The organism is Actinoplanes sp. KI2 (genome assembly GCF_025630775.1).
Classification (GTDB): Bacteria; Actinomycetota; Actinomycetes; order Mycobacteriales; family Micromonosporaceae; genus Actinoplanes.
On the sequence record NZ_JAOSZE010000017.1, the window covers coordinates 55,002 to 111,110 of the forward strand.

Annotated in this window: 52 protein-coding genes, 4 tRNA genes and 2 pseudogenes (2 of these 58 running past the window's edge); 30 read left to right on the forward strand and 28 right to left on the reverse strand. The window is 71.1% G+C overall.

The window, feature by feature from the left end; all coding sequences use genetic code 11:
- Positions 1-814: the 3' portion of an MBL fold metallo-hydrolase gene (locus tag ODJ79_RS19270; RefSeq protein WP_263024877.1), read on the forward strand. The gene continues 290 nt to the left of window position 1, outside the view; only the last 814 of its 1,104 coding nucleotides appear in the window; its start codon lies beyond the left edge, outside the window; the stop codon is at positions 812-814.
- A gap of 63 nt (positions 815-877) precedes the next feature.
- Here the strand turns inward: ODJ79_RS19270 and ODJ79_RS19275 are convergent, their stop codons facing one another.
- The 7 genes from ODJ79_RS19275 to ODJ79_RS19305 form a co-directional block, all read right to left on the reverse strand.
- Entirely contained in the window at positions 878-1,099 is a 222-nt protein-coding gene (locus ODJ79_RS19275; RefSeq protein ID WP_263024878.1) for a hypothetical protein, read from the reverse strand.
- Between the two features lie 148 nt (positions 1,100-1,247).
- Positions 1,248-2,192, reverse strand: coding sequence for a tetratricopeptide repeat protein (locus ODJ79_RS19280; RefSeq protein ID WP_263024879.1), 945 nt, complete (start codon positions 2,190-2,192; stop codon positions 1,248-1,250).
- 114 nt (positions 2,193-2,306) lie between these two features.
- The gene (locus tag ODJ79_RS19285) at positions 2,307-3,200 is read right to left on the reverse strand and encodes a diacylglycerol/lipid kinase family protein (protein ID WP_263024880.1); all 894 of its coding nucleotides are present in this window, start codon (positions 3,198-3,200) and stop codon (positions 2,307-2,309) included.
- A 34-nt stretch (positions 3,201-3,234) separates the two neighbouring features.
- Entirely contained in the window at positions 3,235-3,813 is a 579-nt protein-coding gene (locus ODJ79_RS19290) for a GAF domain-containing protein (RefSeq protein ID WP_263024881.1), read from the reverse strand.
- A 159-nt stretch (positions 3,814-3,972) separates the two neighbouring features.
- Complete coding sequence (locus ODJ79_RS19295) at positions 3,973-4,533, reverse strand: YciI family protein (protein ID WP_263024882.1); 561 nt, start codon at positions 4,531-4,533, stop codon at positions 3,973-3,975.
- Positions 4,534-4,552: 19 nt separating this feature from the next.
- Positions 4,553-5,329: a dethiobiotin synthase gene (gene bioD / locus ODJ79_RS19300; RefSeq protein WP_263024997.1), complete on the reverse strand. Its 777-nt coding sequence runs from the start codon at positions 5,327-5,329 to the stop codon at positions 4,553-4,555.
- Positions 5,330-6,165: 836 nt separating this feature from the next.
- Positions 6,166-7,302, reverse strand: a complete 1,137-nt coding sequence (locus tag ODJ79_RS19305) for an 8-amino-7-oxononanoate synthase (RefSeq protein WP_263024883.1) — start codon at positions 7,300-7,302, stop codon at positions 6,166-6,168.
- Positions 7,303-7,421: 119 nt separating this feature from the next.
- On the opposite strand from ODJ79_RS19305, the gene bioB reads away from it, so the two are divergent.
- Positions 7,422-8,405 carry a biotin synthase BioB gene (gene bioB / locus ODJ79_RS19310; RefSeq protein ID WP_263024884.1) on the forward strand — a complete coding sequence of 328 codons (984 nt, stop codon included), beginning with the start codon at positions 7,422-7,424 and terminating at the stop codon, positions 8,403-8,405.
- A pseudogene (locus tag ODJ79_RS47190) lies at positions 8,318-8,581 on the forward strand (hypothetical protein); the annotation flags it as partial. The gene bioB and the pseudogene ODJ79_RS47190, both read left to right, overlap by 88 nt.
- Here the strand turns inward: ODJ79_RS47190 and ODJ79_RS19315 are convergent.
- Positions 8,571-9,614, reverse strand: coding sequence for a GNAT family N-acetyltransferase (locus tag ODJ79_RS19315; RefSeq protein WP_263024885.1), 1,044 nt, complete (start codon positions 9,612-9,614; stop codon positions 8,571-8,573). The pseudogene ODJ79_RS47190 and the gene ODJ79_RS19315 sit on opposite strands and share 11 nt — an antisense overlap.
- Before the next feature lie 107 nt (positions 9,615-9,721).
- Positions 9,722-10,435: an amino acid-binding protein gene (locus ODJ79_RS19320; RefSeq protein ID WP_263024886.1), complete on the reverse strand. Its 714-nt coding sequence runs from the start codon at positions 10,433-10,435 to the stop codon at positions 9,722-9,724.
- Between the two features lie 293 nt (positions 10,436-10,728).
- Between ODJ79_RS19320 and ODJ79_RS19325 the strand changes: the two genes are divergently transcribed.
- Entirely contained in the window at positions 10,729-11,445 is a 717-nt protein-coding gene (locus tag ODJ79_RS19325) for a pyrimidine reductase family protein (RefSeq protein ID WP_411267352.1), read from the forward strand.
- 59 nt (positions 11,446-11,504) lie between these two features.
- On the opposite strand, the gene ODJ79_RS19330 is transcribed toward ODJ79_RS19325, so the two are convergent.
- Together ODJ79_RS19330 and ODJ79_RS19335 are read right to left on the reverse strand one after the other, a co-directional pair.
- Complete coding sequence (locus tag ODJ79_RS19330) at positions 11,505-12,482, reverse strand: CU044_5270 family protein (protein WP_263024888.1); 978 nt, start codon at positions 12,480-12,482, stop codon at positions 11,505-11,507.
- Entirely contained in the window at positions 12,475-13,050 is a 576-nt protein-coding gene (locus ODJ79_RS19335) for an RNA polymerase sigma factor (protein ID WP_263024889.1), read from the reverse strand. The genes ODJ79_RS19330 and ODJ79_RS19335 overlap by 8 nt, the downstream gene beginning before the upstream one ends.
- A gap of 189 nt (positions 13,051-13,239) precedes the next feature.
- Between ODJ79_RS19335 and ODJ79_RS19340 the strand changes: the two genes are divergently transcribed.
- The 12 genes from ODJ79_RS19340 (at position 13,240) to ODJ79_RS19395 (ending at position 27,609) form a co-directional block, all read left to right on the forward strand.
- Positions 13,240-14,982 carry an ATP-binding protein gene (locus ODJ79_RS19340; RefSeq protein WP_263024890.1) on the forward strand — a complete coding sequence of 581 codons (1,743 nt, stop codon included), beginning with the start codon at positions 13,240-13,242 and terminating at the stop codon, positions 14,980-14,982.
- Between the two features lie 9 nt (positions 14,983-14,991).
- On the forward strand, positions 14,992-16,143 hold the full coding sequence (locus ODJ79_RS19345; RefSeq protein ID WP_263024891.1) for an exonuclease SbcCD subunit D: 1,152 nt from the start codon (positions 14,992-14,994) through the stop codon (positions 16,141-16,143).
- Positions 16,140-18,638: an AAA family ATPase gene (locus ODJ79_RS19350; protein WP_263024892.1), complete on the forward strand. Its 2,499-nt coding sequence runs from the start codon at positions 16,140-16,142 to the stop codon at positions 18,636-18,638. The genes ODJ79_RS19345 and ODJ79_RS19350 overlap by 4 nt, the downstream gene beginning before the upstream one ends.
- Positions 18,635-19,597: a hypothetical protein gene (locus ODJ79_RS19355; RefSeq protein WP_263024893.1), complete on the forward strand. Its 963-nt coding sequence runs from the start codon at positions 18,635-18,637 to the stop codon at positions 19,595-19,597. The genes ODJ79_RS19350 and ODJ79_RS19355 overlap by 4 nt, the downstream gene beginning before the upstream one ends.
- A 343-nt stretch (positions 19,598-19,940) precedes the next feature.
- Entirely contained in the window at positions 19,941-20,609 is a 669-nt protein-coding gene (locus tag ODJ79_RS19360; protein WP_263024894.1) for a sigma-70 family RNA polymerase sigma factor, read from the forward strand.
- Positions 20,609-21,385 (forward strand): zf-HC2 domain-containing protein, encoded by a 777-nt coding sequence (locus tag ODJ79_RS19365; protein ID WP_263024895.1) that lies wholly within the window; start codon positions 20,609-20,611, stop codon positions 21,383-21,385. The genes ODJ79_RS19360 and ODJ79_RS19365 overlap by 1 nt, the downstream gene beginning before the upstream one ends.
- A gap of 212 nt (positions 21,386-21,597) precedes the next feature.
- Entirely contained in the window at positions 21,598-22,272 is a 675-nt protein-coding gene (locus ODJ79_RS19370) for a hypothetical protein (RefSeq protein ID WP_317620678.1), read from the forward strand.
- 102 nt (positions 22,273-22,374) lie between these two features.
- Positions 22,375-23,100 carry a DUF4142 domain-containing protein gene (locus tag ODJ79_RS19375; RefSeq protein ID WP_263024897.1) on the forward strand — a complete coding sequence of 242 codons (726 nt, stop codon included), beginning with the start codon at positions 22,375-22,377 and terminating at the stop codon, positions 23,098-23,100.
- Positions 23,101-23,145: 45 nt separating this feature from the next.
- Positions 23,146-24,294 carry a Pecanex-like protein 1 gene (locus ODJ79_RS19380; protein ID WP_263024898.1) on the forward strand — a complete coding sequence of 383 codons (1,149 nt, stop codon included), beginning with the start codon at positions 23,146-23,148 and terminating at the stop codon, positions 24,292-24,294.
- A 244-nt stretch (positions 24,295-24,538) separates the two neighbouring features.
- On the forward strand, positions 24,539-25,435 hold the full coding sequence (locus ODJ79_RS19385) for a DNA-3-methyladenine glycosylase family protein (protein ID WP_411267350.1): 897 nt from the start codon (positions 24,539-24,541) through the stop codon (positions 25,433-25,435).
- An 88-nt stretch (positions 25,436-25,523) separates the two neighbouring features.
- Positions 25,524-26,816 (forward strand): hemolysin family protein, encoded by a 1,293-nt coding sequence (locus ODJ79_RS19390; protein ID WP_263024899.1) that lies wholly within the window; start codon positions 25,524-25,526, stop codon positions 26,814-26,816.
- Positions 26,817-26,853: 37 nt separating this feature from the next.
- Positions 26,854-27,609 carry an ROK family protein gene (locus tag ODJ79_RS19395; RefSeq protein WP_263024900.1) on the forward strand — a complete coding sequence of 252 codons (756 nt, stop codon included), beginning with the start codon at positions 26,854-26,856 and terminating at the stop codon, positions 27,607-27,609.
- A gap of 4 nt (positions 27,610-27,613) precedes the next feature.
- Here the strand turns inward: ODJ79_RS19395 and ODJ79_RS19400 are convergent, their stop codons facing one another.
- Positions 27,614-28,246 carry a class I SAM-dependent methyltransferase gene (locus ODJ79_RS19400; RefSeq protein WP_263024901.1) on the reverse strand — a complete coding sequence of 211 codons (633 nt, stop codon included), beginning with the start codon at positions 28,244-28,246 and terminating at the stop codon, positions 27,614-27,616.
- Positions 28,247-28,318: 72 nt separating this feature from the next.
- On the opposite strand from ODJ79_RS19400, the gene ODJ79_RS19405 reads away from it, so the two are divergent.
- Both ODJ79_RS19405 and ODJ79_RS19410 read left to right on the forward strand, forming a co-directional pair.
- Positions 28,319-31,243 (forward strand): EAL domain-containing protein, encoded by a 2,925-nt coding sequence (locus ODJ79_RS19405; protein WP_263024902.1) that lies wholly within the window; start codon positions 28,319-28,321, stop codon positions 31,241-31,243.
- Between the two features lie 10 nt (positions 31,244-31,253).
- Positions 31,254-32,102, forward strand: coding sequence for an HAD family acid phosphatase (locus ODJ79_RS19410; protein WP_263024903.1), 849 nt, complete (start codon positions 31,254-31,256; stop codon positions 32,100-32,102).
- A gap of 28 nt (positions 32,103-32,130) precedes the next feature.
- On the opposite strand, the gene ODJ79_RS19415 is transcribed toward ODJ79_RS19410, so the two are convergent.
- Together ODJ79_RS19415 and ODJ79_RS19420 are read right to left on the reverse strand one after the other, a co-directional pair.
- A complete protein-coding gene (locus tag ODJ79_RS19415) occupies positions 32,131-32,850 on the reverse strand; it encodes an SDR family NAD(P)-dependent oxidoreductase (protein ID WP_263024904.1) in 720 nt (239 codons plus the stop codon).
- Between the two features lie 64 nt (positions 32,851-32,914).
- Positions 32,915-33,259: a histone-like nucleoid-structuring protein Lsr2 gene (locus tag ODJ79_RS19420; RefSeq protein ID WP_263024905.1), complete on the reverse strand. Its 345-nt coding sequence runs from the start codon at positions 33,257-33,259 to the stop codon at positions 32,915-32,917.
- 285 nt (positions 33,260-33,544) lie between these two features.
- On the opposite strand from ODJ79_RS19420, the gene ODJ79_RS19425 reads away from it, so the two are divergent.
- Positions 33,545-34,684 carry a GH12 family glycosyl hydrolase domain-containing protein gene (locus tag ODJ79_RS19425; protein WP_263024906.1) on the forward strand — a complete coding sequence of 380 codons (1,140 nt, stop codon included), beginning with the start codon at positions 33,545-33,547 and terminating at the stop codon, positions 34,682-34,684.
- Positions 34,685-35,206: 522 nt separating this feature from the next.
- On the opposite strand, the gene ODJ79_RS19430 is transcribed toward ODJ79_RS19425, so the two are convergent.
- Genes ODJ79_RS19430 through ODJ79_RS19440 form a run of 3 tightly spaced genes read right to left on the reverse strand, consistent with a single transcriptional unit; the run spans position 35,207 to position 38,779 of the window.
- Positions 35,207-36,847, reverse strand: coding sequence for an FAD-dependent oxidoreductase (locus ODJ79_RS19430; protein ID WP_263024907.1), 1,641 nt, complete (start codon positions 36,845-36,847; stop codon positions 35,207-35,209).
- 52 nt (positions 36,848-36,899) lie between these two features.
- Positions 36,900-37,898 (reverse strand): zinc-dependent alcohol dehydrogenase, encoded by a 999-nt coding sequence (locus ODJ79_RS19435; RefSeq protein ID WP_263024908.1) that lies wholly within the window; start codon positions 37,896-37,898, stop codon positions 36,900-36,902.
- Entirely contained in the window at positions 37,895-38,779 is an 885-nt protein-coding gene (locus tag ODJ79_RS19440) for a helix-turn-helix transcriptional regulator (RefSeq protein WP_263024909.1), read from the reverse strand. Before ODJ79_RS19440 ends, ODJ79_RS19435 begins: the two co-directional genes overlap by 4 nt.
- 99 nt (positions 38,780-38,878) lie before the next feature.
- Between ODJ79_RS19440 and ODJ79_RS19445 the strand changes: the two genes are divergently transcribed.
- Entirely contained in the window at positions 38,879-40,495 is a 1,617-nt protein-coding gene (locus ODJ79_RS19445) for an AMP-binding protein (protein ID WP_263024910.1), read from the forward strand.
- Positions 40,496-40,521: 26 nt separating this feature from the next.
- On the opposite strand, the gene ODJ79_RS19450 is transcribed toward ODJ79_RS19445, so the two are convergent.
- The 3 genes from ODJ79_RS19450 to ODJ79_RS19460 form a co-directional block, all read right to left on the reverse strand.
- On the reverse strand, positions 40,522-42,123 hold the full coding sequence (locus ODJ79_RS19450) for an ArnT family glycosyltransferase (RefSeq protein WP_263024911.1): 1,602 nt from the start codon (positions 42,121-42,123) through the stop codon (positions 40,522-40,524).
- 68 nt (positions 42,124-42,191) lie between these two features.
- Positions 42,192-43,862, reverse strand: coding sequence for an AMP-binding protein (locus ODJ79_RS19455; protein ID WP_263024912.1), 1,671 nt, complete (start codon positions 43,860-43,862; stop codon positions 42,192-42,194).
- Positions 43,863-43,917: 55 nt separating this feature from the next.
- Positions 43,918-44,559, reverse strand: coding sequence for an intradiol ring-cleavage dioxygenase (locus ODJ79_RS19460; RefSeq protein WP_263024913.1), 642 nt, complete (start codon positions 44,557-44,559; stop codon positions 43,918-43,920).
- 659 nt (positions 44,560-45,218) lie between these two features.
- Between ODJ79_RS19460 and ODJ79_RS19465 the strand changes: the two genes are divergently transcribed.
- The 5 genes and pseudogenes from ODJ79_RS19465 (at position 45,219) to ODJ79_RS19485 (ending at position 45,646) form a co-directional block, all read left to right on the forward strand.
- Positions 45,219-45,291, forward strand: a tRNA-Ala gene (locus ODJ79_RS19465).
- A gap of 1 nt (position 45,292) precedes the next feature.
- Positions 45,293-45,365 (forward strand) — tRNA-Met (locus ODJ79_RS19470).
- A 4-nt stretch (positions 45,366-45,369) separates the two neighbouring features.
- A pseudogene (locus ODJ79_RS19475) lies at positions 45,370-45,489 on the forward strand.
- A 4-nt stretch (positions 45,490-45,493) separates the two neighbouring features.
- A tRNA-Lys gene (locus ODJ79_RS19480) sits at positions 45,494-45,566 on the forward strand.
- A 2-nt stretch (positions 45,567-45,568) separates the two neighbouring features.
- Positions 45,569-45,646 (forward strand) — tRNA-Met (locus tag ODJ79_RS19485).
- 18 nt (positions 45,647-45,664) lie between these two features.
- On the opposite strand, the gene ODJ79_RS19490 is transcribed toward ODJ79_RS19485, so the two are convergent.
- The 3 genes from ODJ79_RS19490 to ODJ79_RS19500 are packed head-to-tail and all read right to left on the reverse strand — an operon-like array spanning position 45,665 to position 47,674.
- A complete protein-coding gene (locus tag ODJ79_RS19490) occupies positions 45,665-46,291 on the reverse strand; it encodes a hypothetical protein (protein ID WP_263024999.1) in 627 nt (208 codons plus the stop codon).
- Positions 46,292-46,308: 17 nt separating this feature from the next.
- Complete coding sequence (locus tag ODJ79_RS19495) at positions 46,309-46,635, reverse strand: hypothetical protein (protein ID WP_263024914.1); 327 nt, start codon at positions 46,633-46,635, stop codon at positions 46,309-46,311.
- Positions 46,636-46,666: 31 nt separating this feature from the next.
- Positions 46,667-47,674 (reverse strand): fatty acid desaturase family protein, encoded by a 1,008-nt coding sequence (locus ODJ79_RS19500; RefSeq protein ID WP_263024915.1) that lies wholly within the window; start codon positions 47,672-47,674, stop codon positions 46,667-46,669.
- A gap of 109 nt (positions 47,675-47,783) precedes the next feature.
- Between ODJ79_RS19500 and ODJ79_RS19505 the strand changes: the two genes are divergently transcribed.
- The 3 genes from ODJ79_RS19505 to ODJ79_RS19515 are packed head-to-tail and all read left to right on the forward strand — an operon-like array spanning position 47,784 to position 50,667.
- The gene (locus tag ODJ79_RS19505; RefSeq protein WP_263024916.1) at positions 47,784-49,070 is read left to right on the forward strand and encodes a sensor histidine kinase; all 1,287 of its coding nucleotides are present in this window, start codon (positions 47,784-47,786) and stop codon (positions 49,068-49,070) included.
- Positions 49,022-49,657 carry a response regulator transcription factor gene (locus tag ODJ79_RS19510; RefSeq protein ID WP_263024917.1) on the forward strand — a complete coding sequence of 212 codons (636 nt, stop codon included), beginning with the start codon at positions 49,022-49,024 and terminating at the stop codon, positions 49,655-49,657. Before ODJ79_RS19505 ends, ODJ79_RS19510 begins: the two co-directional genes overlap by 49 nt.
- A 23-nt stretch (positions 49,658-49,680) precedes the next feature.
- A complete protein-coding gene (locus tag ODJ79_RS19515) occupies positions 49,681-50,667 on the forward strand; it encodes a LacI family DNA-binding transcriptional regulator (protein ID WP_263024918.1) in 987 nt (328 codons plus the stop codon).
- A gap of 96 nt (positions 50,668-50,763) precedes the next feature.
- On the opposite strand, the gene ODJ79_RS19520 is transcribed toward ODJ79_RS19515, so the two are convergent.
- Both ODJ79_RS19520 and ODJ79_RS19525 read right to left on the reverse strand, forming a co-directional pair.
- Complete coding sequence (locus ODJ79_RS19520) at positions 50,764-51,858, reverse strand: glycoside hydrolase family 11 protein (protein ID WP_263024919.1); 1,095 nt, start codon at positions 51,856-51,858, stop codon at positions 50,764-50,766.
- Between the two features lie 276 nt (positions 51,859-52,134).
- Complete coding sequence (locus ODJ79_RS19525; RefSeq protein ID WP_263024920.1) at positions 52,135-53,046, reverse strand: DUF6282 family protein; 912 nt, start codon at positions 53,044-53,046, stop codon at positions 52,135-52,137.
- Between the two features lie 123 nt (positions 53,047-53,169).
- Between ODJ79_RS19525 and ODJ79_RS19530 the strand changes: the two genes are divergently transcribed.
- The gene (locus tag ODJ79_RS19530) at positions 53,170-53,952 is read left to right on the forward strand and encodes an ABC transporter permease (protein WP_263024921.1); all 783 of its coding nucleotides are present in this window, start codon (positions 53,170-53,172) and stop codon (positions 53,950-53,952) included.
- A 14-nt stretch (positions 53,953-53,966) separates the two neighbouring features.
- On the forward strand, positions 53,967-54,746 hold the full coding sequence (locus tag ODJ79_RS19535; RefSeq protein WP_263024922.1) for an ABC transporter ATP-binding protein: 780 nt from the start codon (positions 53,967-53,969) through the stop codon (positions 54,744-54,746).
- A gap of 12 nt (positions 54,747-54,758) precedes the next feature.
- Here the strand turns inward: ODJ79_RS19535 and ODJ79_RS19540 are convergent, their stop codons facing one another.
- The 3 genes from ODJ79_RS19540 to ODJ79_RS19550 form a co-directional block, all read right to left on the reverse strand.
- A complete protein-coding gene (locus ODJ79_RS19540) occupies positions 54,759-55,406 on the reverse strand; it encodes a hypothetical protein (RefSeq protein WP_263024923.1) in 648 nt (215 codons plus the stop codon).
- On the reverse strand, positions 55,399-55,908 hold the full coding sequence (locus ODJ79_RS19545) for a SigE family RNA polymerase sigma factor (protein ID WP_263024924.1): 510 nt from the start codon (positions 55,906-55,908) through the stop codon (positions 55,399-55,401). The genes ODJ79_RS19540 and ODJ79_RS19545 overlap by 8 nt, the downstream gene beginning before the upstream one ends.
- A 68-nt stretch (positions 55,909-55,976) precedes the next feature.
- On the reverse strand, positions 55,977-56,109 hold the final stretch of the coding sequence (locus tag ODJ79_RS19550) for a DUF1697 domain-containing protein (protein ID WP_263024925.1). Its footprint extends 404 nt past the window's final position; 133 of the gene's 537 nt are visible here — the last part of the coding sequence; its start codon lies beyond the right edge, outside the window; its stop codon occupies positions 55,977-55,979.

Genomic DNA, 56,109 nt, shown 5'->3' on the forward strand with positions numbered 1-56,109 from the left:
CGCCGAGGGCCTGCACGTGACCTGGTACGGGCACTCCTCGGCGCTGGTCGAGATCGAGGGCCGCCGGGTGCTGCTCGACCCGGTGTGGAGCGAGCGGTGCTCGCCCAGCCGGATCTCCGGGCCCAAGCGGCTGCACGAGGCGCCGGTGGCGCTGCGCGACCTGCCCCCGCTCGACGCCGTGCTGATCTCGCACGACCACTACGACCACCTGGACATGGAGACCATCCAGAACCTGGTGGACCTGCAGGCCGCGCCGTTCCTGGTGCCGCTGGGCGTCGGGGCGCACCTCGAGCGGTGGGGCGTGCCCGCCACCCGGATCATCGAGCTCGACTGGAACGAGCGCGCCAAGGTCGCCGGGCTCGAGTTCATCGCCACCGCGGCCCGGCACTTCTCCGGGCGCGGCTTCAGCCGGGACGAGACGCTCTGGGCCAGCTGGGTCGTCAACGGCCCGACGCGCCGGGTCTTCTATTCCGGCGATACCGGGTATTTCCCCGGCTTCGCCGAGATCGGCGAGGAGCATGGGCCGTTCGACGTGACGCTCGTCCAGGTGGGGGCCTACGGGGATGCCTGGCCGGACATCCACATGATCCCCGAGGACGGTGTGGCCACCCATCTGGACGTACGGGGCGGCCTGATGATCCCGGTGCACTGGGCCACCTTCAACCTGGCCCTGCACAAGTGGGCCGAGCCGGCCGACCGGGTGTGGGCCGAGGCCAAGGCGCGGGACGTACGGCTGGCCGTGCCGCGGCCGGGCGAGCGCGTCGACGTGGACAACCCGCCCGCGGTCGACGGCTGGTGGCAGGCGATCGCATAGGACAGTGGGCCGCTAGGCCGGCGGGCTGTGGGTCAGCGGATCGCGAGGCCGGCGGGCCGTGGGTCAGCGGGCCGCGTGGAAGGCGGCCAGGAAGAGCATCGCCATGATCAGCAGCGCGCTGGTCATGAACTGGAGGCTGTGGGACAGCTCGCCACGGCGCCCCGTGCGTTCCGCCCGATGGGTGGTGTTCACGTTGGGCCGGCTCAGCCGGAAGGCGGTGACGATGACCGTCGCCACGGTGAGGATGGCGGCGACGCTGACGGCGGAACTCTCCTGGTACGACATGCCGAAACCCCCTGGTGCCGGATGAAAGGCCAGTGTGCGGGAGCCGATCGGTTCGATCCAGAGGATTTCGGGCCCAACGGGTCATAAACCTCTTAACTCGATATAGACCTTTTGTCGGGAATTTGTCAACGGGGTGATCTCGGTCGTGCTACGCCGGTGGTGACCAGGCCTCGATCGAGGTCTTGAGGTCCTCCACCTCGCGACGACCCGAGTCCAGCAGCTCCACCACATCGCGGTGCAGGCCCTGCATCGCCTCGGTGGCGTCGAGATCGTCCCCGGCCCGGGACCGCATGTCGGCCGCCAGGAAGCGCAGGGTCAGCGTGTCCAGATGGTTCGGGCCGAGCACCCGGCGGTAGTCGTCGACCAGCCGGTCCATCCGGGACAGGGCCTCGGCGTACGCGCCGGTCTCGCCCAGCCAGGCGGTCAGCTCGACCTCGACCTCGAACACCTCGGTGGAGTCCGGCCCGAGCGCTCGGCGGAAGTCGTCGAGCAGCCGGCGCAGCTCGGCGACCGCGGCGGCCGGATCGGCCGGACCGACGATCTCCACCAGGGCGACCCGGGTGTTGAGCGTGTCCCGGTGGTCGGAGCCCAGCGCGCGCTCGTAGTCGGTGACCAGCTTGCGCAGCGCTTCGGCGGCGCCGTCGTGGTCGCCCGACGCGTCCTGCCAGGTGGCCACCGCGTGCCGGGTGGCCAGGGTGTTCGGGTTGTCCGGGCCGAGCACCCGGCGGCGCACGGCGAGCAGGTCGCGGAAGCCCGCCAGCGCCCTCGCCGGGTCGCCGTTCCGCCCGTACGCCCAGAGAAGATTGTTTCGCACGATGAGGGTGTCGGGATGTTCCGCCCCGAGCCGCGCCGCGGCGATCGGCAGCAGACGTTCCCAGTACGTCACGGCGGCGGGCAGCAGGCCCTGGTGCGGCAGGCTGTTGCCGGCGCGGAGCACCACCTGGTGCACACCGCTGCTCCACAGTGCCTCGTCGTCGGTCTGTACCAGCGCCTCGGCGTTGGCCCGCAACAGATCGACCAGCTCAGCGTCCCGTTCGACCTCGGGCCACGCCGCGAGCAGCACGTCGGCCGCCTCGCCAGGATCGTCTCGCATCAATATCTCGAAGTCGCGTTGCCATGACGCGAGATCCTCCGCCCCAGAAGGAAGACTCATAGCCGGATGTGATCACACGACGACGCCGTGTGTCGATACATTGTGGACTTTTGATCATGTGTTTTGCCGGGGGAGGCAGATCTTCACGGCGCCGGGCTCGACCGTGGCGGTGAAATGCTTCGTCTCCTCCCGGGCGCCCCCGTCCAACTCGTACTCCATCTTGGTGGTGAGTTTCACGTCGATCCGCCGGGCGCGGGTGGTGCGGACGAAGGGCGACCGGTCGGACCGGCCGATCGCCATCGTGCCGAGCGCGCGGGCCCACTCCAGGGCGCCCTGAGCGGTGGCCACCCCGATGTCGAGCCAGCCGTCGTCCGGCTTCGCGTCGTCGAACGCCCGGATGCCACCGGTGATCGTGCCGACGTTGCCGATCAGCACGCAGCTGGCCTCGTCGTCGAACCACTTCGCGCCGTCGACCAGGATGCGGGCGCCGGCGACCTCGCCGTCGAGGTGGCGCAGGCCGGTCCACACGTACGCGAGCTTGCCCAGCCGGTCCTTCATCTTCCGGTCGGCGTCGCGGATCATCGCGCCGTCGAACCCGACGCCGGCCATGACGCCGAAATGCTCGCCGTCGAGCTTGCCGAGATCGATCCGATGACGCCGCCCGTGAAACGCGATGTCCAGCGACTCGGCCAGGCTGTGCGGAATGCCCAGGTTGGTGGCCAGCAGGTTGCCGGTGCCGGCCGGGATGATTCCCACCGGCACCTTGGAACCGGCAACGACGTCGAGCGCGCGCTGCACCATCCCGTCGCCGCCCCACACCAGCAGCAGATCGGGCTTTTGCTTGAGGACGGCCGCGACCTTCTTCGGCGCCTTCCGGCTCTTGTCCACCTCGTGCCACAGCAACTGGTCGATGCCGAAGTCGGTGATGCGGCGACGCAGCTCGTCCAGTCCGCCGTCGAGCGTCTTCCGCCGATGGGCGACCACGGCGATCGTTCGGGTAGTGCTCATGTGCTGCGCACTACCCGATATCGGCGGCCGGTAATCAGCTCACGGTCTCGCGCATGCGCTGCTCGGCCGCCGCGCTGCGGATCACCATGAGACGCAGCTCCAACTCGTCGGCGACCAGCGAGGCCAGGTGCTCGAGCGCGCGCAGCTGCCGGGGCGTCGCCTCGCGCGGCCGGTTGTCGATCACGTTGACCGTGCCCAGCCGGTACCCGTCGTGGGTGCGGATCGGGGCCGCCGCGTAGAAGCGCAGGCCGAGCTCGCCGCGGACCAGCGGGTGCTCGAGCGTACGCGGGTCGACCGCGGCATTGTTGATCACGTAAACGTCGTCCTGGGCGATCACCGAAGCGCACAGGCCCGGCTCCTTGCCCACCTCGCGCACCCCGCTCAGCCCCTCGCAGGCGGCCAGCCAGACCCGGTCCTGCTCGACCAGCGACACCGTCGCGATCGGCGTGTCGAAAATCGCCGCCGCGACGAACGCGATCCGGTCGTACGCCTCCTCGGACGGCTGATCCACGAGCCGGTAGCGGCGGACGGCCTCGAGTCGCGCCCGCTCCTCCGGTCCGACGTTGTCGAGGTACTCGTACGCGTTCGACGACACCGGGCTGTTGTTGGTCATGAGAATTGCCCCCTCACACCTGACCGCAGATGGACACGAGAGAGCCTAGAAATCGCCCCGGTGTCCCGCAACGCTCACGTTGGCCGATTTGCTGCTACTCGTCGCGGACGGCGGAAAAGTCGCACATGCGGTGTGGCGGGGCGGCGGCGGATGGTGCGACTACCGGCGCCCGCCGAAGGTCCAGTTGTGCACCTCGATGTCGGCGTAGAGCCCGGTGGCCGCCAGCACCGCCCGCGCGGCCGCCGCGTCGGCGAACTCGCCGATCACCGCCGTACCCACCCACTCGTCACCGTCCTCGGTGAACAGCGGCCCGAACGCGATCAGCCGCTCGGTCTGCGCGCCTTCGAGGAGCTGCTCCGGCCGGCCGGCCGACGACCGGGTGTGCCCGAGGACGAGGAAGCGGTCGGCCTCGAGCTCCCGCCCCGGAAACTCCCACATCGTCCGGCCGAGCAGGTTCGCGAACCGCCGCACGGTCACGTCGGCGTAGACCCCGGCCAGATAGTTCGGCTCCTCGAAGGCGAAGAACCGGGCGGCGGCGGCATCCGGCAGGTCGACGATGTGAACACTCCCGGTGGCCGACGACAGATCGTCGGACAACGTCGGCCCGCGGGCGATCATCCCGTCCGCGAACCGGTCCATGAACCCCCAGTGCTCCTCGACGAGCCGCCACCGAAGCTCCTGGGCGCCGGGCCGGTCTCGGCCGTAAACGAAGTACTCCACACCGGCAGCATGCCGTACGTCAGTGTCCGTCGGTCTCCTCGGCCCAGACCCGCCAGTTGTCGATGACCCCGTACAGCGGCGGCGTCAGCCACCCCGGCGCCGACCGTCGGAAGACTCCCGGGTCCATCTGCCCGGCCCCGTCCGGAAGGGCGCCCATCAGATGCGGGGCGAGCTCGCTGAGGTTGGCCCAGTGCACCAGTTCCGGAGCGGGCGGCCAGGCCCCGATCACCACGCCGGCCGGCACACCCCGGCGGCTGAGCGCCTCCAGCGTCAGGGCGGTGTGGTTGAGCGTGCCCAGCCCTGCCCGGGCTACCACGATCGTCTTGACCCCGAGCGTGACCGCCAGGTCGGCCAGCGTCCACGCCTCGCCCGACGGCCGCACGCCCATCGGCACCAGCAGCCCGCCGGCGCCCTCGACGAGCACCAGGTCGTGCTTGTCGGCCTCGGCCCGGATGGCGTCCACAACGGAGTAGAGCTCCAGCGGCGGCAGTTGGGCGACGGTGGCCGCCGCGAGCGGTGCCATCGGCTCGGGATACTCGGCGAGCACCCGCGTGGTGTCCGGCGCCGCCAGCCGGGTCACGACCTGGATGTCGGTGGGCGCCCCGGTGGCGGTCCCGGTCTGCCCCGGCTTGATCACCGCGACCCGAAGCCCCGACGACTGAGCCGCGGCGGCCACCGCGGCGGTGACAATCGTCTTCCCCACGTCGGTATCGGTTCCGGTGACCAGCACGATCCCGCGCCACTCACCATGGTCGGGCCGCTGCGGCGCGGCCTGTGCCGCGAGCTCGGTCGCGATCTCCTCCCCGAGCGCGTCGGCATCGGGGAGCGCCGCGTCGCGAAGGTCTTCACTCCCGGGCGCGGGCGACACGGGCGCGTCGAGCGGAACGGCTTTCGGCTCATCGGGCTCGTCCGCCGGCCGCGGCGGCTCCACGACCGGCGGCTCCGGCTCGACGGGCGCCAGCGCGGCCGGCAGGTCACCGGCGGGTGCCGGCTCCGGTTCGGTGGGCGCCGGCCCGGCCGGCAGGTGCCCGGCGATTGTCGGCTCCGGGGCGGCGGGCCTGTCCGAGGCGGCGGCGTGCTCTGAGGCGGCGGCGTGGTCCGAGGCGGCGGCCTGGTCTGGGGCGGCGGGCTTGTCCAGGGCAGTGGGCGCAGGGTCGTTGCCGGGCAGATCGAGGTCGGTGGTCTGGGAAGTCACCGTCGCGGTGGCTGAAGGCGCGCTCGACAGCGGGGGCGCGGCGGCGGGTGTCGCGGCGGTGCGTGGTGCCGTGGTGGGTGATGCGGCGGTGGGTGGTGCCGTGGTGGGTGGCGCGGCGGCGGGTGGTGCCGTGGTGAGTGGCGCGGCGGCGGGTGTCGCGGCGGTGGGTGGCGCCGTGGTGGTGGGTGGCGCGGCGATGAGTGGTGCCGTGGCGGGGTGTGGGGCTGGGTCGGGGGCCGCGCGCGGGGCCGGAACAGCCGGGCGCAGATGCACCGGCGAGGTGGGCTGGGCCAGCTCCGGCACCGGGACCGAGGGCGGGACCAGGGCGGGTGCCGGCGGCTGGGCCGGGCGGAAGGTCAACCCGTTCGGGCCGGGGACGAGGACGCCGTTGGCGGCGCTCATCCGGGCCGGGTCGAAGTGGGCAGCGTCGGTGGTGGTCATGGGGCGCACTCCACGATGACGTCGAGGGCGTGGGCGAACGCTTCGTCAGCGACGCCGGCGTTCAGGGTAAGGCGTAGCCGGCTCGAACCGTCGGGTGTGGACGGCGGGCGGAAGCAGCCGACCGCCACCCCGCGGTCGTGGCAGTCGGCGGCCCAGGCGAGCGCGGCCTCGGGGCCGGGCGCGTGCACCGACAGCACCCCGGCGGCGGGCGGGCGCAGCTCGAACCCGGCCCCGGTGAGGCGCTCGACCACCTGCGCACCGCGGGCGGCGAGGACGGCGCGACGGTCGTCGGCCGCCCGCGCCACGCGCACCGCCGCGTGGACGCCGCCGACCACGGCCGGGGGGAGCGCCGTGTCGTAGATGAAGGTGCGCCCGGTGTCGACCAGGTGCTCGATGAACTGCGCCGGACCGGCCACCACGCCGCCGGCGCCGCCCAGCGACTTGGAGAGGGTGGCCGTGACGATCACGTCGTCGAGGCCCGCGAGGCCGGCCGCCATCACGCCGCCGGCGCCGGCCGGGCCGAGGATGCCCAGCGCGTGTGCGTCGTCGACCAGCAGCAGCGCGCCGCGCGCCGAGGTGACGGCGTGCAGCGCGGCGAGCGGCGCCAGGTCGCCGTCGACCGAGAACACCGACTCGGTGACGACCAGCGCGGTGCGGTCCGGATGCGCGTCGAGGATGGCGGCGACCGCGGCGGGGTCGCGGTGCGGGGCGACGATCGTCCGGGTGCCGGAGATCTTGCAGCCGTCGATCAGCGAGGCGTGGTTGTACGCATCGGACACGATCAGGTCGCACACCGCGGTGAGCCCGCGCACCGCGGCCAGGTTGGCCAGGTAGCCCGACGAGAACACCAGGGCGGCCGGCGCGCCGAGCCAGCCGGCCAGCGCGGACTCGAGGGCGGCATGCGCCTCGGTCGAGCCGCGCACCAGGCGCGAACCGGTGGCTCCCAACCCGTACGCGTCAAGGGCTCGAGCGGAACCCTCGATCACCGCGGGGTGGACGCTCAGCCCGAGATAGTCGTTGCCGGCCAGGTCGACGACGAGGCCGGCGGCCGAACGCGGCCGCAACTGACGGGTGAGCCCAGCCTTGGCCCTGCTCACGGCGAGACGCTCCAGCGCATCCAACCAGCTCGTCAAGGCACCTCCAGCGATCACGAGAATGGGAAACTACCACCCACCACCGACAATCCAACGGACCATCCACAGGCCCTGCAAGGCAGAACCGGGCGCCCGTGACCGCAGGGTAGGGTGCGTGCATGCGGGAGATCCTCGAACAGGTGTTGGCAACGGGTGTTGGCCTCGATCAGGCGGGGATCCTGGAGGTGCTCCGCAGCCCCGACGAGGAGCTGCCCGAGCTGCTTCAGCTGGCTCACGACGTACGCATGAAGTGGTGTGGTCCGGAGGTCGAGGTCGAGGGCATCGTCTCGCTGAAGACCGGCGGTTGCCCGGAGGACTGCCATTTCTGCTCGCAGTCCGGCCTGTTCGCCTCGCCCGTGCGCTCGGTCTGGCTGGACATCCCGTCCCTGGTCGAGGCGGCCCGGCAGACCGCCGCCACCGGCGCCACCGAGTTCTGCATCGTCGCCGCCGTGCGCGGGCCCGACCAGCGGCTGATGGATCAGATGCGGGAGGGCGTCAAGGCGATCCGGGAGGCGGTCGACATCCAGGTCGCCGCGAGCCTCGGCATGCTCAGCCAGGTGCAGGTCGACGAGCTGGTCGAGATGGGCGTGCACCGGTACAACCACAACCTCGAGACCTGCCGCTCCTTCTTCCCGAACGTGGTCACCACGCACACCTGGGAGGAGCGCTGGGACACGCTCAGGATGGTGCGCGACTCGGGCATGGAGGTCTGCTGCGGCGGTATCCTCGGGCTCGGCGAGTCGATCGAGCAGCGGGCCGAGTTCGCGGCGCAGCTGGCCGAGCTCGACCCGCACGAGGTGCCGATGAACTTCCTCAACCCGCGCCCGGGCACGCCGCTCGGCGATCAGCCGGTCGTCGAGGGGAAGGACGCGCTGCGCGCGATCGCCGCGTTCCGCCTGGCCATGCCCAAGACCATTCTTCGGTACGCCGGGGGCCGGGAGATCACGCTCGGCGATCTGGGCACGCGCGACGGCCTGCTCGGCGGGATCAACGCGGTGATCGTCGGGAACTACCTGACGACGCTGGGCCGGCCGGCCACCGACGATCTGGCGCTGCTGGCCGACCTGAAGATGCCGGTCAAGGCGCTGTCGGCGACGCTCTGATGTACTGCGATCGATGCGGCTCGATCCGAGCCGATGGTGATCATGAGGCGTGCGAGGCGGCCCGAAAGCTCGAGCCGCCTCGCTACTGCACGGAGTGCCGCCGCCGGATGAAGGTGCAGGTCTTGCCGACCGGTTGGGCGGCCACCTGCGTGGAACACGGCACGATCACCGCTTGAGCGACTCCGCCGGGGTGTCGATCCGGCCGGACACCGGCAGCGTGACGCTGACCAGCGAGCCGTCCCGCTCGGCCGGGCCGGCGCCCAGCCGGCGCAGGGTGCGCAGCATCGCCACGTTGTCGGCGGCGGTGTGCGCCACCAGCGCCGCGAAACGGCCCTTCTCGGCCCACGCCTGCAGGCGGCGGACCAGCGCGGTGCCGATGCCGCGTCGCTGCCAGTCGTCCTCGATGAGCACCGCGATCTCGCCGAGGTCGCCCTCGGCGAACAGGCTGGCCATCGCCACCACCTTGCCGTCGGCGGCGACCGCGAGCAGGGTACGCCCACCGGCCGGGTCGAGCAGCCGGCGCAGCTTGGCCTTGCTCGGCGCGCTGCCGCCCAGGTAGCGGCTCTGCAGCGAGGCCGTCGAGGCCCGTCGGTGCAGGCCGGCCACGCTCTCCGCGTCGTCCGGCGTGGCGGTGCGGACGGTCAGCTCGTTGCCGTCGGTCAGCAGCAACGTCGTCTGCTCCTGCTGTTGCCGCACGGTCGCGCCGGCCAGCTCGGTCAGGGCACGGGCCCGCGCGTACTCGGCCGGGGTGAACGACGGGCGGGCCCGCAGCACCTCGTAGTAGCCGCCGGCCGGGTCGGCCAGGGCCATCCGGTCGTCGGTGTAGCCCGGGCGGCCCGGCAGCGGCTCCGGCCGCCAGCGCACCTCGGCCGCGTCGAGCAGCACGACCAGCGCCTCCCCCAGCGTGTCGGGGTCGCGGACCAGCCGCCCGGCCAGGGCGAGTGCCCGGGTCGGCTGGTCGGCGAGGCCCTCGGCCTCGGCCCGGCACACGAAGGCGTCCCGGCCCCGGCCGCGGCCGATCGCCGCGAGCAGGTCGGCCTCGGTGAGCGCGTCCGGCGCGTCCACCAGGAAGTCGTCCACCGCGCCGGCCTCGGTGGTGTGCACCTGGACGGCGAGGATGTTGACCGCCTTCAGCGCGAGGCTCGCGGTCAGTACGGAGAGGTAGCCCGGCCGGTCGTCCACCGTCGCCCGGATCCGCCACAGCGCCATCTACAGCACCCCTTTCGGCGAGTCACGTTCAGCTTTACCGACGTCAATACTGCCTGGGGGGTGTTAAGCCGACATTGCCTGAGCTGCGGTCTTGCGGGAGAGTCGGATCACATGATGGCGGGCTCGGTGGCCGCGTCGAGCCGGTCGCCGAGGATCACCGCCGCCGCCCGGACCAACTGCGCGACCCGGTCCACCTCGGTCACGTGGAAGGCGGCCGCGGGCAGTTCGTCGTCGTCCGCGCGGGCCACCACGAGCACCAGCCCGGCGCGGCCGAACGGGGCGACCGCGTAGCGCGTGCCCTCGGGGCCGGTGAGCGGGCGGGCCCGTAGCGGGGTGATCTCCGGGAGCTGCAGCGGGCCCGGGGCGCGCCAGCTGGCGTACACCACGGCCGGCTCGGTGCCGCCGGGCAGCGTGCGGGGCGCCGAGGAGCGGGACGCCCAGTCGGCCGGTACCACCGCGGCCGCCGCCCAGTCGGCGGCGAGCAGGCCGGGGACCGCGTCGACGAGCGTGGCGAGGCCGTCCGCCGGGTTCGCCGCGACCTGGGCCAGCAACTCGGCGTCGTGCCCGCCGTTGACCGGCGCGCCGATCGCCTTCCAGACGCCGTCGACCTGCACGCCCGGGATGGCGGCGAGGCCGGCGAGGAGCCGTTCCACGCGGGAGGCGCCGGGCCAGACCACGGTGAAGTCGTCGACGGCCCGGCCGCTGAGCCGTTCCAGCACGACGACCTGCACAATGTCGGCGCCGGCCACGCCGAGCGTGCGCGCCACCTGTCCGAGGGCACCCGGGCGATCGGGCAGGGTGACGCGAACCCGCAGCAACATTCGTCTCCTCCTGATTCAGCGACCGTGGTGTCAACCCTGCCAAGGTGGCGTTTCGCCCTGGTTGCGCGGTCGTGTCCCGCGCGTCAAGGCACGGCGATGTGCCCCGTGTCACAGCAGCGTAATGGCCGGATCCGTGGGTTGGCGAGGGGGCGCAGGGCGGACCAGTAAGGTCGAGGGGTGATCTGCCGGGCCTGCCGGGAGCGCCGCCACGAACAGTGCCGTGGCGGCTCGTGGTGCGACTGCCAGCACAGACCGCCGACGCCGACCCCGCCGGTGACCGGCCCGCCGGGTCCGTGAGCGCGTACCGGGAGTGGCCGACCGGCCCGGAGGGCCTGGTTCGGCTCTATCCGCGCAACCCGGCGCCGACGCTGCGGGTGAACTTCATCGCGAGCCTGGACGGTGCGGTGACGGTCGACGGGCTCTCCGGCGGCCTGCACGGGCCGGGCGACAAGGAGATCTTCGACTCGCTGCGCATGGTGTGCGACGCGCTGATCGTGGGCGCCGGCACCATAAAGGCGGAAAAATATGACGCGCTCCGGCTCACCGAGGCGGCGCGGGCCTGGCGACTGAGTCATGATCTGCCCGAGTTTCCGCTCATGGTGATCGTTTCCCGGTCGCTCGACCTGGATCTCGAGCAGCTGATCTTCAGCGACGCCCCGATCCGCCCGATCGTGCTCACCCACCGGCAAGCCCGGGCCGAGCGGGTGGCTCACGTCGCCGACGTGATCGCGGTCGGCGACGGCGAGGTCGACCTGGCGGCCGGCATCGCGGCGCTGCACGAACGCGGCGCCACCCAGCTGCTCTGTGAGGGCGGGCCGGCCCTGCTCGGCTCGCTGATCGCCCGGGACCTGGTCGGTGAGCTGTGCCTGACCGTCTCGCCGATGCTGGTCGGCGGCGGCCCCGGCCGCATCGCGGCCGGGGCCCCCGGTCTCGTCCGGCAGATGTCGCTGCGGCACATCCTCTCGCTGGAGGACATGCTTTTCCTGCGGTACGCCCGTCAGGGCAACTGACGGTACGCCCGTCAGGGCAACTGACGGTACGCCCGTCAGGGCAACTGACGGTACGTCCGTCAGGGCAACTGACCGGCCCGGTCGACGATCGCGATCCGCTTCTGCGCGGTCAGGCCGATCACGGCGCCCTTCGGGAACGGGTCGTTGCCCGGACCGACCACCACGTCGCGCTCGCCGAGGAAGCGGTAGGTCGACGCGTCGAAGATGATGTCGTGCCGGACGCCGGCGTCGACCCGGGAGACCGCGATGCCCTTGCGCCCGGCCAGGTCGGCCTGGTTGACCACCGAGGTGCCCGGGATGGTGGCGGCCGCCTCGAACAGGGCAGCCACCGAGGCCGGCGGGACGTACTGCTCGCGCAGAGTGTCGCCGACCCTGGTCCAGGCCACCGTGTCCTTGGTGCGCTTGGTGTTGTCCGGCGCGTACAGGTAGGCGTGCATGCCCGCGGCGGTGGTGGGCAGGTTCCGCAGGTACGCGGGGATGGGTTTGCCCTGCACCGGGAGCGCCTCGTTCCCGAGGATCAGATGGTTGCCGGCGTCGGCCGGATGGACGGCGCTCTCCCGCAGCAGTCCGTCCCGGGTGCCGTCGACCGACAGCCAGATGCTGCGGTTCTTCTCGATCGGCGGGAGGTATTTCCCGTCGCCGGTGGCGCCGGCCCACGCGACCACCGACTCGATGTAGACGAACTGGTCGGCTCGGGCGGTGCGGACGGGCTCGGTGCGCGCCTCGGCGGCGGCCAGGCGCAGCACGTGGGCCGGATCGGTGGCGGGGGCCGGGCCGGTGTCCTTCGCCGGGGTGGCGCCGGGCGCCGGGGCCGCGCCCGTCGAAGGGGCGGGCGCCGGGGCATCGGGCCGGGACGCCACGACGACGAGTGCGACGGCGGCGGCCAGGGCGGCGGCGGGGGCCAGACGCCACGCCCAGCGTCCGCGGCGCCGTGGAGCGGGGTCGCGGAACATCCGGGCGCGGGCCCGGGCGAGCGTGGTGGGGTCGGCGGCGGGCAGGTCGGCGCGGAACCGCTCGACCAGATCCAGGTCATTCATCGATCGTTCCTTCGAGTGCGGGGAGGGCTTCACGGATGCGTTTGCGGGCGCTGTGCAGGCGGGAGCGGACGGTGCCGATCGGGATGTCCAGCGCCCGTGCCGCCTCGGGGTAGCTGAGCTGGGCCTGGGCGATCAGGGTCAGCACGTCGCGCTCGCCGGCCGGTAGCTTGGCGAGCACGCCGGCCAGCGCTCGGACGTCGTCGGCCGCGGTCACCCGGGCGTCGGCGTCCTCGGACTGGTCGTAGACCGGGTCGATCCCGGTGCGGGCCAGCGCCCGGTACTGGCGGATCTCGGCGCGCTGGTGGCCGCGCAGAAGATTGGCGGCGATGCCGTACAACCACGGCCGGGAGTCGTCGTGCGACATGTCGTACTTATGCCGATTACGGAACGCGATCAGGAACGTCTCCGCGGTCAGGTCGTCGGCGAGCAGGCGGCCGACCCGGCGGGCCAGATAGCGGTGGATGGTGGCGGCGTGCCGGTCGAAGATTTGCCCGAAGGCCTCCGAGTCGGCCACCGACAGCCGGATCAGGTCGTGGTCGCCCAGAACCTCCACGGTGGGTGGACTCATGCACGGTCCTCTTTTCAGCGAGTCGTCACCCGGTCATTGGCCGATCGGCCGCAGTCGGTTCGATGCTGGGGCGCGCCTCCACAACCAAACCAAGATCTTGTGGATAAATCTGTGGATGGCCACCAGAAGTTGTGGACAACCAGTGCCAACCCCCGCCACCTGCTCGTTTTGTCGTACCTCTGAGGCAACATGATCCGCGTGTCTGACGAAACTTCCCCCGTCGGGCGTGTGCTGGGCACTGCCGACGCCACGCCGCTGCAGTTCTGGACGGCCGTGACCCCGGGCAGCTACCTGCAGCTCGACGACGTCGTGGTGACCCGGCGCGAGCTGCCCGACCGCGAGCCGGTGACGATCGCCGGCGTGGTCACCCAGGTCCGCGCCCGGCACGAGGGCGCGCAGTTCGACTCCGACGTCTTCGCCATCGCCGACGGCACGCTGCCGGCCCTGGTGCAGGAGGCGGCCGAGATCACCACCACCCGGGTCGACCCCGAGCTGTACGTTCCGCCCGCGCCGGGCGCGGTGGTGCACCGGGCCGAGGGCGGCGCGCGCGACGCGGCGCTGCATTTCGACCGGATGGAGCGGCGCATCCCGATGGGCACCGGGCGGGACGGCGTCCCGGTCTTCCTCAACGCCGACTTCCTCGACGGCACCCGGGGCGCGCACGTCTCGATCTCCGGCATCTCCGGCGTGGCGACCAAGACCAGCTTCGCGACGTTCCTGCTCTACTCGGTCTTCCGCTCCGGCCAGCTGGGCGCCGACGGCGCCAACGCGCGCGCCCTGATCTTCAACGTCAAGGGCGAGGACCTGCTGTTCCTCGACCATGCGAACACCAAGCTCGACGAGCCCACCACGGCCGCATACAAGCTGCTGGAGCTGCCCGCCACCCCCTTCGCCGACGTACGGGTCTACGCGCCGCCCCGGGCCGGCGACTCGTCCGGTGCGCCCGACGTGAGCAGCCGGCTCACCGGGGTGGACGCGTTCTACTGGACGCTCGAGGAGTTCTGCACCGGCAAGCTCCTGCCGTACGTGTTCGCCGACGCCGACGACGAGCGCCAGCAATACACGATGGTGGTGCACTCGGTGACCGCGCACCTGAACCGGTACGCGGTGCCGGCCGAGGGCGGGATCAGCATCGACGGCCGGCGCATCTCCTCCTACGGTGACCTGGTCGACCACATCGTCGAGCAGCTCACCGACGACGACACCCGGTCCACCTGGGCGGGCAGCGCGGTCAACATGGGCACGGTCAACGCGTTCGCCCGCCGGCTGATCGGCAGCAAGCGCGACCTGGCCCGGCTGATCCGCGGCGACCTGGCCCAGCGCCGCCCGCACCAGATCAAGACCGCCGAGTCGGCCCAGGTCACCGTCGTCGACCTGCACAACCTGCCCGATCGCGCGCAGCGGTTCGTGGTCGGCGTGACGCTCAAGACCGAGTTCGAGGAGAAGGAAAAAGCCGGCACCGGCCGCCCGTTGCTGTTCGTGGTGCTCGACGAGCTCAACAAGTACGCCCCGCGCGAGGGCACCTCCCCGATCAAGGAGGTGTTGCTCGACATCGCCGAGCGCGGCCGCTCGCTGGGCGTGATCCTGATCGGCGCCCAGCAGACCGCGAGCGAGGTCGAGCGCCGCATCGTGACCAACTCGGCGATCCGGGTGGTCGGCCGGCTCGACCCGGCCGAGGCGGCGAGACCCGAATACGGTTTCCTCCCACCGGCCATGCGGCAGCGCGCCCTGCTGGCCCGCCCCGGCACGATGTTCGTCAACCAGCCCGACATCCCGGTTCCGCTCTGCGTCGAGTTCCCGTTCCCGGCCTGGGCCACCCGCAAGTCCGAGTCCGGGCCACCGCCGGCCGCCTCGATGCGCTCGATCGTCCAGGGCGCCGATCCGTTCGCGGTGGTCGGCCGCCCCGGCGCCGACGACGACATCCCGTTCTAAGGTTCTGCGATGCGCATCCTGCACACCTCCGACTGGCACGTCGGAAAGGTCCTCAAGGGCCGCACCCGGCACGAGGAGCACATCCGCGTGCTTGGCCAGGTCGTCGAGATCTGCCAGGCGGAAAAGCCCGATCTGGTGATCGTCGCCGGCGATCTCTACGACACCGCGGCGCCGACCGCCGACTCGACCCGGGTGGTGACCCGGGCGCTGTCCGCGTTGCGGCGCACCGGGGCGCAGGTGGTGGCGATCGGCGGCAACCACGACAACGGCGCCGCCCTGGATGCGCTGCGCCCGTGGGCCTCGGAAGCCGGCATCACCCTACGGGGATCTGTCGACAAAAATCCCGATGAGCTGCGCATAACCGGCACCACTCATGACGGTGAGCGCTGGCAGTTGGTCACCGTCCCGTTCCTGTCCCAGCGCTACGCCATCCGCGCGTCCGAAATGTACGAATTGACGGCGGCGGAGGCGACCCAGACCTACGCCGACCACATCGCCCGGCTGATCGAGAAGCTCAGCGAGCCGTTCGCCGAGCCCGGGGTGATCAACCTGCTGACCGCGCACCTGACCATCGTCGGTGCGTCGGCCGGCGGCGGCGAGCGCGAGGCGCACACCATCATGGGCTACGCCGTGCCCGCCACGGTCTTCCCGCGGAACGCGCACTACGTCGCCCTCGGCCACCTGCACCGCGCCCAGCAGGTGATCGCGCCCTGCCCCACCCGATACTCGGGCAGCCCGCTCGCGGTCGACTTCGGCGAGGAGGAGAACGTCCCCTCGGTCGCGATCGTCGACGTGGCCACCGACAAGGCGGCTCGGGTGCGGGACGTGCCGGTCTCCGCGGCCCGCGCGCTGCGTACCGTCCGCGGCACCCTCGAACAGCTCGCGACGGTGAACCTTCCGGATGCCTGGCTGCGTGTCATCGTGCGCGAGTCGCCCCGGGTCGGCCTCCGCGAGGACGTCCAGGAGCTGCTGCCCAACGCGCTGGAGGTGCGCATCGATCCGGAGATGATGCCGAACAAGCCGGGGGAGCGGGCGGCGCAGCGGGCCGGCCGGTCGCCGCGCGAGCTGTTCGGCGACTACCTGGACAGTCGCGGTAACGCCGAGGAGGGCGTCCGCGAGCTCTTCGACGAGCTGTACGACGAGGTGAGCAGCACTTCATGAGGCCGATCCGCCTGGACATGTCCGGGTTCACCGTCTTCCGCGACGACACCACGGTGGACTTCACCGACACCGACTACTTCGCCCTGGTCGGGCCGACCGGATCGGGCAAGTCGACGGTGCTCGACGCGATCACCTTTGCGCTGTACGGCACGGTCCCGCGCTGGGGCGGCGCCCGCGGCATCGCCAACGCGCTCGCCCCGTCCGCGGCCGAGGCCAAGGTCCGGCTGGTCTTCGAGTCGGCCGGCGACCGCTACGTGGCCACCCGGGTGGTGCGCCGGGACGGCCGGGGCAACGTCAAGACCGCCGGCGCCGGGCTGCAGCTGATGCCGACCGGCTTCGACGTGACCAAGCTGGACACCGGCATGGACCTCGACGACCTGGGCCAGGTGCTGGCCGGCACCCCCGCCGAGATGGACGACGCGATCCTGGGCGCGGTCGGCCTGCCGTACGAGCAGTTCACCAGCTGCGTGGTGCTGCCGCAGGGCCAGTTCGCCGACTTCCTGCACGCCAAGCCGGCCGTACGGCAACAGATCCTGGTCAACCTGCTCGGCCTGCGCGTCTACGAGGACGTGCAGCAGCGGGCGGTGGCCCGGGAACGCACCGCCACCGACAAGCTCGGCGTGATCGACCAGCAGCTGGCCGGGCTCGCCGACGCCACCGACGAGGCGGTCGAGGCGGCCGACCGGCGCCTGACCCGGATGCGCGAGCTCACCGCTGCGGTCGAGGAGTCGGTGCCCGGCCTGCGCGCCGCCCGCGCCGCCGAGACCGAGGCCGCGCAGGCACGCGACGCGCTGGACGCGGAGCTGCGGGCGCTGGTGGCCGTCCGTACGCCCGAGGGAAGTGCGGAGATCGCCGGCGCGACGGCCGCGGCCAGGGCGAGCGCCGCGGAGGCCGCGAAGGAGGTCCGAGTCGCCGAGGAACGCGAGGAGAAGGTGCGCGGCGAACTGGCCGCCGCCGGGGACGCGGGCTCGCTCAAGCTGATGCTCGACCGGCACGCCGAGCTGGACCGGCTGCTCGACCAGGCGGAATGGTTCGCCGGGGAGGTGCAGGTCGCCGAGGTCGAGTTCAAGGACGCCCTGGCGGCGGCCGAGCTCGCGCACGGCGCCCATCTCGGCGCAACCCAGCTGCTCGAGCAGGCCCGGCTCGACTACACCGAGGCCCAGCGCATCGACCGGGCCGCGGCACTGCGCGCCCATCTGGCGCCCGGCGATCACTGCCCGGTCTGCGAGCAGACCGTGACCAGCGTGCCGGCGATGCCCGAGGGCTCGGCGGTGAGCGCGGCCGAGGCCACCGGCAAGGCCGCCCGGGCCGCCGCCGAGGTCGCCGAGTCGGGCTGGAAGCAGCGCGACGCGGTGGCCCGCAAGCTGGAGGGAAACCTCGAGCGCAAGCGCGCCCAGCACGAGCACCACCTCGCCCGGCTGACCGAGGTGCGCGGCGTGGTGGCCGGCTCGCCGGGCGTGCCCGCGCTGCAGCGTCAGGTCGCCGAGATCGACTCGCTGCAGCGCAAGCTCGACCAGGCAGGCGCGGCGGTCCGCACGGCGCGCGAGTGCCAGCGGCGGGCGCAGGCCGCGACCGACCAGGCGCAGGAGCGCGAGCGGGCCGCGTGGCGCACGTTCGACCAGGTGCGCGACCGGGTGGCCCGGTTCGGCCCGCCACCGGCCGACCGCGACGACCTGGCCGCCGCCTGGTCCACCCTGGTCGAGTGGGCGGGCGGCGAGCACCGCGGCCGGGCACGCGAACGGGACGCCGCCGACGCCCGGGTGAGCACCGCGCACGAGGCCGCGGTGCACGCGTACGCGACGATCGCCGCCCTGTTCACCGAGGCCGGGGTCACCCCGCCGGCCCGCCGCGAGGGCAGCGGCGAGGCCGACCTGATCCGGGCGGCCGCGGTGGCCGCCACCACCGCCGAGGGCGACCGCAACAAGGTCGCCGATCTGCGTGACCGGGCCCGCGAGCTGAGCGAGCAGCGGATGACGCTGCAGCGTGACGGCCGTGTCGCCAAGGCGCTCGCCGGTCACCTGCGGGCCAACAACTTCGAGCGCTGGCTGCTCGAGGAGGCGTTGGACCTGCTGGTCGACGGCGCCTCGCGGATCCTGCGCGAGCTGACCGGCGGCCAGTACGACCTGGTCCACGACCGGGGCGAGTTCTATGTGATCGACCACCACGACGCCGGCCTGCGCCGCGCGGTGCGCACGCTCTCCGGCGGTGAGACGTTCCAGGCCTCGCTGGCCCTGGCGCTGGCGCTCTCCGAGCAGCTGGCCGGCATGTCGACCACCGCGGCCAGCCTCGAGTCCATCGTGCTGGACGAGGGCTTCGGCACGCTCGACGCCGCGACGCTCGACGTGGTGGCCGCGACCCTGGAAAACCTCGCCGCCCGCGGCGACCGGATGGTCGGCCTGGTCACCCACGTGACCGCGCTGGCCGAGCGGGTGCCGGTGCGCTTCGAGGTGACCAAGGACGCCCGGTCCGCCCGGGTGGAAAGGGTCGGCCTGTGACCAGGATGTACGTCGACGCGTGGGACCCGTCGTACGGGTCCTCGTTCGAGGGCGGCGGCGAGGACGGCCCGGCGTCGCCGTCGAGCGCCCAGGTCGACACCGACGTGGAGGTGCCGGCCGCCGAGTGGGCCCCGATCGACGCGCCCCCGGGCCGGAGCGCGCCCGACGTGGTGTTGCTGGTGGACGGGGTGCGCCGCAACGACGCCGGCCTCTGGACGCAGGAGGAGGACGGCACCTCGTACGCCGGTCTGGCCGCCTCGTTCGCGGCCGGGGTGGTCCGCTGCGATCTGGCCCGCGGCTCGGCCGAGCTGGTCGACGCGCGGGTCGGCCGCGGCCTGTTCACGGCCAGCCCATCCGCCGGCGATGTGCAGGCCGGTTCGGTCCGCTATCAGGTGCACCGGGTCTCCGGCACCGGCGAGGCCAGCAAGCTGCCCGCTGCCGTGCAGCCGTCGCTGACCGCCCTGGAGATCGACATTTCCGGCATGGCCCGCGACGACCGCGAGGATCTGCTGGTGGTGGACGGCCCGCTGCGCAACCGGCGGCACCTGCCGCGCACCATCGGCTACGTCAAGACGCAGCAGAAGCAGTACCTGCCGGCCGCGTTGACCGCCGTGGTGACCGCGCTGCGACCCGGGCAGCGCACCCCCGTCTTCCACCTGGGAACGGTCTGGGGCGGCTGGTCGTGGTATCTGCGACTGCCCGGCGGCTCGGGCGCGCCCTGGTCGGGGATCGTCCGGGTGGAGTGCTCGCCCGATCTCACCCCGGAGCAGGCGATCGAGCTGGCCGAGCTGTCCGGGGTCACCCTGCCGCGGTTCGCCTCCTCGGCATACAAGGATCCGCGCGCCCCGCAGAACCTCGTGCCGATCGCCGGCCTCGAGCGGCGGCTGCGCGGGATGCTCGGCGATGCGCGGGTCCTTCATCGGGCACTGACCTTGGCCGCCGCGCGAAATCGGACATAAACCGCAGGGAGCGCTCCCAGAGGGCTGGATGCGAACAGTGCGAGAGCGCGCGCCTACGCAGCGGTAATGAACCGCACCGAAAGTGTGTCCGCCCAGCTCAGAGGGGCATTCCCTGTTACGGCTGTGGCTGAGTATTATTCGGTCGCCCTGGTAGGCATATCGGTCTAGATGGATGAATTTGATCCATTCGAAGTCGACGCCGATGTGCCCCGTGCCGCCCCCCACACGACACCGGAGGACAGTTGACCCCCCGCGTCCCGGAAATTTCCGCGCGAGCGTTGATCCCCGCAGGTCCCCCCGCCCGTATCTCAGGCGACGGGGAAGGCTCCGGGCGGAGGTATCAATGCATGCGGTGGTCGAGGAACGGCTCGCACCGGGTGGGGTGTGCCTGATGACACAACAGAGATCCGGTGGTTCTTGGCAGTCCCTCGACGGCAACCGCGGTGACGGTGGCTCGGTGATTCCCCGGCAGGCGCCGCGGCACGGCGCCGCCGAGCCGAGTCACGAGGACACCCTCGTCAAGATGCTCTACGAGGAGCACGCCGGCCCGTTGCTGATGTTCGTGCTGCGGCTGACCGGTGGTGACCGGCAGCGCGCCGAGGACATCGTTCAGGAGACGCTGCTGCGTGCCTGGCGTAACGCGCACCGGCTCGGCGCGCAGGGCCAGCAGTCGCTGCGGCCGTGGCTGGTGACCGTCGCTCGGCGGATCGCCATCGACGACCACCGCAGCGCGAGCGCCCGGCCGGCCGAGACGTACGACCGTGAGCTGGAGAGCTTCCCCAGCACGGCCGACGACACCGACCGTGTCCTGCAGTCGATGACGGTCTCCGACGCCCTCCGCGAGCTGTCCCAATCGCACCGCGAAATCCTGATCGAGACCTACTTCCGGGGCCGGACGGTGCCGGAGGCGGCGGAAAAGCTCAACCTTCCGTTGGGTACCGCCAAGTCACGTGTGTATTACGCTCTGCGTGCGCTGCGTACCGCGCTGCAGCAGCGGGGGGTGACGGAGTAATGACACAGGAAGACCACTACGACGTCGCGTCGTACGCGCTGGGGGTGTTGGACCAGCACGATGCCGCGCGTTTCGAAGATCATCTCATCGAGTGCCCGCGCTGCGCCTTCGAGCTCGACTCCTTCGTGCAGGTCGCCGATCTGCTGGCCGATGTGGACGCCGGCGCCCTGGTCGCCGCCGAAGAGGTCAAGCGCGACGGTGTCGTGCTGCACAAGATGCTGGGCGAGGTCCGCTCCGAGCGTCGCCGGGCCAACAGCCGCCGGCTCTACTCGCTGGCCGCGGCCGTGGTCATCTTCGCGATGCTCTCGATCGGCGCGCTGTTCGCGGGCGGCAAGTGGTTCGCACCCACGCAGAAGGCGACGAACAACTCCGCCCAGCGCGGCACCTCGCAGCTCGACCCGCTGCCCAACTCGCAGGACGGCCCCGGCATCGGTGGGCCCGAGCTGACCGGGCAGAAGTACAGCGGCACCGACCCGCACACCGGGGTGCACGCCGACGTGGCGCTGGAGAAGAAGGACTTCGGCACCCAGATCTCGCTCGCGGTCTCCAGCATCAAGGGCCCGGTGGAGTGCCGGATGGTGGTCGTGCACACCGACGGCACCACCGAGTCGCTCGGCTCCTGGACGGTGGGGGAGAAGGGTTGGGGCACCGCCGCCAACCCGAGCCCGCTGCTGCTGCAGGCGGTCACCGCGACCCCGCGGGAGAACATCGCGCACATCCAGGTGCAGGAGGTCACGTCGTCCGGCACCGGTGACACGCTGGTTCGCGTGCCGTAACAGGTTTTCGTAACGCAAAAGAGGCCCGGCCGATTCGGCCGGGCCTCTTTGTGCATGCGCGAACACGCCGAGTGCTTCAAACAAAATTAAGGAATTTGATGGGCCTGAGTGTTCAACCGAACCCGGCCCGGCCCTCGTACTACTGCCCGGAAACGCCAGAAGCAGGAATCCCTGGAGGGCACGTGGTACCGGAGAAGCGAAAGTTGACGGTCGTGGGTGCGGCCATCGCCGCGGCGTTCGCCGTGACCGGCTGCGCGCCGCAGGGATACAACGCGGCCGACTACGGAAATGCCGCCGAGCCCGCCTCGAACACGGCGGCGAGCCCCGGCGCGACCGCCGACCCGGCGGCGACCAGCGACCCGGTCGCCCAGACCGACCCGAACGCGACGGCCCCTCCCGGTTCGGGCCAGACCGCCGCGCTCCCCGACTCTCAGGTCACCAACAAGCTGACCGGCAGCGCCGTGAAGCGCATGGGCGAGGTCGTGGAGAACGAGGACGGCTTCGTGCTGTACCGCTTCGACGGCGACTCCAACAACCCGGCCAAGTCCAATTGCAACGGTGACTGCGCCAAGGTCTGGGAGCCCGCGCTCACCAACGACGGCAAGCCGGCCCTCAAGGGTGTCTCGGCGAGCGTCGTCGGCACGGTGACCCGCGCCGACGGCACCAAGCAGCTGACCATCAAGGGCTGGCCGGTCTACCACTACATCGGCGACAAGAAGCCGGGCGAGTGGAAGGGCCAGAACGTCTCCGGCAAGTGGTTCGTCATCAAGCCGGACGGCGCCAAGAACCTCACCTGCCTGCCGAAGATCTCGCAGCCGGTGGCACCGCCGGCCGATTCGGGCGGCGCGTCCGACACCAGCAGTTCCGGTAGCGACTACAGCTACTGAGTTAAGCGACCCCCAAGAAACTGCTGATTACCGGAGGTTTGGAAAATGGTTGCCGCCCGCTTCGCACGTCGGCCGTCGCGCTGGTTGGTGGGCATTTCGGCAATGGTCATGGTGGCCCTGCTGGCGCCGGTCTCCCCGGCGCGCGCGGACACCGGCATCCCGGTGCCGGCCACCTCGTTCAACGCCAAGGGGGCCGGCTCGGTCAGCCCGGCCGACCGTGACTTCGTGATCAAGGTGCGGCTGGCCGGCCTCTGGGAGATCCCGGCCGGCAACATGGCCCAGGAGAAGTCGGACGACCCGCGGATCGTGAACATCGGCAAGGCGATCAGCGCGCAGCACGTTTTGCTCGACAAGCTGGACCGTGAGGTCGCCAAGAAGCTCGACATCGAGCTGCCCAACAAGCCGAACAGCGACCAGCAGGGCTGGCTGAGCGAGATGCGCAACGCGAACTCGGCGACGTTCGACCAGATCTACGTCGACCGGCTCCGGGCCGCGCACGGCAAGATCTTCCCCGCCATCGCGACGATCCGGGCGAGCACCCGCAACGACTCGGTCCGCCAGCTCGCGCAGCAGGCCAACCAGTTCGTCATGACGCACATGACGCTGCTGGAGTCGAGCGGCATCGTCGACTACGGCGCGCTGCCGACGGCCGCCGCCCCCACTACTCCCGGCTCGGGCCCGGTGCCCGTGGACGGGCAGATGGTCGCTGCGGCGCACAGCAGCACCAGCGGGATCCCGGGTGTCAACACCACCGTGGTCCTCCTAGTCCTCGCCGTCGCCCTCGTGGCCGGCGTCATCACGACCATGCGCATCTTCCGGGCGAGGTAGTCCCCGAAACCCCCGTCCAGGTCGAGACAGAGAAAGGTGTCCCACATGCGAAGGTCCAAGTACCGGCGCGCATCATCCAGGAATTCGGGTTGGTTCAGCGGCCGTCGCCGGATCATCGCGGTCGCCGCCACGCTCGTGGCGTTCGGCGGCATCGTGACCGTCACCCAGGTCTCGAACGCGTCCACCAACCGGACCCAGAAGAAGGCGCTGTCGGCATGTGACAACGTGCAGGCCCCGCCGACGGCGAAGCTGTCGACCAAGACCCGGCGGGGGACGTACACCACCAACAACGGCACGGTCGTCCAGCACCCGGACGACGGCGCCGGCGACACGGTGACCACGGCTCAGCTCCGTGACCGCTGCCGTCGCTGGGTGATGAACAACGTCGGCAACAACGGCAACGCCACCACCGCGCCGACCGCGGCGGCCACGACGGCGGCGACCACCGCGCCGGCCGCAGACCCGAGCGCCGACCCGTCGGCGTCCGGCGACGCCGGCAACAACAACGGCGGCAACAACAACGGCGGAAACAACAACGGTGGGAACAACGGCGGCAACAACAACGGTGGGAACAACGGCGGGCAGCAGACCACCGCCCCCGCGCCGGACCCGAGCGCCTCGAACGGCGCCACCACCCCGCCGCCCGGTGCCGGCCTCGGCGTCCTCACCAACAACTGCTCGACCAGCCAGCTGCCGCAGCACGACGGCTTCCAGAAGGGCGACCGCTGCGTCACCACCGAGTTCGGTGAGGTCGCCTCGGAGAACAACAACGCGTCGCTGCTGATCACCCAGGCGCCGCGCTCGGTGGCCGTGAACACCCCGTTCACGCTGCAGGTCAGCACCCGCAACCTGATCCGCGACCGGTTCCTCGCGGCCGGCGCGGGCGGTTACTACGTGGAGAGCTCGGTTCTGGCCAACGGCATCACCCGCGGTCACTTCCACACCGCGTGCCGGATGCTGGCGAACACCAACGAGGCGCCCGACCCGGCCCCGGTGCCCGCGTTCTTCGTGGCCACCGAGGACAAGAAGGGCGGGGCGGCCCCCGACGTGGTCACCATCCAGGTGCCGGGCATGCCCACCACGGGCATCGCGCAGTGCGCGTCCTGGGCCGGTGACGGCTCGCACCGCATCCCGATGATGCAGCGCGCCAACCAGACGCCGGCCTTCGACGCGGTGAAGATCCTGGTCCGGTAACTGAATCGAGGAGCGTAAGCCGCTGAGACCGGGTGCCGAACCCGGCCCGGGACGGGGTAACCGACATTGCCCCGGCCCGGCCGGGACCCCCCGTCGGCACCGGAGGTCGCCCTTCCCCCTGACGGACGACTTCGGCGGCAAGCTCCACCCCGGCGATCGAATCACTCGGGTGTTCGGTCGCCTCCGATGGCCCTGACCGGGAGCGCGGTCAGGGCCATCGGTCCGTCTGTGGCACAGTTGCCGGGTGGCCCGTCGCCTGACCCCGCCCGAGCGTTACGCCTTCGGCGCGTCGCTCGCCTCGCTGCAGGCGCCCAACGGCGACCCGTGCGTGCGGGTCTCCGGCACCGAGCTGTGGATGGCGGCCCGCACCCCCGACGGCCCGGGCACCCTCCACCTGGCCCACGCGGGCGGCGAGCTGGTCGCCGAGGCGTATGGGGCGGGCGCCGAGTGGCTGCTCGACCGGGCCGACGCGATCGTGGGCCTGCGCGACGACGTGAGCGGCTTCCCGGCCCTCGCCAAGGCACACCCGGTCGTGCACCGGCTGGCGCGCACGTTCTCCGGGCTGCGGCTGCCGGCCACCGGCCTCGTGTTCCACCGCGTGCTGCGGGCGATCCTGGAGCAGAAGGTGACCGGCGTCGAGGCGTTCCGGGCGTACCGGAAGATCTGCCGGAAGTTCGGCGAGCCGGCGCCGGGTCCCACGCCGTTGCTGCTCCCGCCCGACCCCGCCGCGATCGCGGCCAGTCCGTACTGGATGTTCCATCCGCTCGGCGTCGAACAGCGCCGCACCCAGGCCCTGCTGCGCGCCGCCCGCGAGGCGGGCCGGATCGAGCGCTGCGCCGACGCGGCCGAGGCGACCCGGCGGCTGACCGCGCTGCCCGGCATCGGCCCGTGGACGGCCGCCGAGGTGGTCCGGGTGGCCTACGGCGACGGGGACGCGGTGAGCGTCGGCGACTACCACGTGCCCAACACGGTGGCCTGGGCACTGGCCGGCGAGGCGCGCGGCACCGACGACCGGATGCTCGAGCTGCTCGAGCCGTTCCGCGGCCACCGGGGCCGGGTCTGCGACCTGCTCGCCCACGGCGGCATCGGTGCGCCGCGCTTCGGCCCGCGCATGCCGGTCCGATCCTTTGCCAGGTTTTGACGCGGCCCGAGGCCCGATGAGCGTATCGGTGTCACCCTGGGTACGTTGGTCCCCTCGTGATCGCATGGCCCGGGAGAGCTGACGAATAATGGGTGGCACAGGCGGAGAGATCATCCTGGTCCTGGTGCTCGTACTGGTGAACGCGGCCTTCTCCGGCAGCGAGATGGCGCTGGTATCGCTCCGGGAGAGCCAGGTGCAGCGGCTGGAGCGGCAGTCGCGCGGCGGCAAGACCCTGGCCCGGCTCACCCGCGACCCCAACCGGTTCCTGGCCACCATCCAGATCGGCATCACGCTGGCCGGCTTCCTGGCGTCGGCGGCCGCCGCGGTGTCGCTCGCCAAGCCGCTGGAGGCCCCGCTCGCCTTCCTCGGCAGCGCCGCCCAGCCGGTCTCCATCGTGCTCGTCACGATCGCCCTGACGTTCGTCACCCTGGTGATCGGCGAGCTGGCCCCCAAGCGGATCGCCATGCAGCGCACCGAGGGCTGGGCGCTGCTGGTCGCCCGCCCGCTCGACGTGCTCGCGACGCTCTCCCGCCCGGTGGTCTGGCTGCTCGGCGCGGCCACCAATGTGGTGGTACGGCTGGCCGGCGGCGACCCGGCCGCCCAGCGCGAGGAGGTCACCACCGAGGAGATCCGCGACATGGTCGCCGCCCAGCAGGACTTCTCGATCGAGCAACGCACGATCATCAGCGGCGCCTTCGAGATCGCCGACCGGATCCTGCGCGAGATCCTGGTGCCCCGCCGCGACGTGCTCACCCTGGCCACCGGCAGCCCGGCGCACCAGGCGCTGCGCTCGCTGATCGCCGGCGGCCACTCCCGGGCGCCGGTGGTCGGCCCGGCCGGCCTGGACGACGTGATCGGCGTGGTGCACCTGCGCGACCTGGTCGACGGCGAGGGCCCGGTCGACGCGCTCTGCCGGCCCGGCCTGTTCCTGCCGGAGACGCTGCGGGTCTCCGACGCGCTGCGGCAGATGCGCACCGAGCGGGCCCAGCTCGCCCTGGTGGTGGACGAGCGCGGCGCGATCGACGGGATCGTCACGATGGAGGACCTGGTCGAGGAGATCGTCGGCGAGATCTACGACGAGACCGACCGGGACGTGGCGGCCGTGGTCCGCGAGGCGGACGGGGCGCTGCTGATGCCCGGCTCGTTCCCGATCCACGACCTGCCGGACATCGGCCTGCACGACGAGTCGCACGGGCACGAGGACGGCGACTACACCACGGTGGCCGGCATGATGCTGGCCGTGCTGGGGCACATTCCCACCGCGCCGGGCGAGGTGGTGACGTTGCCCGGGTTCACCGCCGAGGTGGTCGAGGTCACCGGGCGGGCGATCACCCGGGTGCGGTTGCGTCCGCTCACCGCGGCGGCCGAGACCGATGGATAGCGGGCGGGAGAAGGGGACACCCATGCAGACTGGCGGCGTGGCTTTCACCCTGACGATCGACTGCGGGGGCGGCGGCATCAAGGGCTCGGTGCTGGACGAGGCGGGCACGATGCGGGCCCAGCCGCTGCGGGTGCCGACCCCGTACCCTCTGCCGCCCGACCTCTTCGTCAAGACGCTGGTGCAGCTGGGCGAGCGGCTGCCGACCGCCGACCGGGTGACCGTCGGGATGCCCGGCATGCTGCGGCACGGCGTCGTGGTCGCCACCCCGCACTACGTGACCCGCTCCGGCCCGCGGACGAGGGTCGACCCCGACCTGGTCGAGGCGTGGCACGGCTTCGACGCCCGCACCGCGCTGGCCGAGGCGTTCGGGCTGCCCACGCTGGTGCTCAACGACGCCGAGGTGCACGGCGCCGGGGTGGTCGCGGGCACCGGCTGCGAGCTGATGCTGACCCTGGGCACCGGTCTGGGCTGCGCGCTCTTCGACGGCGGGGTGCTGGCGCCGCACCTGGAGATGTCGCAGGCGCCGGTGCGCTGGGGCATGTCGTACGACACGTACATCGGCGAGCACGAGCGCCGCCGCCTCGGCGACGCCCTCTGGTCCCGCCGGGTGCGCAACGTGGTCGACGGCCTGCGCCCGGTCTTCCTCTGGGACCGCCTCTACCTGGGCGGCGGCAACTCGCGGCTGATCACCCCCGCCCAGCTGGCCCGGATGGGCGACGACGTGGTGGTCGTGCCGAACACGGCCGGCATCGTCGGCGGGGTGCGCGCCTGGTCGCTGGGTACCGCCCGCTGACCGGCTATCGGGCGCCGACCTGCCAGATGGTGGTTTCGCGGACGGCGACGCCCTCCAGCGACTCGTTCACCGGGACGGCGTAGGTCGCCTGCTTGATCAGGCCCTCGGGGAGGTAGGCCCGGCCCGGATCGCCGACCAGCACCAGACACCCTCGCCCCGCGGCCCGGCGCAGGAACGGCAGCACCCGGCCGGCCATCTCGCGGCTGTAGAAGACGTCGCCGGCCAGGACCACCGACGCCGGGGGATCGGTGTCGAGGAGGTCGGCCTCGAGCGTCGTGATCCGCACGTCGTTGGCGGCGGCGTTCGCCGTCGCGGCGGCCAGCGAGTAGGGGTCGATGTCGTTGGCCGTCACCGGAACGGCGCCCGCCCGCGCCGCCGCCACCGCGACCAGGCCCGAGCCGGTGGCGAGATCGAGCGTCGCGCGTCCGGACACCAGCGACGGGTGATCGAGCAGGTGGCGGGCCAGGGCCTGGCCGCCCGCCCAGGCGAACGCCCAGAACGGCGGCGGCTGCTCGGTGCCGGCCTCCTCGGTCCTCTCCCACAGCTCGATCGGCTCGTCGGCCTGGAAGAGGGTGATCTCGGGCACGAAGGGAACCGGCGCGGGCGCGGTGTGGGTGCGGATGAACTCGAGGAGCACGCGCCGATTGTCTCAGCTGCCCGCGCGCCGGACCGATCTGCATGGTCTGACGTGACCCCCGAAGGGAGCATGATGCCGCCACGTTTCGCCGCCGGCCTGTTCGGCGGGTGGATGGTGGTGCTCGCCGTCGCCTTCTCGCTGGTGCCCGCCGGGCAGCCGGCCGTTCGCCTGGTGGCGGGCCTGTCCGCGGCGGTGGCCATCGCCGGTGGGGTGCGCCTCAACCGACCCGGGGACCGTACGCCGTGGCGCTGGCTCGCCGTGGCCGTCGCCCTCTCCGCGGCCGGCACGTTCGCTTACGTCGTCACGCCGAGCCTGCACCAAGCCGGCGTTGCCCTGATCATCGCCTCGTACCCGGCGCTCGCGGCCGTTCTGCTGATCTTCATCCGGCGGCAGGCCGGGCCGAGCCGGGACCGGGCCGCGCTGCTGGACGCGCTGGTCGTGACGGCCGGCGGGGCGATGCTGGCCTGGACGTTCCTGCTCGGCCCGAGGCTCGCCGACCACGACTGGGTGATGCTCGCCTACCCGATCGGCGATCTGCTCTGCCTGGGCGTGCTCACCCGGCTGCTCACCTCCCCGGGGCGCCGGCCGGCCGCGACCGGCCTGCTCGGCGCCGGTCTGGTCGGCATGCTGGTGGCCGACGTCGGATACGAGCTGGGCTGGCTGTCCGGCGACGTGGCGGCGCTGGGCCGGTTCGCGCTGTACGCGTGCGCCGGGCTGGCCGCGCTGCACCCGTCGATGACGCTGCTCAGCGTCCGCGCCGACGACCCACCGAGCGAGCCGGGCTGGTGGCGGGTGGCGTTGCTCGCCCTGGTCGCCCCGGCCGTGCTGCTCGCGGTCGGTCCCACGGTCGGGGCCGTGCTCAGCGCGCTGATCTTCCTGCTGGTCCTGCTCCGGATGGCCGGCATCATGTCGAACCACCGGCAGGCCCTGGCCCGCGAGCGTGCCCTGCGGGAGGCGTCGGCGGCGCTGGTGTCGGCGGCCGACGTGGAGGCGGTCGGTGACGCGGTGCGGGTCGCCGTGGCGCAGCTGCTGCCGCCGGACACTCCGCACGGCGTGGTGCTGGCGATGGCGGTGCCGGACGGCCTGCCGCCGGTGCTGCCGGTCGAGCGTTGGGCGGGCATCGTGCCCACCCGCGAGCTGGACTGGGCGGTCTCGGTGCGGCTCACCAACTTCAGCACCACGCTGCGCTGCCCGATGGTGCTCGCCGACCGGCCGACCGGCGAGCCGCTGGTGGGCGTGCTGCACGTGGGCGCGCCCGAGGCGGCGCTGCCGGGACTCCAGCGGGCGGTCGAGGTGCTGGCCGGGCAGGCGGCGCTGGCGCTCGAGCGGATCCAGCTGAGCGACGAGGTGATCCGGCGCAACAGCGAGACGTACTTCCGGACGCTGGTGCAGAACACCGCCGACGTCATCCTGATCGTGGACGACGAGCTGTGGATCCGGTACGCGAGCCCGTCGGCCGCGCGGGTCTTCGGCGCCGACCCCGGCAGGTCGTACCTGTTCGACTGGATCAACCCGGACGATCACACCTCGTTGACCGAGCGGCGCGACGGCGCCGACCTGCGCGGCCCGGGGAACGTGCTGCTCGAGATGCACGTGTCGGACCTGCGCAACGAGCCGACCGTGGCCGGGCTGGTGATCACCCTGCGCGACGTGACCGAGCAGCGGCGCCTCGAACGGGAGCTCACCCACCAGGCGTTCCACGACGCGATGACCGGGCTGGCCAACCGGGTGCTGTTCCACGACCGCCTCGAGCACGCGCTCGCCCGCGGCGCCCGGGACGGCTCGGTGGTCGGCGTGCTCTTCATCGACCTGGATGACTTCAAGATCGTCAACGACACGCTCGGGCACGCGGCCGGCGACACCCTGCTGATCGAGGTGGCGAACCGGATCGCCGGGGCGCTGCGGGCCGACGACACGGCCGCACGGCTGGGTGGCGACGAGTTCGCGGCGCTGATCGAGAACGTGCAGGACCCGGGCGCGGTGGAGGAGACCGCCAACCGGATCCTGGCGGCACTCGCCGCGCCCATCGTGATCGACGACGAGACCTCGCTGCAGGCGGTGGCCAGCATCGGCATCACCACCACGCCCGAGGCGGACACCGCGGACGAGCTGCTGCGCCAGGCCGACCTCGCGCTGTACGTGGCCAAGGGCGCCGGCAAGAACCAGTGGCGGCGCTACCAGGCGCACCTGCACGGCGCGATGGTGGAGCGACTGGAACTGCGGTCGGCGCTCGACCACGCGGTGAACGAGGGGCACTTCCTGCTCGCGTACCAGCCGATCGTGGATCTCGGCTCGCAGGAGCCGGTCGGCTTCGAGGCGCTGGTCCGCTGGTTCCATCCGACCAAGGGGCTGGTGGCGCCGACCGAGTTCATCACGGTCGCCGAGGAGAGTGGGCTGATCGTGCCGATCGGCCGCTGGGTGCTGCAGCAGGCCCTGCACACGGTGGCCCAGTGGCGGCGGGCGCTGCCGCGCGCCCGTCAACCGTACGTCTCGGTGAACGTCTCGGTGCGGCAGTTCCGCGAGGCCGGCTTCGTCGACGAGATCCTGCAGGCGCTGGCCTACGCCGGCGTTCCGCCGGAGGCTCTGATGATCGAGCTGACCGAGACCCTGCTCGCGGGCGAGCACGAAACGGTCTGGCGTGACCTTGCGGAGCTGCGCGAGCACGGCGTACGCGTGGCCATCGACGACTTCGGCACTGGCTACTCGTCGCTGGGCTACCTGCGCCGGCGCCCGATCGACGTCGTGAAGATCGACAAGAGCTTCATCGACGACATGGTGGAGGTCCCGCAGCAACTGGCGCTGGTGACCGGCATCGTGAGCCTGGCGCAGTCGCTCGGCCTCACGGTGATCGCCGAGGGCATCGAGTCCCCGGTACACCGTGACCTGCTGGCCCGGCTCGGTTGCCCGTTGGGGCAGGGCTACCTCTGGTCGGCGCCGGTCGATGGCACCGAAGCATTGGCCCAGATGGCGAATGGTGAACATTCCATGGCGGCGTAAGGTCCCGTGGATGAACATCACTTCCTTGCGCGCTCCGCGACGTACCGCCGTCGCCGCGGTGGCCATCACCATGGCCGTCCTCGGCGGTGCCGGTGCCGGCTGGGCCGCCGCCACGACCGCCCAACCGGCGATCAAGACGATCACTCCGCGCTCCGAGAAGGACGTCACCAACCTCGACGTCCTGCGGCAGCAGCTTCGCAATTACTACGGTGACGCGCTGGGCACCGGCGTCTTCGCCGCCGACAGCAACTACGCCAAGGAGGCGAGCGGGGTCGCCGCCGACGGCACGCGATACCTGAGCCACCACCGGTCGTACGGGCACGCCACCAAGGCGATCGTCCTGGACGTCGACGACACCTCGCTGGCGACCTGGAACTACGAGGTGTTCAGCAACTGGGCGTACAACCCGACCACCAACGCCGACTACGTGACCGGCCAGAAGTTCCCGGCGGTGCCGGGCATGGTCGCGATGGCGCAGGCGGCCGAGCGCGAGGGCTACGCGATCTTCTTCCTGACCGGCCGGCCGGCCACCCAGGAGGCCGCCACCCTCGGCAACCTGACCGCGGACGGGATCGGCGTGGACGCCGGCTACCCGAAGCCGACCACGCTGAGCGACGGCGAGGACGGCCTGTTCACCAAGCCGGACGTGAGCGCGTACCCGGACTACCTGAAGGCGGCCTGCGCCGACGACCCGGGCGGCAAGTGCACGACCATCCACTACAAGTCGGCGACCCGGGCGCACATCGAATCGCTCGGCTACGACATCGTGGGCAACTTCGGCGACCAGTACAGCGACCTGAAGGGCGGCCACGCCGACAAGACCTTCAAGCTGCCGAACCCGAACTACTACCTGCCCTGACCGGGCGGCCCAGCGGGACGGCCGGCGGTTACCCCCGGCCGGCCGCCCGCTTGGCGTAGAGGTGGTCGACCAGCGCCGGCAGGGCGCCGGCCGCCACCATCGCCGCCCGGTATTTCCAGGGGACCACGATGCGCCGGCGCGGGCGGCGCAGCGCGCTCTCCACCGCGGCGGCGACAGTCTCCGGGCCCGGGAGATTCGTCCGACGAGTGAGGTCGGTGTTGATAAAGCCCGGCTCGATCAATGTCACGCCGACGCCGGTCCCGGCCAGTTCGCGGCGCACCGAGTCGGTCATGCCGCGGAGGGCGAATTTCGTGGCGGAATAGGTGCCGGCGATGCCGATCTCGCCGGCCACCGATCCGATGTTCACGATCGAGCCGGAGCCCTGTTCCCGCATGATCGGAACGACCGCACGCATCAGCCGGATCGGGGCCACCAGGTTGATGTCGACCATCTGGGTGACCATGTCGTCATCGGCGAGGACGGTCGTCTTGCCGCCGATGCCGGCGTTGTTGACCAGGCCGTCGATCCGGCCGTCGACCTCGCGGGCGCGGGCGACCAGGGCCTCGATCGCCGCCGGGTCGCGGACGTCGGTGGGCACCACCACGGCGGAGCCGATCTCGGCGGCCACCGCCTCGAGGTGGTCGGCTCGGCGGGCGGCGAGCACGACCGTGGTGCCGGCCCGCCCGAGGCGGAGCGCGGTGGCGCGGCCGATTCCGCTCGACGCCCCGGTGACGATGACGACCGGCATGGTTTTCTCCTTCGCCGAAAAAACGGCGCCGCCGAGTCGGCGACGCCGTTTCTTGGAGATCGACCTATCGCTTGCTGTGGTACGCCTCGACGATGTGGCTCGGGATGCGGCCGCGCTCGGAGACCTCGTACCCGTTCTTGTTCGCCCACTCCCGAATCGCCTGATTCTGGTCGCGGCTCGCGCGGCCGGTGCTCGCCGGGGCGGCGCGCCGGGCACTGGCCACCACGCCGCTGCGGCCGACCCGGGTCGCCGCGTTCAGGAACGGGTCGAGCGCCTTGCGCAACTTCCCGGCGTTCTTCTCGGAGAGGTCGATCGTGTAGTTCACACCGTCGAGTCCGAACTCGACGGTGCGGTCGGCCTCTCCGCCGTCGATGTCGTCGGTCAGAAGGGTTATTACCTGCTTGGCCATGGCGTGCCTGCTCCCACTACAACGATGTCATTTGAGTGACGACTATGCGCACGCGCCGTGGCGCCGCGATTGTCGATACCCATTCATTCTGTCGGTCACCAGTTCTCAGTGCAAATTACCGCATCGCATGTCGCAATTGTTGTCCCAGTGCCGGATCGGCCGGACCGGCCCGTTCGGAGGTTCTGGCCGTCACCTACTTTTCAGGTTCGTCAATGTCCTGTAACGTGTCGTGGGAGCGCTCCCAGCACCCCGTCCCCGCGGGATCCCCTCTCAAGGAGCTTCGCAATGAGACGTGCCATCCGCGCCCTCACGGTCCTCGGCCTCCTGGCCGCGGCGACCGTGACGGCCTTCGCCGTCGCCGGACCAGCGGCGGCCGACACGCAGATCTGCGAGCAGTACGGCAGCACCACCGTCGGCGGCCGGTACGTGGTGATGAACAACCGCTGGGGCACCTCCGCCCAGCAGTGCATCAACGTCACCAGCACCGGGTTCTCCATCCAGACCCAGCAGGGCACCGGCAGCACCAGCGGCGCCCCCGTCTCCTACCCGGCGATCTACTACGGCTGCCACTACACCAACTGCTCGCCGGGCACCAACCTGCCGATGCAGGTCAGCTCGATCTCCAGCGCCACCAGCAGCATCAACTACCAGTTCGTCTCCGGCGCGACCTACGACGCCGCGTACGACATCTGGCTGGATCCGACGCCCAAGAAGGACGGCGTCAACCAGCAGGAAATCATGATCTGGTTCAACCGGCAGGGCTCGATCCAGCCGATCGGCTCGGTGGTGGGCAACGCGACCATCGGCGGGCGCAGCTGGGAGGTCTGGCGCGGCAGCAACGGGTCGAACGCGGTCGTCTCGTACGTGGCGCCGTCGCCGATCTCCAGTTGGAGCTTCAGCGTCCTGGACTTCATCAACGACGTGAAGAACCGCGGCGCGATCACCAGCTCGTGGTATCTGACCAGCATCCAGGCCGGCTTCGAGCCGTGGATCGGCGGCGCGGGCCTGGCCGTCACGAACTTCTCCGCGGCGGTCAACGGCGGCGGGCCGACCAACCCGACGACCCCGCCCACCACCTCGCCGACGACCCCGCCGACCGGCGGCAATGCCGCCTGCCGGGTCACCTACGGCACGAACGTCTGGAATTCGGGCTTCACCGCGAACGTCACGGTGGCCAATACCGGAAGCAGCGCGATCAACGGCTGGAATCTCCGTTTCACGCTCCCGAGTGGCCAGACGATCACCTCATCGTGGAACGCCAACCTCACCGGTTCGAGCGGCGCCATCACGGCGAGCAACCTTTCCTGGAACGGGAACATCGCGCCGGGCGCCAACGCGTCCTTCGGTTTCCAGGGAACCTACTCCGGCAGTTTCGCCAACCCGTCCTCGTTCGCCCTGAACGGATCCACCTGTACGACCGCCTGACAAAAGTCGGGCTCGCTGACCCGAGCCGCCTCGTCGCCGATTCTCCGGTGCCGGGGCGGTTCGTCCACTGAGCTGGCTGGGTCGCTTGGTTGACTGTTCCGTGCGGTGAGCTGGCTGGCTCCGGGCGTTTGGTTGCGGTTGGGCGGGTGAGTCACGTGGGGGGACGGTCCCGTGCGGCTGAGCTGGCTGGCTCCGGGCGTTTGGTTGCGGTTGGCCGGGTGAGTCACGTGGGGGGACGGTCCCGTGCGGCTGAGCTGGCTGGCTCCGGGCGTTTGGTTGCGGTTGGGCGGGTGAGTCACGTGGGGGACGGTCCCGTGCGGCTGAGCTTGCTGGCTCCGCTTCGCTCCGCGGGCGATCGCCCCTTCGGGGGCTGATGAGGAGTCAGCCGATTTTCCGGCGTCGCACACCCCGCGACGACGGAAAATCGACTGCCTCCTCATCAGCGGGGCGATCGCGGGTCGTTTAGTGATACGGGGCACCCTGCAGATACGTAGTCGGCAGCGGGCCATCGCGGTGAGCAAGTCACCATTCGGAAAGGCGGAGAGCCGCCGGCGCGTCGGCTGGGACGGCTGGGCGCTGGGGTGGGATGGGGGATAGCCGTTCGTATTTTGCGCCCGGGGCGGGGCGGGGGTCGGGCTTGCCCTTGTTCGGCCACAGGGACATCGCTCGCTCGGCCATCGCGGTGATGGTCAGGGACGGATTCACGCCCAGGTTCGCCGGTACGGCCGCGCCGTCCACGACGTGCAAACCGGCGTACCCGAATACGCGGTGATACGGATCCACCACGCCGGCCGCCGCGGATTCGCCGATCGTCGCGCCGCCGAGAATGTGTGCCGTCATCGGAATGTCAAAGATGTCACCGACCGTGCCGCCCGGGAACCCGCCGATCCGGTCGGCGATCCGGCGCACCGCCTCGTGCCCCTGCGGAATCCACTTGGGGTTCGCCTCGCCGTGGCCGGGCCCGGTGGTGAGCCGGCCGCGCCTGGTGCGCCGCACGGTCAGCGAGTTGTCGAGCGTCTGCATCACCAGCGCGATGATCGTGCGCTCGCTCCACCGCCGCACGGACAACGAGCGAAGCAGCACGTACGGGTGGCGCAGCGCCTGCCCGAGGAACTTGATCGGGCGCGGCACCCGCCCGCCGCCGTCCACCAGCAGCGTGGCGAGCAGGCCCATCGCGTTGCTGCCCGGGCCGTACCGGACCGGCTCGATGTGCGTCGTCGAGTCCGGATGAAACGACGAGGTGATCGCCACGCCGCGCGAGTACGGCTCGGCGGGCACCGACGCGGCCTGCGCGCCCAGCAGCGCCTCGGAGTTGGTGCGGGTCAGCGAGCCCAGGCTGGCCGACAGGCCCGGCAGCACGCCGGTGTCGCGCATCGCGTGCAGCAGCCGCTGGGTGCCGAGCGCTCCGGCCGACAGAATCACCTGATCCGCGGTGAATCGCCCGGTCCGGGTCTCCACCACCCAGCCTTCGCCGTCCGGGCGCAGGGCGGTCACCTCGGTGTCCGGGTGCACGGTCGCGCCGGCCCGCTCGGCCAGGTACAGGTAGTTCACGTCGAGCCGGTTCTTGGCACCGACCTTGCAGCCGATCATGCAGTTGCCGCACTGGGTGCAGCCGGTGCGGTCCGGCCCGGCGCCGCCGAAGTACGGGTCCGGCACCGTCTTGCCCGGTTCGCCGAAATAGACACCCACCGGCGTACGCCGGAAGGTCGAACCCACCCCCATGTCCTCCGCGACCTGCTTGATGACCACGTCGGACGGGGTCATCGTGGGCTGCTCGGTCACGCCGAGCATGCGCGAGGCCTGGTCGTAGTGCGGCGCCAGCTCGCCGGCCCAATCGGTGATGCCGGCCCAGTGCGGATCGTCGAAGAACGTGGCCGGCGGGCGGTACAGCGTGTTCGCGTACACCAGGGAACCGCCACCCACCCCGGCGGCCGACAGCACGACGATGTCCTTGAGCAGGGTGATCCGCTGGATGCCGCGCAGCCCGAGCCTCGGCGCCCAGAGGAAGTTCCGCAGGTCCCATGAGGTCTTGGGAAGCATCTCGGGGGTGTAGCGCCGGCCCGCCTCGAGCACGCCGACCCGGTAGCCCTTCTCGGTCAGGCGCAGCGCGCTGACGCTGCCGCCGAATCCGCTGCCGACGATCAGGACGTCGTAGTCCGCCATCGACACACCCTGCCATTACCGACCGGTAACCGGAAGGGGTCGCGGCTCTCGTTTATCCGCGCAGCAGCACTTTGATGTGCGCGCCGGAGGCGGCGTCGGCGAACGCGGCGGCCGCCTCGTCGAGCGGGCGCACCGCGGTGGCCATCCCGGTGACGTCGGCCCGGTTCGACACCAGCAGGTCGATCGCGTCCGCGAAGTCCTCGGGGAGGTAGGTCGCGCTGCCCTGGATGCGCAGCTGGCTGTCCTGGACCATCGGCAGCGGGATACGCACCGGAGCCGGCGGGACGCCGACCACCACGACCGTGCCGCCCTTGTTCGCCAGCGTGAGCGCCTGGTCCATCGTGGCTTGCTCGGCCACGCAGTCGAAGACCACGTCGGCGCTCTCGCCCAACGCTTCCCGCACCGCCCCGGTCTCGGCCGCGTCGATCACCGCGTCCGGCTCGAATCCGGCGGCCCGGTCCCGGCTGCGCTGCGACCGGGCCGTCATGACGACGCGGGCGGCCTGCTGCGCGCGAGCCACCTGCAGCGTGAGCAGACCGATCGTCCCCGCGCCGAGGATCGCCACGGTCTTGCCGGCCAGCCCGCCCACCAACCGCGCCGCGTGCACCGGCGTGCCGAGCGGCTCGATGAACGCCGCTCGCAGCCAGTCCAGCTCGTCCGGGATCACGTGCAGCCGCCGCTGGTCGACGGTGAAGTAGTCGGCCATCCCGCCCTGGTCGTGCGCGCAGCCGAAGAAGCGCAGGTTCTCGCAGATGTTCTGCCGCCCGGCCCGGCACTGCTTGCACGCCCAGCAGGGCAGGAACGGCTCCATCGTGACCCGCGCCCCGACCGGCAGCGGCACCCCCGTGCCGACCGCCTCGACCGTGCCGCTCACCTCGTGCCCGGGCGGATAGGGGAGCGTGATGAACGGGTGCTTGCCCTGCAGGGCGTGCACATCCGACCCGCAGACGCCGGCCATCGCCATCCGCACGAGCACCTCGCCGGCGCCCGGCTCGGGCACGGCGGCCTCGGCTATCGACACGCCGCTCCGGTCGACGACGACCCGCCTCACGGCAGATGTCCCAGGCGGCGTGCGGTCACGATCGTCTCCATCCGGCCGTGCGTCCCCAGCTTGCGCATCGCGTTGCGCAGATAGCTCTTCACCGTCTCGGGCAGCAGGCCCAGGCGCCGCGCCGCCTCCGCGTTCCCGCAGCCCACCGCGACCATCGCGAGCACGTCCAGCTCGCGCGGGGAGAGCGGCTTGCGACCGGCTGCGCCGGGCACGTCCCGCTCGCGCGGGGAGAGCGGGTTGCCATCGGCTGCGCCGGGCCGATGCGCGACCAGGCGGTCGGAGATCTGGTGCAGCCGCGCCTTCAGCGCCGGGTCCGAGGTCTCCGCGGCGAGGGTACGCAGATCCGCGTGTGCCAACCGCACGTCCTCCCACTCCCGCGCGCTCGTGCCGGGCCGGCCGCCCCGGGCCGCGGCGGTTTCGAGCTCGGCCATCCGGCGGGCGACCTCCCGGCGTACCGCCGCCTCGGTCCCCCACCGCATCGCGACCCGGCCCATCGCCTCGACGGCCCGGCCGCCCACCGCGATCGGCTCCCGCGTGCCCGCGTAGAGAACGGCCAGCACCGACCCGCCCACCGCCACCGGGACGGCGGCGATCGCCCGCAGCCCCTCGGCGCACACCGGAGCGTCGTACTCGTGGCTGATCCGAGGGTCGGCCACGTAGTCCTCGACCCGCCCCGGCCGGGCCGAGGTCACCACCCGGCCGCCGAGGCCGTTGCCGGCGGTGACGATCAGCCCGTTCAGGGCGGCCGTCGCGGTGCCGGCGAAGTCGGTCAGCCGCATCTGCCGCCCGTCCGCCGACACCAGGCCGCCGAACGCCACCGGAAGCCCGGTGACCCGGCGAATCCGGCCCAGCGCCGCCGGTAGATCGGCAGTTTCGAGCACGTTGACAGCATGTCACGCCGACCCGTGCGTCAGGGCGCTCGCTTTCATACCCCCGAACAGGGGTAGCGCCATCCGCCGTGGGCGGCTCATGCTGCGCGAATGTTGTCGTACGCGTCCGGCACCAGCACCGCGCCCCTGATCGGCGAGACGATCGGGGCCAACTTCGAGCGCACCGTCGCCCGCTTCGGCGACCGGGAGGCCCTGGTCGACGTGGCGGCCGGCCGGCGGTGGACCTACGCCGAGCTCGACGCCGACGTCAACCGGCTGGCCCGGGGCCTGCTGGCGCGCGGCATCGCCAAGGGCGACCGGGTCGGGATCTGGGCGCCGAACTGCGGCGAATGGGTGATCACCCAGTACGCGACCGCGAAGATCGGCGCGATCCTGGTCAACGTCAACCCGGCGTATCGGACGCACGAGCTCGAGTACGTCGTGCAGCAGTCCGGCCTGAGCCTGCTGATCAGCGCGGTGTCGTTCAAGACCAGCGACTACCGCGGCATGATCGAGTCGATCGGCTTCACCGAGGTTGCCTACCTCGGCGAGCCGTCATACCACGATTTGTCGCTGGAAGGCGACATGTCTGAAATATCGCGCCGAGCGGCCACGCTGGCGTTCGACGACCCGATCAACATTCAGTACACCTCGGGAACTACCGGCTTCCCCAAGGGCGCGACGCTCTCCCACCACAACATCCTGAACAACGGCTACTTCGTCGGCGAGCTGATCAACTACACCGAGCATGACCGAGTGTGCCTGCCCGTACCGCTCTACCACTGCTTCGGCATGGTGATGGGCAACCTCGGCGCCACCTCGCACGGCTCCTGCGTCGTCCTGCCCGCACCCGGCTTCGACCCCGCGGCCGCCCTCGCCGCGGTTCAGGCCGAGCGGGTCACGTCGCTCTACGGCGTGCCGACGATGTTCATCGCCGAGCTCGGCCTGCCGGACTTCGCCGACTACGACCTGTCCTCGCTGCGTACCGGAATCATGGCCGGCTCACCCTGCCCGGTCGAGGTGATGAAGCGGGTGGTCGCCGAGATGAACATGGCCGAGGTGGCGATCTGCTACGGCATGACCGAGACGTCCCCGGTCTCCACGATGACCCGTCCCGACGACAACCTGGCCCGCCGCACCGAGACCGTCGGCCGGGTCATGCCGCATCTCGAGTCCAAGGTCGTCGACCCCACCACCGGCCTGGTGGTCGAGCGCGGCGAGCCCGGCGAGCTGTGCACCCGCGGCTACTCGGTGATGCTGGGCTACTGGGAGCAGCCGGAGGCCACCGCCGAGGCGATCGACGCGGCCCGCTGGATGCACACCGGCGACCTGGCCACGATGGACGCCGACGGCTACCTCAACATCGTAGGCCGGATCAAGGACCTGGTCATCCGCGGCGGCGAGAACGTCTACCCCCGCGAGGTCGAGGAGTTCCTGTACGGGCATCCCGACATCGCCGACGTGCAGGTGATCGGCGTGCCCGACGCGAAGTACGGCGAGGAGCTGATGGCCTGGATCGTGCTGCGCCCGGGCTCGGCACCGCTGACCGCCGAGGCCGTCCGCGCCTACTGCGACGGCAAGCTCACCCACTACAAGATCCCGCGGTACGTGCACATCGTCGACGGCTTCCCGATGACGGTCACCGGCAAGGTCCGCAAGGTGGAGATGCGCGAAGAGGCGATCGACATCCTGGCTCTGCACGATGCGGCCGCGATCAGGAAGGCGTGACCCGGGCGCGAGCCGGTCCGCAAGACTCAGCGCCGGTAGATCCGGATCGAGTAGCCCACGTTGTCGATCTCCTGACTCGACGAGATCAGCTGCTGCAGCTTCCCGGTCGCCAGGGCCACCCGCGAGTCGGACACCACCAGCAAACCATGCACCTGGTCATTGGGCACCGTAAGGGGATTTTTCCCTTGAATCCCGTAATAGGTCGGCACCCCGCTCGTCTTGAAGACCGTCCACACCGGCTCCCCGGGATACTTCGTCCGCAGCCGCGCCCCGAGCCGGGCCAGGTCCTGCCCCCAGTCGACGTTGGAGTCGTGCAGGTTGAGATGGGTGTGCGAGGTGCCGCCGAAGGCCTCGTTCGAGTACGGCAGGTAGTAGGGGAACGTCATCAGCGAACTGACCGCCACGAACGCGACCAGCACGACCGTCCCGATCCGCGCCCAGGCGAACCTGACCAGCACCACGGTCCCGGCGACGACCGCCAGGAAGACCGGCACGAAGATCACGTAACGGGTGCCGTAGTCGCGCGCGCCGGTCATCGCCACCAGTAACAGCGCCCCGGCCGGCACCAGCAGGTACAGCGTCGCCACCCGTAGCGCCGGCTTGACCAGCATGGTCAGCGCGCCGGCCAGCCACAGCGCCATCATCCCGAGCGGCGTCTTGATCAGCAGCGCGACCGGCTGGTAGTACCAGAGCGACCCGCGATAGGCGTGCCCGAGCAGGAACCCGTTGAAGGTCCGCGACTCGAACTGGAACTGGATCAAAATCCCGTCCCGGTACGCCTTGGGGAACGGCAGCAGGTCGACCGCGAGTGTCTTCAGCCGGCCCGGGTGCGGCATGTTCACCGGCGGCGTCCAGCGCAGCCGCGGATCGACGGCCAGATAGACGACCCACACCACGGCCACCGCGATCAGCCCCACCCCGATCGCCGCCACGACTCGCCACGCCAGCTTCTTCCACCAGGTCCCGGGCTTGCCGACCGCAAACGGCGACAAAAGCGAAAGAAGCAGGACCAGAGGTACGGCCGGAAGCGCGCTCATCCGAGTAGCGAGGGCCGCCCCCAACGCCACGCCGGCCAGCGGGAGATAGCGCCACGGTCGCTGCCGGGACCGCCAGAGGAACCAGAAGGCGGTCAGCAGCATGCCGGCCGCCGGCATGTCCAGGGTCGCCAGCGAGCCGTGCGCGATGATGTCGGGCGAGAAGGCGTAGAGGGCGAGCGCCACCAGCCCCGCCCACGGCCCGGCCAGGTCCCGGGCGAAGGCCAGCACCACCAGCCCGAACAGCAGGGTCAGCACGATCATCGGCAGCCGCGCGGCGAGCATCACCCGGAACGGGTTGTTGCCGGTCTCGTACAGCAGATGCCGGCCCTGCTGGGTCTGGTTGCCCGGGTACGTCGTGTCCAGCCGCGGGTCGACGAACGCCAGCCCGGCCGCCATCGCCAGCTTGCCCAGCGGCGGGTGCTCCGGGTTGTAGAGCACCAGGTGCTCGCGGGTGAGCACCTCGGCGGTGGCCACGTAGACCGGCTCGTCGATCGTCGGTGTCTGCTGCACCGCCGTGGTGACCATGGCGAAGGCCATCTCACCCAGTAACGCCACGACAACGAGCAGGTAGATCACGCGACCACGGGACACCGCGCAAAGGTAGGCCGTGTTTCGTGACTCGACCACGTCTCACGTTCGGCCGGGCTGCGAACCGGGACCTACCCGGTGAATTCGCCCTTCGGCCGGTCCTCCGGGTCGGCGTGCTTCTCCTGCTCGGCGGCGCGCAACTCCACTCGGCGGATCTTGCCGGAGATCGTCTTCGGCAGCTCGGCGAACTCCAGGCGGCGGATCCGGGCATACGGCGGCATGTGCTCCCGCGCGTACGCGAAAATGGTCTCCGCGGTTTCTTGGTTTGCCGGCCAGCCCTCCGCGAGCACGACGTAGGCCTTCGGCACCGCCAGCCGCAGCGGGTCGGGCGAGGGGACCACGGCCGCCTCGACCACCGCCTCGTGCTCGATCAGCACGCTCTCCAGCTCGAACGGCGAGATCCGGTAGTCGGACGCCTTGAACACGTCGTCGGTGCGCCCCACGTAGGTGATGTAGCCGTCGTCGTCCCGGGAGGCGACGTCCCCGGTGTGGTAATAACCGCCGGCCATCCGCTCCGCGGTGAGCTCGGCGTCGCCGTGGTAGCCGACCATCAGCCCGGTCGGCCGCGGATCGAGGGCCACGCAGATCTCACCCTCGGTGGTCGGCTCGCCGGTCAGCGGGTCGATCAGCTCGATCGTGAAGCCCGGCACCGGGCGGCCCATCGAGCCCGGCTTGACCGGCCGGCCGGGCGTGTTCGCGACCTGCACGGTGGTCTCGGTCTGCCCGAAGCCGTCCCGGATGGTGACGCCCCACGCCTTCCGCACCTGGTCGATGACCTCGGGGTTGAGCGGCTCCCCGGCGCCGACCACCAGCCGCGGCGGGGTGCGCAGCGCGGAGAGGTCGGACTGGATCAGCATCCGCCAGACGGTCGGCGGGGCGCAGAAGCTGGTCACGCCGCACCGCTGCATCTCGGCCATCAGCCGGCCGGCGTCGAAGCGGGTGTAGTTGTAGATGAACACGCAGGACTGGGCGTTCCAGGGGGCGAAGACGTTGCTCCACGCATGCTTGGCCCAGCCGGGCGAGGAGATGTTGAGGTGCACGTCGCCGGGGCGCAGGCCGATCCAGTACATCGTGGAGAGATGGCCGACCGGGTACGACTGGTGCGTGTGCTCGACGAGCTTGGGCCGGGCGGTCGTACCCGAGGTGAAGTAGAGCAGCAGGGTGTCGGTCGCCCGCGTCTTCCCGTCGGCGACGAACTCGACATCTCCGGAATAGGCGTCCGCCTGGGAGAGCCAGCCGTCCACCGGGGTGCCGACCGCGATCTTGGTGACGTCGAGCGATGCGAACTTCGCGGCGGCGGCCGACGTGGTGATCACGTGCTTGGCGCCGCCGCGAGCCACCCGGTCGGCGGCGTCCGCCGCGCCCAGCAGGGGAGTGGCCGGGATCAGCACGGCACCGAGCTTCATCACGGCCAGGATCGTGTCCCACAGCTCGACCTGGTTGCCGAGCATCAGCACGATCCGGTCGCCGCGGTCGACCCCGTGCGCGCGCAGCCAGGTCGCCACCTGGTTGGACCGGCGGGACATCTCGGCGAACGAGAACCGCTGCTCCGAGCCGTCCTCCTCGACGATCCACAGCGCGGGCTCGTCGTTCCCCTCGGCGATCACGTCGAACCAGTCGAGCGCCCAGTTGAACTCGTCCAGCGCCGGCCAGGCGAACCCGGCCGTGGCCGTCTCGTAGTCCTCCGCGTGGGCGAGCAGGTAGTCCCGCGCCGCCCGGAATGCCTCCGTGCCCCTCGTCATCGCCACAGCCTGCGCCTCCGCCACGGGCAACACCACCCCCGGACGGGGGTGTCCGCTATATGCCGATCGTACGGGTCGCGACCAGTCCCCGGCGCAGGTCGCCGGTGACGCAGGCCATCTCGACCGTCGCGCCCGGGTGCCCGAGCCCGCGGCTGGACTCGTAGCCGGGCGTCGCGTAGACGGCCGAGCACGCGTCCGCGGGCAGCGTGATCTCCGAGGTGTGCAGGCGGGTCGCCGGCGCCGCGGCCAGGCTCGGGTAGACCTCGAAGTGCAGGTGCGGCCACCGTCCGTCGTGCGCACCGGGGAAGACGCTGGTGAACCGCGCCCAGCCGGCCGAGTCGGCGAGTTGCACGCCGCGCAGGTAGTTCTCGCTCTCCAGCCCCGGCCCGTACAGCGAGTAGTTGCCGTCCCGGTCGGCGTGCCACAGGTAGACCGCGTAGCCGGCCAGCGGCCGTCCCGAGTTCGCGCTGGTCAGCCGCAGCCGGACGTCGAGCCGCACGCCGCGGGCCACGCCCGGTGCGGTGCCGAAGCCGCACCGGATGTCCCCGCGAACGAGGCCCGAGCGGGTCAGGTGCGACGCCTCCCGGCCGACGGTCTCCACCGTGACCCCGGCAGCCAGCCCCATCATCCGGCGCCGGAGCACCGTCGGGAGGTCGTCGGCGAGTCCGCCGTCGTGTCGCGTCGCCAGTTCGAGCATGATTGTCATGAAGCCCGTGCCGGGTTGCTCCGCCGCGCCGGTCCGGTTTCCGTTCGGTTGTTTTCTTTATTCTGCGACGGAAAACGGATTGTCTCTGTGGCTGGTGTGCCCTACTGTTTGTGGAGTCCGCAGGGAGAGCACGCACGAAAGGGGATCGAGATGATGTGGCAGGCCGCCAACCGCGCCGACCTGGCCGCACATGTTGCGACTTTCGATCGTGCCGGCATGCCCAATCCGTCGCTTGACGGCCGGTGCATGCGACGAGCCACGAAGTGGCGCTCCCCGGGAGTGAGCTGGCGAAACGGCTGACGCCGTCACGGTGTCCGCCGCCGCCCTCCCGCCCGTGGGAGAGGCGGCTTTTTTCGTCTCCGGCCCCGACGGTCATCGCTTGGAGGTTCTCCGGGCCATTTTCCGCCGGTGCCGGCAATCGCGCGATATTCGGTAGTTCGACAACGGTTTCCCAAAGCCGTGCGTCGTGCCCGCGCTCGCCATTTCTGACAACCGAATAATGTTTCCGACATCCCAGAAATAGGGGCGAGGAGCGGCGGTCACGCGGGCCGGCTGCGGCGGGTAGGGCGACCGCCGGGCTAGCTGGACGGGACTACTTGCGCTACCCGGCCAACGCGGTCGCCGCCGCCCTCGCCCAAGTCCCCTCACCAGGGCTCGTAGCTCATCGGGAAGAGCACCCGTCTTGCAAACGGGAGGTGGCCGGTTCGAGCCCGGCCGGGTCCACGTCGTCGTAGCTCAGCGGAAGAGCGCCGCCCTCATAAGGCGGAGGCCGGATGGTTCGACACCACCCGACGACATCACACCCCTGTGGCGCAAACGGGACAGCGCGCCGAACAATCAGCCTTCAGTCCTTTCAGGGGCGGTGGGCGGGGAGGCCGGACGGGAATCCGGAGGCCGGGAGTTCGAATCTCCCCGGGGGTACGACGTGCCGCTAGCTCAACTGGCAGAGCATCCGGCTCTTAACCGGAGGGTTCAGGGTTCGACTCCCTGGCGGCGCACTCGCAGGGTGGAGCAGCTCGGAGTGCTCGCGGGTTTCATAGGCCCGAGGTCGTGGGTTCAAATCCCACCCCTGCAACCAACCAGCCGGAGCCTCTGTTTACGTAGCCGGCAGATCCAGCGGCATCGTGATGGCAAAGTTCCGGTCGACCGTCTCCACCAGGGCGGTTCCGCGCTCACCCAAGCCGACGCGTGTCGTCCACGTCTTCAATGCACCAAGGAAGCCGACCAAGTCCTGCTGCACGTTCCTCAACAGGTCAGGCAGCAGGAGCCGGGGCGCTACGACGTGTACGCCCGCCCACCGGCCGCTGTGGCGATGCGGACCACCGTCCTGCCATACCCGCAGATCGCCATGGGAGAACTCGATTTCCGGAGCTGGACCGTGTCCCAACCACGGCGAACCTCCGGCGAGCGCCTGCGCCCAATCCCGCCAGTCTTCCAGCCCTGCACAGCAACCCGGCAGCACAGCCATGCCGGTGACGGTGTCGAGCAGCTGCATGCCACCGGCAGCGATGAGGAACTCCTCGGCAAGCAGCGCATCCACGACTTCGTCGCGGCCGGCGGGGGGCCGGACATCCATCCGCTGAGCCAACGTGGCAACGAAGAGCCCGACTTGCTCGTAGGTGCAGTTCGCGTCCAGCACCAGCCACGACGCCGGAGCCGCCGACGCGATCGGCCATGGCTGCGACTCCGCGTCGAAGGCCGGAACCTCGATGACGGCCTGCATCTTGATCACTACGACATTCAAGCTGACTCGCCACGGGCCGGGTCAGCGGTCCCACGCCTTCCGCTCTCCGCCTCCTCGCGCGCCTTCTGCCGCGCGGCGTCGAACCCGTCCGAGCCGGCGGATCGCCACGCCGCGGCGTCGACCGCACGCTCGTGCGCGAGCTCCAGCAGCATGCCGAAGAGCACCGTTGCCGCCGACAGCACGAGGATGAGCACGGCGGCGGCGCCGAGGCCAAGGACGCCCCACCAGCTGTGCTCGCCTCCGATCAACCGGTACAGCACCGCGAGAGCGGCCACCGCTCCGAGCCCGCCGAGCACGCGCGTCACCAGCAGGGTCTTCGACATCGTGGCTCCCGTCAGTGCCGACCAGATGCCATCAATGGTGGCGTAGATCCGCGCCGACGTCGTGCAGGTGGCGCAGGGCCTGAGCGTACGAGTCGGTCAGCGATGTCATCTCGTAGCCGACCCCGATCTCGGCGCAGAACCGCTGCACGATCGGCTGCGCCCGGCGCAGGTTGGGTGTCGGCATGGCCGGGAACAGGTGGTGCTCGATCTGGTAGTTGAGGCCGCCCAGCGCCGCGTCGACCAGCCGGCCGCCTCGGACGTTGCGGGAGGTCAGCACCTGCTTGCGGAGGAAGTCCTCGGTGCCGTCGGGGTGCGGCATGCCCTTGTGGTTGGGTGCGAACGTCATGCCCAGGTAGACGCCGAACAGCGCCTGGTGCACCACGAGGAAGGCCAGCGCCTGCGCCGGGGTGAGCACCAGCAGCAGGGCCGCGGCGTACCCGGCGAAGTGCGTGGCGAGCAGCGCGCCCTCGACCCGGCGGCGCCGGACCGTGCCGTTCCGCAGCGCCCGCACGCTGTCTCGTTTCAGCGAGAGACCGAGCAGGGTCAGCAGCGGGAAGAAGAAGTACGCCTGGTATTTGACGAGGAAGCCCTTGCCCTGAGCGCTTTCCCGGCTCCAGACCAGCACTCCGGGGCCGACATCCGGGTCGAGGTCGTCGTGGTTCGGGTTGGCGTGGTGCTTGGTGTGCTTGTCCATCCAGTAGCCGTAGGACATGCCGATCCCGAGGTTGCCCGCGATCAGGCCGGCCCGCCGGCTCGGGGTGTTGGTGCGAAACACCTGGCGGTGGGCCAGGTCGTGGGCGACCAGCGCGACCTGGGCGAACACCACGGCGAGGAAGGCGGCCACGGCGAGCGTCCACCAGGAGGCGCCGACCAGGAAGAACGCCGTCCAGCCGCCGACCAGGGCGGCGGCCACCAGGCCCAGCCGCAGGACGTAGTAGCCCGGCCGCCGGGCGAGCAGGCCGGCGTCGTTGATCCGGCGGCCCAGTTCTGCGAAGTCGCTGCCGGCCGTCGATCGCGGCCGCTCTGCCATTGTCGTCATGCGTCTCAGCCAACCGGGCGGGCGGTCGGAAAACAGGAGCGCCAAGACCACTTCAGGAGTAGTGCTAGCCCTACCGCGATCATGGCGAACGGCCGTCAGGATGGTCGGCATGGAGACGCGAGACTGGGTCCGGGACGGGCTGCGGGCGGTGGCCGGCGGCGCGCTCGCGATCACCCTGGCGATCGCGAACCTCGTGCTGCTCGCCCTCGTCCTCGTCGCGTTGGTGACGGTGCCGGTGCTGGGTCTGGGGGCGTTGCTGCTGCCGCAGGTGACCAAGCTGGTCCGGCTGCGCGCCGAGGCCGGCCGGCGGATCGCCGGCCGGTGGGGCGTGCCGGTCGCGACGCCGTATCGTCCGCGCCCGCCGAGCGGCGGGTTCCCCGGGTGGCGTCCGTTCCGATGGGTCGTGACCGACCCGGCGACCTGGCGCGACTTCGCGTGGCTGCTGCCCGGCGCGATCGTGGGGCTGGTGCTCGGTCTCGGCTCGCTGGTGATCCCGCTCTACGGCGTGCAGGGCATCCTGCTGCTGCCACTGTGGATCTGGCTGGCGACCGGCTCGTACGGGTACGGCGCGACCTGGCCGATCACCAGCGTCAGCGACGGCTTCCTGTCCCTGCCGCAGGGCGCGCTGATCCTCGCCATCGGGCTGGCCGCGGCGCCCTATCTGCGCCGGGGCGAGGCGTTGTTCGCGGGGCTGCTGCTCGGCCCGACGCGCAACGCCGAGCTGCGCCTGCGGGTCACCCAGCTGACCGTCACCCGGGCCGACACGGTCGACGCGCAGGCCGCCGAGCTGCGCCGGATCGAGCGCGACCTGCACGACGGCGCGCAGGCCCGGCTCGTCGCGCTGGGCATGACGATCGGGTTGGCCGAGGAGATGGTCGATCGCGACCCGGCCACCGCCCGGCAACTGCTGGCCGAGGCGCGCGAGGCGAGCAGCACGGCGTTGGTCGAGCTGCGACACCTGGTGCGCGGCATCCATCCGCCGGTGCTGGCCGAGCGGGGGCTGGACGGCGCGGTCCGGGCGCTCGCGCTGAATCTGCGGATCCCCACGAGCGTCGACTCCGACCTGAGCGAGCGGCTCGACACGCCGGTCGAGTCGGCCGCCTATTTCGCGATCGCGGAGGCCCTGTCGAACGTCACGGTGCACAGCGGGGCGACCTTCGCGTACGTGAGTGTCAAGTGCGCCGAAGGCCGCCTGTTCCTGGAGGTCGGCGATGACGGGCACGGCGGCGCCGACCCGTCCCGGGGCACCGGCCTGCGCGGCATCGAGCGCCGCCTGGCCGCATTCGATGGCACGATGTCGCTGTCCAGTCCGCCGGACGGGCCGACCATCGTGACCATGGAGCTGCCGTGCGCGTTGTCATCGCCGAGGATCACGCTCTCCTCCGGGACGGATTGACCCGGCTGCTGGAGGCGTTCGACTTCGAGGTCGTGGCGACGGTCGACAACGGGCCCGCGCTGCTGCCGACCCTGCTGGACTGGAAGCCGGACGTGGCGATCGTGGACGTGCGGCTGCCGCCGACGTTCACCGACGAGGGGCTGCAGGCGGCGATCGCGGCGCGCACCGAGGCGCCCGGCCTGCCGATCCTGGTGCTTTCCCAGCACGTGGAGCCGCTGTACGCCCGGGAGCTGCTCGGCGACCGCAACGGCGGGGTCGGCTATCTGCTCAAGGACCGGGTGTCCGATGTGGCGCACTTCGTCGACGCGGTGCATCAGGTGGCGGCCGGCGGGACGGTGATGGACCCGGAGGTGGTGGCCCGGCTGCTCGACCGCAGCCGGCCGCTGGACGTGTTGACCGTGCGGGAGCGGGAGGTGCTGGGCGAGATGGCGGCGGGGCGTTCGAACGCGGCGATCGCCGGCAAGCTGTTCGTCACCGAGAAGGCGGTCAGCAAGCACATCAACAACATCTTCACGAAGCTCGGCCTGCCGCCCTCCGACGACGACAACCGGCGCGTGCTGGCCGTCCTGGCGTACCTGAACGCTTAGTCAGCCCGGCCTATAGTGGGCCGATGCCGCACAAGAGGCCAACGCTGGCCGACGTCGCCGCGGCGGCGGGGGTGTCCAAGGCCGCCGTCTCGAGGGTCATCAACGACGCGCCCGGAGTGTCCGCCCGCACTCGGGACCGGGTTCAGGAAGTGATCGCGCGGTTGGGTTTCCGGCCCGATTCCGTCGCCCGGGCGCTGGCGTCGGGGCATGGCGACGTCGTCGAACTGGTCATCCTGGACGATCCGTCGGTGTTCGCCGCCAGCCCCTACTACGGGCGCGTCACGGCGGGCATCCTGCAGGAGCTGGCGGGCAGCAATGCTCAGCTTCGGGTGCATGTCGTGGAGGAGCCGGAGGCGCCCGCGCTGCTCGCCAAGGTCGCCGAGACGGCGAGCATCGGGGTGCTGCTCAGCAACGTGCCGCCCGCGCTGGTGAGCGAGTTCTACGCGCGGTGCGACCGGGTGGTGGCGCTCGGCCCGTCGGCGCCGGGCGTTCCCTATGTCGACGTGGAGAACGCGGACGGGGCCTATGCGGCGGTCAAGCATCTTCATGAGACCGGGCGGCGTCGGATCGCCGCGCTGCACGGCCAGGACGGCAACCCGGATGCGGTTGCCCGGCGGGCGGGCTATCGGCGGGCGATCCTCGAGCTGGGGCTGCCGGACATCTCGGCCGCCGGGAAGTTCCGGCTGGAGTCGGGGCTGGAGCTGACCCAGCGGTTGCTGGCCGAGGAGCCCGGGTTGGATGCGCTGTTCGTCGCGTGCGACCTGATGGCGGCCGGCAGCCTGCAGGCGCTGGCCGGGGCCGGGCGCCGGGTGCCGCAGGACGTGGCGGTGGTCGGCTTCGACGACAGCCTGATCGCCGGCTGCACGATCCCGCCGATGTCCTCGGTGCGTCAGCCGGTGGAGGAGATGGCGGCGGCCGCGACCCGGGCGCTGGTGCATCGGCAGATCGCGCCGCACTGGCGATGCGTGTTCCCGGCCGACCTGCGGGTGCGGCAGAGCTCGATGCGTTAGAGATGCGTGTTCCCGGCCGACCTGCGGGTGCGGCAGAGCTCGGTGCGATAGCAGAGCCGGGCCGGCGAGCGCCGGCCCGGCCTTTGCTGGAGGTGGCTAACTGCAGGCGGCTCCGTTGAGCGTGAAGCCGGTGGGTGCAGCGGCGTTGCCGGTGTGGGTGGCCTGGTAGCCGATCGTGGTCGAGCCGCCCGCCGGTAGCGAGCCGTTGTAGCTCAGGTTCGTCGCGGTCACCGCGCCGCTGGTGGGGGAGTAGCTCGCGTTCCAGCCGGACGTGATGTTCTGGCCGGACGCGAGGTTGAACTTCAGGGACCAGCCGTTGATCGCGGTCGATCCGGTGTTGGTGATGGTGATGTTGTTGGTCAGGCCGGTGTTCCAGGCGTTGGCCGCGTTGGTCACCTTGCACGCGCCGGAGCCGCCGGTCGGTGGCGTGGTCGGCGGGGTGGTCGGTGGGGTGGTCGGCGGCGTCGTCGGTGGGGTGGTCGGCGGGCTGCCTTCGCTGACCGTGACGTTCGAGCTGCCGCTGCTCTGGTAACCCTCGGTGGCCATGATCTGGTAGTTGAACGTGCCCAGATTGAGGCCGAAGCTCCGCCACGCGTTGAAGTGGTTCGCCACCGTGATGGTGCCGCTGTTGCGGTGCGACTGGCGGACGCTCCAGTACTGGTAGAACGTGGCCGTGCCGATGATCGACGGCTGGTTGACCCGCTGGGTGCGGTAGATGTCGTAGGTGCTGCCGTCGGTGGTGACCGAGCCCAGCCGGGTGGCGCCCGAGCTCGGGTTGTAGCTGCCGAAGTTCTCGACGATGTAGTACTCGATCAGCGGGTCGGTGGTCCACCCGTACAGCGAGAGGTAGCCGTTGCCGTTCGGGCTGAACGAGCCGGAGTAGTTCACGGTGTGCGCGGAGCCGGGGTTCCACCCCTTGCCGACCACCATGTTGTTCATGTTGCTCCACTGGACGCTGTAGTTGCCGCCGGCGCCCAGCGTCATGGTGACGTTGCCGTTGTCTTTCCAGTACGAGAAGAAGTAACCGTTGTGCGTGCCGGTGGTGTTGGACGTGATCGTGCGGTCGGCCTCGGCGTGCGCGGTGCCGGAGACGGCGACCGAGGCGGCGGCCAGCAGGACGGCGCTGGCGGCGCTGATCAGCAGCCGGACGCGGGTGCGCCCGCGGCGCTGACGGGGAACGGTGGGATCCACGCGCGTGCATCCTTCCTCGTTGGTGGCGTGACGGGACGCTGCCGAGGGAGGTTGGACGAGACCACCGCCGTCAGCGTCGGCCCACACCGGCGATGAAGTTCATCGATGGATGAAGTATTGGTCGGCCGCTATCCGGTGTCAATAACTTCCGGAAACATCGCGAAAGGATCGAGAAGCAGATTCCCAGGCCAGCGACACAGGATCGGTCACCAGGGCGGGATGCAGGGGCGTTGAGCAGCTGAATCGGCCGAGAAGTATCCGAAACTTTCGGAGGGTCTAAAGGCCGATGAGACGTGAGTTGTCGACGGCCATGGTCCGCACGTCGTCCTCGCTGAAGCCCGCCTCGAGGAGCCTGTCGGCAAACAGGGCGAGCCCGTCCTCGACCGGTGGGTTGAACGGCTGGCCGAGGTCGCTGGAGAGCACGGAATGCTCGATCCCGACGGCGCGGATGTTGTCGAACAGGTCCGCCCAGCCGACCTTTCCGGTGTACGGCGTGGTGAAGCACCGCTCGAGCAGGGCGCCCTCGGCCGCCAGTTCCCGCTGCTGGTCGACGGTGAGGCGCTGCGAGGTGAACTCGGGGTGCGTGACGACCACGCGGCGGACGCCGAGGGCGCGCGCCTCCCGGACCACGGCGAGGATCTCCGGCCCGGCGAGGTGGCCGGTGGCGAGCACCATGTCATGCCTGGCGATCACGCGAAGGACCTGGCGAACCTGTTCGAGAACGACGCCGTCGGCAGCCACGACCTCGACCACGTCGGGAACGATCCCCTGGGCGTGCAGGTCGGCCTGGAGGGCGCCCCACATGGCCGGCTTGCTCCCCGGCAGATCGGACGCGGTGGTCGAGCGTTGGTTGCGCGAGTCCACGGTGGGCATCCAGACGATGCGGGCGCCGAGCCGGCCGGCGATCTCCACGGCCGCCGGGTTCATGCCGCCCATCGAGCCGTTCAGTGTGATCGCCCCGAGTACGTCGACGCCCGGCACGGCCTTGCGGACGACCGCGGCCCGCTCCGCCGTCGTTACGTAATGAGATTTAATGACAAACCCGGCAAGCCCGACCTCGGCGCACCGCGCCGCCAGGGACAGATCGTCGATGCGCCGGTCCATCACGTCGGGCGCGATGTGCACGTGCGTGTCGTAGGCGCCGGCCACGAGCGAGCGCGCGGCATCGGACGGAACGGGCGACGGCAAGGCCGGATCCTTTCGGCAGTGGATTGCTCACAATATTGTGCACAGCATTGTCGGCGGCCAGGATGAAGTCAATCAGACCGTGTATTATCCCGCCCCGCGCCCATAATGGACGGAGCAACAGAAATGACCGACATCGGCTCACCGGCCTCGCGGGTGTGGACCAACGCCGTCCTGCCGGCGATCGGCGTGGTCGTCGCGATCGCGTTGTGGTGGCTGGCGTGCGTGGTGTTCGACCTCAACCCCTTCTTCGTGCCGTCGCCGGCCGACGTGTTCGAGGCGTTCCGGCAGACACCGGGATATCTGCTCGACCAGTCGTGGATCACGATCCAGCGGGTCCTCATCGGATTTGCCATCGCGGTGACCGCCGGCCTGGTCATCGCCGTCGTGCTGGCCGCCTCCCGCACGGTCGAGCGGATGGCGATGCCGGTCCTGGCCGCGGTCAACGCGATCCCCAAGGTCGCGATCGCCCCGCTGCTGCTGGTCTGGCTGGGCTTCGGCGACGAGCCGAAGGTCGTGATGGTGGTCCTGGTCTGCTTCTTCCCGGTGGTCGTGTCCACCATGGCCGGTCTCTCCTCCACCCCGGCCGACCTGTACGAGTTGGCCCGCTCGCTCAAGGCCAGCTGGTGGCAGACCTTCGTGAAGGTGCGGCTGAAGTGGGCGCTTCCGCAGGTCTTCACGGGTCTCAAGGTCGCCACCCCGCTCGCCATCATCGGCGCCGTGATCGGCGAGGTGGTCAACCCCGAGCAAGGCCTCGGCTCGGTCATCACCAACTCGGGTCAGAACAGCGACACGGCGCTCGCGTTCGCCTCGCTGGTCCTGCTCGCGGTGCTCGGCGTGGTCCTGTTCTACCTGGTGGCCGGCCTCGAACGGCTGCTGGTCCCGTGGGCCCGTTCGCTCTCCTCCTGACCTAGGGACTCGTGATGATCACCATCGACGGGGTATCGCAGACCTTCAAGGGCCGCTCCGGCCCGGTCGAGGCGGTCCGCGACGTCGGCCTCACCGTCGGCGACGGCGAGTTCCTCGCCGTGATCGGCCGCTCCGGCTGCGGCAAGTCCACCCTGCTCCGCATGATCGCCGGCCTCCTGCGGCCGACCGCCGGCACGGTCACGGTGGCCGGCGAGGTGGTCCGCGCACCCCGGCGCGACGTCGCGATGGTCTTCCAGAAGCCGGCCCTGCTGCCCTGGCGCTCGGTCCAGGACAACGTCCTGCTCCCCGTCGAGATCTTCGGCTGGCGCAAGTCCGAGTACCGCCCCCGGGTCGAGCACCTCCTCGAGATGACCGGCCTGGCCGGGTTCCGCAAGCGCCTTCCGTACGAGCTGAGCGGCGGCATGCAGCAGCGGGTGTCGTTGTGCCGGGCGCTGATCCAGAGCCCGAAGGTCATGCTGATGGACGAGCCGTTCTCGGCCCTGGACGCGCTGACCCGCGAGGAGTTGGCGGTCGAACTGCAGCGCATCCACATGGACCTGGGCACGACGATCGTCTTTGTCACCCACTCGATCCAGGAGGCCGTCCTGCTGGCCGACCGGGTGGCGGTGCTGAGCTCCCGGCCCGGCCGGCTGCGGCGGCTGGTGGACATTCCGATTCCGCGGCCGCGCACCTTCGGGCACAACGCTCACCTGGACCAGGTGGCGGGCGTCTCGGCCGAGCTGCATTCCCTCCTGCTCAGCGACGAGCACCTGCCAACCTCGCAAACCACCTGAACGTTCACCGGTTCATGGGCGGTATTGCACCTCGGTGACGCCCACCCACGCCTCCCAGCGCTGCACGCTGACCTCGAGCCACGGGCCGGTGGTGTTCGCCCTGCCGCGGTAGCTGCCGTCGTCCGCGTTCTCCGTCAGGCCGCAGTCGTGCAGCGTCTGGCCGAGACCGCGGACCGCGCCCTGCGCCTCGCCGGGGCTCCCGTACTGCGAGACGCGGTACCGGGCCCGGGCGTCGTCCTTGCCGGTGAAGCTGCTGGTGAACTGCTGCTGCGGCGCGGCGATACCGCCGGGCCAGCCGTCGCACGCGCCGTTCAGACCGGCCTGTGGCAGGGGAGGGGGGAAGCCGTCGTTGTGGTAGTCGACCTGCCAGTGCAGCTCCGAGTTCTTCGGCAGGTCCGACGGCTTCAGGTTTTTCACCACACCGTTGCGTTCGAACGGGTTCACGCCGTCCGCGGCGTCGGCCGTCGCCACGGCGGTGCCGTGCGTGCCGGGCGCGACCTGGGTCCACGTGCCGACACCCACCGCCGTCACGGCGACCAGCGCCGCCGTGGCCAGCCCGACCCCCTGCCGGGCCCGGCGGCGTTCGCCGCGGGCGCGTACGGTCTGGGCCGGCGCGAGCCGCACCGGGACACCGTCCAGAAGTTCCTCGACGTCAACCATTCGCGACAACCCCCTCGTCGTACCTGTCCATAGTCGTGAGCTGCTCGCCGAGCAGCTTGCGGGCCCTGCTGAGCCTGGTTCGCACCGCGCCGCTCGACGAGTCCGTCTCCCGGGCGACCTCCTCGACCGGCAGGTCGAGCAGGTGGTGCAGCACCACCGCCCGCCGCTGGTCGGGGCTCAGCTTCCGGAGCGCCGCGATCAGGGCGACCCGGTTCTCGGACAGCCCCGGCAGGTCCGGTGCGGGACCGTGCCGCAGCTGGGCGCGCAGCCGGTTGCGGGTACGCCGCCAGGTGCTGATCGCCAGGCGGGACGCGACGGTGCGCACCCAAGGCAGCGGGTCGCCCTGCTGGGTCAGTCGGCCCCATCTCTGCCACGCCCGGGCGTATGCCTCCTGCACCGCGTCCTCGGCCTCGGCCAGGTCCCCGGTCATCGCGTAGACCGTGGCGACCACCCGTTTTGCGGTGGCGGCGTAGAAGGCGTCGAATTCTGCTTCGACCGACATCCTGGCTCGGCTCCTGTTCCGTACTGCTTCTTGCTCCTGCCCTATGCACGCCTCGGCGTGCGGCAGTGTTACAGCCGAATTTGGGCGGTCAGTTCGAGGACGGCGCGGATCGTGTCCGCGTTGCGGGCCGTGGCGGTGACGCCGAGACGACGCTCGACCACGTGGTTGCCGAGCTTCGCCCGGTGAAACCCGGTGGCATAC

Coding starts and splice junctions, on each gene's coding strand:
- ODJ79_RS19540 (WP_263024923.1), bottom strand. CDS start 55,406: ATGGTTGACGTCGAGGAACTTCTGGACGGTGTCCCGGTGCGGCTCGCG.
- ODJ79_RS19280 (WP_263024879.1), bottom strand. CDS start 2,192: ATGCGAGACGATCCTGGCGAGGCGGCCGACGTGCTGCTCGCGGCGTGG.
- ODJ79_RS19515 (WP_263024918.1), top strand. CDS start 49,681: ATGCCGCACAAGAGGCCAACGCTGGCCGACGTCGCCGCGGCGGCGGGG.
- ODJ79_RS19500 (WP_263024915.1), bottom strand. CDS start 47,674: ATGACGACAATGGCAGAGCGGCCGCGATCGACGGCCGGCAGCGACTTC.
- ODJ79_RS19490 (WP_263024999.1), bottom strand. CDS start 46,291: ATGCAGGCCGTCATCGAGGTTCCGGCCTTCGACGCGGAGTCGCAGCCA.
- ODJ79_RS19415 (WP_263024904.1), bottom strand. CDS start 32,850: ATGCCGGTCGTCATCGTCACCGGGGCGTCGAGCGGAATCGGCCGCGCC.
- ODJ79_RS19495 (WP_263024914.1), bottom strand. CDS start 46,635: ATGTCGAAGACCCTGCTGGTGACGCGCGTGCTCGGCGGGCTCGGAGCG.
- bioB (WP_263024884.1), top strand. CDS start 7,422: ATGCGGGAGATCCTCGAACAGGTGTTGGCAACGGGTGTTGGCCTCGAT.
- ODJ79_RS19410 (WP_263024903.1), top strand. CDS start 31,254: ATGAACATCACTTCCTTGCGCGCTCCGCGACGTACCGCCGTCGCCGCG.
- ODJ79_RS19380 (WP_263024898.1), top strand. CDS start 23,146: ATGCGAAGGTCCAAGTACCGGCGCGCATCATCCAGGAATTCGGGTTGG.
- ODJ79_RS19365 (WP_263024895.1), top strand. CDS start 20,609: ATGACACAGGAAGACCACTACGACGTCGCGTCGTACGCGCTGGGGGTG.
- ODJ79_RS19545 (WP_263024924.1), bottom strand. CDS start 55,908: ATGTCGGTCGAAGCAGAATTCGACGCCTTCTACGCCGCCACCGCAAAA.
- ODJ79_RS19405 (WP_263024902.1), top strand. CDS start 28,319: ATGCCGCCACGTTTCGCCGCCGGCCTGTTCGGCGGGTGGATGGTGGTG.
- ODJ79_RS19340 (WP_263024890.1), top strand. CDS start 13,240: ATGATCCGCGTGTCTGACGAAACTTCCCCCGTCGGGCGTGTGCTGGGC.
- ODJ79_RS19390 (WP_263024899.1), top strand. CDS start 25,524: ATGGGTGGCACAGGCGGAGAGATCATCCTGGTCCTGGTGCTCGTACTG.
- ODJ79_RS19430 (WP_263024907.1), bottom strand. CDS start 36,847: ATGGCGGACTACGACGTCCTGATCGTCGGCAGCGGATTCGGCGGCAGC.
- ODJ79_RS19505 (WP_263024916.1), top strand. CDS start 47,784: ATGGAGACGCGAGACTGGGTCCGGGACGGGCTGCGGGCGGTGGCCGGC.
- ODJ79_RS19445 (WP_263024910.1), top strand. CDS start 38,879: ATGTTGTCGTACGCGTCCGGCACCAGCACCGCGCCCCTGATCGGCGAG.
- ODJ79_RS19275 (WP_263024878.1), bottom strand. CDS start 1,099: ATGTCGTACCAGGAGAGTTCCGCCGTCAGCGTCGCCGCCATCCTCACC.
- ODJ79_RS19530 (WP_263024921.1), top strand. CDS start 53,170: ATGACCGACATCGGCTCACCGGCCTCGCGGGTGTGGACCAACGCCGTC.
- ODJ79_RS19425 (WP_263024906.1), top strand. CDS start 33,545: ATGAGACGTGCCATCCGCGCCCTCACGGTCCTCGGCCTCCTGGCCGCG.
- ODJ79_RS19290 (WP_263024881.1), bottom strand. CDS start 3,813: ATGACCAACAACAGCCCGGTGTCGTCGAACGCGTACGAGTACCTCGAC.
- ODJ79_RS19455 (WP_263024912.1), bottom strand. CDS start 43,862: ATGACGAGGGGCACGGAGGCATTCCGGGCGGCGCGGGACTACCTGCTC.
- ODJ79_RS19345 (WP_263024891.1), top strand. CDS start 14,992: ATGCGCATCCTGCACACCTCCGACTGGCACGTCGGAAAGGTCCTCAAG.
- ODJ79_RS19335 (WP_263024889.1), bottom strand. CDS start 13,050: ATGAGTCCACCCACCGTGGAGGTTCTGGGCGACCACGACCTGATCCGG.
- ODJ79_RS19375 (WP_263024897.1), top strand. CDS start 22,375: ATGGTCATGGTGGCCCTGCTGGCGCCGGTCTCCCCGGCGCGCGCGGAC.
- ODJ79_RS19350 (WP_263024892.1), top strand. CDS start 16,140: ATGAGGCCGATCCGCCTGGACATGTCCGGGTTCACCGTCTTCCGCGAC.
- ODJ79_RS19285 (WP_263024880.1), bottom strand. CDS start 3,200: ATGAGCACTACCCGAACGATCGCCGTGGTCGCCCATCGGCGGAAGACG.
- ODJ79_RS19320 (WP_263024886.1), bottom strand. CDS start 10,435: ATGTTGCTGCGGGTTCGCGTCACCCTGCCCGATCGCCCGGGTGCCCTC.
- ODJ79_RS19535 (WP_263024922.1), top strand. CDS start 53,967: ATGATCACCATCGACGGGGTATCGCAGACCTTCAAGGGCCGCTCCGGC.
- ODJ79_RS19315 (WP_263024885.1), bottom strand. CDS start 9,614: ATGGCGCTGTGGCGGATCCGGGCGACGGTGGACGACCGGCCGGGCTAC.
- ODJ79_RS19330 (WP_263024888.1), bottom strand. CDS start 12,482: ATGAATGACCTGGATCTGGTCGAGCGGTTCCGCGCCGACCTGCCCGCC.
- ODJ79_RS19360 (WP_263024894.1), top strand. CDS start 19,941: ATGCATGCGGTGGTCGAGGAACGGCTCGCACCGGGTGGGGTGTGCCTG.
- ODJ79_RS19420 (WP_263024905.1), bottom strand. CDS start 33,259: ATGGCCAAGCAGGTAATAACCCTTCTGACCGACGACATCGACGGCGGA.
- ODJ79_RS19460 (WP_263024913.1), bottom strand. CDS start 44,559: ATGCTCGAACTGGCGACGCGACACGACGGCGGACTCGCCGACGACCTC.